Origin of the sequence: Amycolatopsis sp. La24, from assembly GCF_029087445.1 — a bacterium.
GTDB classification, from domain to species: domain Bacteria; phylum Actinomycetota; class Actinomycetes; order Mycobacteriales; family Pseudonocardiaceae; genus Amycolatopsis; species Amycolatopsis nivea.
This window is the reverse complement of the sequence record NZ_JARACH010000032.1, coordinates 57,672-98,898: the sequence shown is the minus strand read 5'-3', so window position 1 is coordinate 98,898 and position 41,227 is coordinate 57,672. Positions and strand designations below refer to the sequence as shown.

45 protein-coding genes and 1 pseudogene (1 of these 46 running past the window's edge) are annotated in these 41,227 nt (G+C 70.2%); 7 read left to right on the top strand and 39 right to left on the bottom strand.

Features of this window, described 5'->3' with window-relative positions; translation table 11 throughout:
• Nucleotides 1-405: 405 nt before the first annotated feature.
• From PUT80_RS27380 to PUT80_RS27255, 26 genes are all read right to left on the bottom strand, one after another.
• Complete coding sequence (locus tag PUT80_RS27380; RefSeq protein WP_275293960.1) at nt 406-2,184, bottom strand: glycoside hydrolase family 76 protein; 1,779 nt, start codon at nt 2,182-2,184, stop codon at nt 406-408.
• 111 nt (nt 2,185-2,295) lie between these two features.
• Nucleotides 2,296-2,487 carry a hypothetical protein gene (locus PUT80_RS27375; RefSeq protein WP_037814825.1) on the bottom strand — a complete coding sequence of 64 codons (192 nt, stop codon included), beginning with the start codon at nt 2,485-2,487 and terminating at the stop codon, nt 2,296-2,298.
• Between the two features lie 475 nt (nt 2,488-2,962).
• Nucleotides 2,963-3,544 (bottom strand): hypothetical protein, encoded by a 582-nt coding sequence (locus PUT80_RS27370; RefSeq protein WP_199817749.1) that lies wholly within the window; start codon nt 3,542-3,544, stop codon nt 2,963-2,965.
• The gene (locus PUT80_RS27365; RefSeq protein WP_037814821.1) at nt 3,544-3,843 is read right to left on the bottom strand and encodes a YbaB/EbfC family nucleoid-associated protein; all 300 of its coding nucleotides are present in this window, start codon (nt 3,841-3,843) and stop codon (nt 3,544-3,546) included. The genes PUT80_RS27370 and PUT80_RS27365 overlap by 1 nt, the downstream gene beginning before the upstream one ends.
• Nucleotides 3,840-4,946, bottom strand: a complete 1,107-nt coding sequence (locus tag PUT80_RS27360) for a CHAP domain-containing protein (RefSeq protein WP_275293959.1) — start codon at nt 4,944-4,946, stop codon at nt 3,840-3,842. The genes PUT80_RS27365 and PUT80_RS27360 overlap by 4 nt, the downstream gene beginning before the upstream one ends.
• A 10-nt stretch (nt 4,947-4,956) precedes the next feature.
• Nucleotides 4,957-5,739 (bottom strand): transglycosylase SLT domain-containing protein, encoded by a 783-nt coding sequence (locus PUT80_RS27355; protein WP_037814819.1) that lies wholly within the window; start codon nt 5,737-5,739, stop codon nt 4,957-4,959.
• Nucleotides 5,740-5,775: 36 nt separating this feature from the next.
• Nucleotides 5,776-6,597, bottom strand: a complete 822-nt coding sequence (locus PUT80_RS27350) for an ESX secretion-associated protein EspG (RefSeq protein ID WP_275293958.1) — start codon at nt 6,595-6,597, stop codon at nt 5,776-5,778.
• A gap of 7 nt (nt 6,598-6,604) precedes the next feature.
• Nucleotides 6,605-7,774 carry a PPE domain-containing protein gene (locus tag PUT80_RS27345; protein WP_037814815.1) on the bottom strand — a complete coding sequence of 390 codons (1,170 nt, stop codon included), beginning with the start codon at nt 7,772-7,774 and terminating at the stop codon, nt 6,605-6,607.
• Nucleotides 7,771-8,265 (bottom strand): hypothetical protein, encoded by a 495-nt coding sequence (locus PUT80_RS27340; RefSeq protein WP_275293957.1) that lies wholly within the window; start codon nt 8,263-8,265, stop codon nt 7,771-7,773. Before PUT80_RS27340 ends, PUT80_RS27345 begins: the two co-directional genes overlap by 4 nt.
• 128 nt (nt 8,266-8,393) lie before the next feature.
• Nucleotides 8,394-8,969 (bottom strand): TetR/AcrR family transcriptional regulator, encoded by a 576-nt coding sequence (locus PUT80_RS27335; protein ID WP_275293956.1) that lies wholly within the window; start codon nt 8,967-8,969, stop codon nt 8,394-8,396.
• A gap of 330 nt (nt 8,970-9,299) precedes the next feature.
• Complete coding sequence (locus PUT80_RS27330; protein ID WP_275293955.1) at nt 9,300-9,875, bottom strand: dihydrofolate reductase family protein; 576 nt, start codon at nt 9,873-9,875, stop codon at nt 9,300-9,302.
• Between the two features lie 99 nt (nt 9,876-9,974).
• Nucleotides 9,975-11,093, bottom strand: coding sequence for an FAD-dependent monooxygenase (locus tag PUT80_RS27325; RefSeq protein WP_275293954.1), 1,119 nt, complete (start codon nt 11,091-11,093; stop codon nt 9,975-9,977).
• A gap of 14 nt (nt 11,094-11,107) precedes the next feature.
• Nucleotides 11,108-12,007, bottom strand: a complete 900-nt coding sequence (locus PUT80_RS27320) for an MBL fold metallo-hydrolase (protein ID WP_275293953.1) — start codon at nt 12,005-12,007, stop codon at nt 11,108-11,110.
• Complete coding sequence (locus PUT80_RS27315; RefSeq protein ID WP_134734237.1) at nt 12,004-13,386, bottom strand: MFS transporter; 1,383 nt, start codon at nt 13,384-13,386, stop codon at nt 12,004-12,006. The genes PUT80_RS27320 and PUT80_RS27315 overlap by 4 nt, the downstream gene beginning before the upstream one ends.
• Nucleotides 13,387-13,430: 44 nt before the next feature.
• Nucleotides 13,431-14,018, bottom strand: a complete 588-nt coding sequence (locus tag PUT80_RS27310) for a dienelactone hydrolase family protein (RefSeq protein ID WP_037814805.1) — start codon at nt 14,016-14,018, stop codon at nt 13,431-13,433.
• Nucleotides 14,019-14,030: 12 nt separating this feature from the next.
• The gene (locus PUT80_RS27305; RefSeq protein WP_275293952.1) at nt 14,031-15,656 is read right to left on the bottom strand and encodes a thiamine pyrophosphate-binding protein; all 1,626 of its coding nucleotides are present in this window, start codon (nt 15,654-15,656) and stop codon (nt 14,031-14,033) included.
• A gap of 13 nt (nt 15,657-15,669) precedes the next feature.
• The gene (locus tag PUT80_RS27300) at nt 15,670-16,458 is read right to left on the bottom strand and encodes an SDR family oxidoreductase (RefSeq protein ID WP_275293951.1); all 789 of its coding nucleotides are present in this window, start codon (nt 16,456-16,458) and stop codon (nt 15,670-15,672) included.
• 11 nt (nt 16,459-16,469) lie between these two features.
• Nucleotides 16,470-17,210, bottom strand: a complete 741-nt coding sequence (locus PUT80_RS27295; protein ID WP_275293950.1) for a 3-oxoacyl-ACP reductase family protein — start codon at nt 17,208-17,210, stop codon at nt 16,470-16,472.
• Nucleotides 17,207-17,995 (bottom strand): alpha/beta fold hydrolase, encoded by a 789-nt coding sequence (locus PUT80_RS27290; RefSeq protein ID WP_275293949.1) that lies wholly within the window; start codon nt 17,993-17,995, stop codon nt 17,207-17,209. Before PUT80_RS27290 ends, PUT80_RS27295 begins: the two co-directional genes overlap by 4 nt.
• Nucleotides 17,992-18,771: an aspartate dehydrogenase domain-containing protein gene (locus PUT80_RS27285; RefSeq protein WP_240690664.1), complete on the bottom strand. Its 780-nt coding sequence runs from the start codon at nt 18,769-18,771 to the stop codon at nt 17,992-17,994. The genes PUT80_RS27290 and PUT80_RS27285 overlap by 4 nt, the downstream gene beginning before the upstream one ends.
• Nucleotides 18,768-19,694: a VOC family protein gene (locus PUT80_RS27280; protein ID WP_275293948.1), complete on the bottom strand. Its 927-nt coding sequence runs from the start codon at nt 19,692-19,694 to the stop codon at nt 18,768-18,770. The genes PUT80_RS27285 and PUT80_RS27280 overlap by 4 nt, the downstream gene beginning before the upstream one ends.
• A gap of 16 nt (nt 19,695-19,710) precedes the next feature.
• Nucleotides 19,711-20,769 carry a Rieske 2Fe-2S domain-containing protein gene (locus tag PUT80_RS27275; protein ID WP_275293947.1) on the bottom strand — a complete coding sequence of 353 codons (1,059 nt, stop codon included), beginning with the start codon at nt 20,767-20,769 and terminating at the stop codon, nt 19,711-19,713.
• Nucleotides 20,769-20,990 (bottom strand): recombinase-like helix-turn-helix domain-containing protein, encoded by a 222-nt coding sequence (locus PUT80_RS27270; protein WP_037814792.1) that lies wholly within the window; start codon nt 20,988-20,990, stop codon nt 20,769-20,771. Before PUT80_RS27270 ends, PUT80_RS27275 begins: the two co-directional genes overlap by 1 nt.
• 79 nt (nt 20,991-21,069) lie before the next feature.
• Complete coding sequence (locus tag PUT80_RS27265) at nt 21,070-21,315, bottom strand: hypothetical protein (RefSeq protein WP_037814791.1); 246 nt, start codon at nt 21,313-21,315, stop codon at nt 21,070-21,072.
• Between the two features lie 25 nt (nt 21,316-21,340).
• Nucleotides 21,341-22,279, bottom strand: coding sequence for a PDR/VanB family oxidoreductase (locus PUT80_RS27260; RefSeq protein ID WP_275293946.1), 939 nt, complete (start codon nt 22,277-22,279; stop codon nt 21,341-21,343).
• 12 nt (nt 22,280-22,291) lie between these two features.
• Entirely contained in the window at nt 22,292-22,810 is a 519-nt protein-coding gene (locus tag PUT80_RS27255; protein WP_037814787.1) for a cupin domain-containing protein, read from the bottom strand.
• A 235-nt stretch (nt 22,811-23,045) separates the two neighbouring features.
• Between PUT80_RS27255 and PUT80_RS27250 the strand changes: the two genes are divergently transcribed.
• Nucleotides 23,046-24,530 (top strand): aldehyde dehydrogenase family protein, encoded by a 1,485-nt coding sequence (locus tag PUT80_RS27250; RefSeq protein WP_275293945.1) that lies wholly within the window; start codon nt 23,046-23,048, stop codon nt 24,528-24,530.
• Between the two features lie 61 nt (nt 24,531-24,591).
• Here PUT80_RS27250 and PUT80_RS27245 read toward each other — a convergent pair whose 3' ends face one another.
• On the bottom strand, nt 24,592-25,110 hold the full coding sequence (locus tag PUT80_RS27245; protein WP_275293944.1) for a MarR family winged helix-turn-helix transcriptional regulator: 519 nt from the start codon (nt 25,108-25,110) through the stop codon (nt 24,592-24,594).
• 73 nt (nt 25,111-25,183) lie between these two features.
• Here PUT80_RS27245 and PUT80_RS27240 point away from each other — a divergent pair, with 73 nt between their 5' ends.
• Nucleotides 25,184-25,624, top strand: coding sequence for a VOC family protein (locus PUT80_RS27240; protein WP_275293943.1), 441 nt, complete (start codon nt 25,184-25,186; stop codon nt 25,622-25,624).
• Between the two features lie 73 nt (nt 25,625-25,697).
• Complete coding sequence (locus PUT80_RS27235; protein WP_275293942.1) at nt 25,698-27,143, top strand: sulfatase; 1,446 nt, start codon at nt 25,698-25,700, stop codon at nt 27,141-27,143.
• A gap of 38 nt (nt 27,144-27,181) precedes the next feature.
• On the opposite strand, the gene PUT80_RS27230 is transcribed toward PUT80_RS27235, so the two are convergent.
• Both PUT80_RS27230 and PUT80_RS27225 read right to left on the bottom strand, forming a co-directional pair.
• Complete coding sequence (locus PUT80_RS27230; protein ID WP_275293941.1) at nt 27,182-27,802, bottom strand: NAD(P)-binding domain-containing protein; 621 nt, start codon at nt 27,800-27,802, stop codon at nt 27,182-27,184.
• A complete protein-coding gene (locus PUT80_RS27225; protein WP_275293940.1) occupies nt 27,799-29,019 on the bottom strand; it encodes an FAD-dependent monooxygenase in 1,221 nt (406 codons plus the stop codon). The genes PUT80_RS27230 and PUT80_RS27225 overlap by 4 nt, the downstream gene beginning before the upstream one ends.
• 154 nt (nt 29,020-29,173) lie before the next feature.
• On the opposite strand from PUT80_RS27225, the gene PUT80_RS27220 reads away from it, so the two are divergent.
• The gene (locus PUT80_RS27220; RefSeq protein ID WP_275293939.1) at nt 29,174-30,118 is read left to right on the top strand and encodes a LysR family transcriptional regulator; all 945 of its coding nucleotides are present in this window, start codon (nt 29,174-29,176) and stop codon (nt 30,116-30,118) included.
• Between the two features lie 326 nt (nt 30,119-30,444).
• On the opposite strand, the gene PUT80_RS27215 is transcribed toward PUT80_RS27220, so the two are convergent.
• Together PUT80_RS27215 and PUT80_RS27210 are read right to left on the bottom strand one after the other, a co-directional pair.
• Entirely contained in the window at nt 30,445-31,080 is a 636-nt protein-coding gene (locus PUT80_RS27215) for a hypothetical protein (protein ID WP_275293938.1), read from the bottom strand.
• 47 nt (nt 31,081-31,127) lie between these two features.
• Nucleotides 31,128-32,828 (bottom strand): DUF6880 family protein, encoded by a 1,701-nt coding sequence (locus PUT80_RS27210; protein ID WP_275293937.1) that lies wholly within the window; start codon nt 32,826-32,828, stop codon nt 31,128-31,130.
• A gap of 296 nt (nt 32,829-33,124) precedes the next feature.
• Between PUT80_RS27210 and PUT80_RS27205 the strand changes: the two genes are divergently transcribed.
• Entirely contained in the window at nt 33,125-33,973 is an 849-nt protein-coding gene (locus tag PUT80_RS27205; protein ID WP_275293936.1) for a formate/nitrite transporter family protein, read from the top strand.
• A gap of 68 nt (nt 33,974-34,041) precedes the next feature.
• Here the strand turns inward: PUT80_RS27205 and PUT80_RS27200 are convergent, their stop codons facing one another.
• Nucleotides 34,042-35,163 carry a S1 family peptidase gene (locus PUT80_RS27200; RefSeq protein ID WP_275293935.1) on the bottom strand — a complete coding sequence of 374 codons (1,122 nt, stop codon included), beginning with the start codon at nt 35,161-35,163 and terminating at the stop codon, nt 34,042-34,044.
• 230 nt (nt 35,164-35,393) lie between these two features.
• Here PUT80_RS27200 and PUT80_RS27195 point away from each other — a divergent pair, with 230 nt between their 5' ends.
• A complete protein-coding gene (locus tag PUT80_RS27195) occupies nt 35,394-36,014 on the top strand; it encodes a LysE family translocator (protein ID WP_275293934.1) in 621 nt (206 codons plus the stop codon).
• Between the two features lie 30 nt (nt 36,015-36,044).
• Here the strand turns inward: PUT80_RS27195 and PUT80_RS27190 are convergent, their stop codons facing one another.
• From PUT80_RS27190 to PUT80_RS27165, 6 genes and pseudogenes are all read right to left on the bottom strand, one after another.
• Nucleotides 36,045-36,710, bottom strand: a complete 666-nt coding sequence (locus PUT80_RS27190) for an HAD family hydrolase (protein ID WP_275293933.1) — start codon at nt 36,708-36,710, stop codon at nt 36,045-36,047.
• A 9-nt stretch (nt 36,711-36,719) separates the two neighbouring features.
• Nucleotides 36,720-37,157, bottom strand: a complete 438-nt coding sequence (locus PUT80_RS27185) for an SRPBCC family protein (protein ID WP_275293932.1) — start codon at nt 37,155-37,157, stop codon at nt 36,720-36,722.
• A gap of 171 nt (nt 37,158-37,328) precedes the next feature.
• Nucleotides 37,329-37,961, bottom strand: a complete 633-nt coding sequence (locus PUT80_RS27180) for a hypothetical protein (protein WP_275293931.1) — start codon at nt 37,959-37,961, stop codon at nt 37,329-37,331.
• A 367-nt stretch (nt 37,962-38,328) separates the two neighbouring features.
• Nucleotides 38,329-38,715, bottom strand: a complete 387-nt coding sequence (locus tag PUT80_RS27175) for a type II toxin-antitoxin system VapC family toxin (RefSeq protein ID WP_275293930.1) — start codon at nt 38,713-38,715, stop codon at nt 38,329-38,331.
• Nucleotides 38,712-39,041: an AbrB/MazE/SpoVT family DNA-binding domain-containing protein gene (locus PUT80_RS27170; protein ID WP_275293929.1), complete on the bottom strand. Its 330-nt coding sequence runs from the start codon at nt 39,039-39,041 to the stop codon at nt 38,712-38,714. The genes PUT80_RS27175 and PUT80_RS27170 overlap by 4 nt, the downstream gene beginning before the upstream one ends.
• 529 nt (nt 39,042-39,570) lie before the next feature.
• A pseudogene (locus tag PUT80_RS27165) lies at nt 39,571-39,794 on the bottom strand (trypsin-like serine protease); the annotation flags it as partial.
• Nucleotides 39,795-40,144: 350 nt separating this feature from the next.
• On the opposite strand from PUT80_RS27165, the gene PUT80_RS27160 reads away from it, so the two are divergent.
• A complete protein-coding gene (locus PUT80_RS27160; protein ID WP_037814765.1) occupies nt 40,145-40,750 on the top strand; it encodes a TetR/AcrR family transcriptional regulator in 606 nt (201 codons plus the stop codon).
• Here PUT80_RS27160 and PUT80_RS27155 read toward each other — a convergent pair.
• Nucleotides 40,747-41,227 carry the 3' portion of an NADP-dependent oxidoreductase gene (locus PUT80_RS27155; RefSeq protein ID WP_275293928.1) on the bottom strand. 422 nt of this gene lie beyond the right edge of the window, so 481 of the gene's 903 nt are visible here — the last part of the coding sequence; its start codon lies off the right edge, out of view; it ends in the stop codon at nt 40,747-40,749. The genes PUT80_RS27160 and PUT80_RS27155 overlap by 4 nt on opposite strands.

Here is a 41,227-nt window from a genome sequence, read left to right as displayed (position 1 = left end):
GCGATGAGCAGCCTCGACCTTGTACTCAGCCGTGTACGACCGGCGCTTGCGAGGAGGCATGAGGACATCCTTTCAGCAGGACGACTGATCCTGCTAACTCGGTGTCCACTACCCGGGGTGAACCTCATCCCACGAGCGTCCGGCAACCTGACCGCCACGCAACATCCCTACGAGCGTCCGGTGTCCTCACTACCACGCAACGTCCAGACTTCACGCAGCATCGCCACGATGCGTCCGGCGTCCTGACCGCCACGCCACTTCCAGACGTCACGCAACATCACCACGAGCGTCCGGCGTCCTCACTACCACGCAAGGTCCAGACGTCACGCAAAAGCCCGACGATCGCGCAGCACCAGCCGCCCCGACGGATTCCCGCCACCGCGCGGCATCTCGGCCAGCGCGGTCCTACTGCGCGGCAGCGGCGATCAACGCCTCCAGCCCCGAAGCCTGTGTCCGCCAGTCCACCGCGTTCGGGGTGCCGCCAGTCCACCGCTCGCCGATTCGGTTCAGGGAGTCCCGGTCTCGCAGCCAGATCGAATCTGCTTGCTGCTGCACGAAATCTCGGTACTTCTGTTCGCCGGTAGCCGTCGCGAGGTCGCCGAAGTAGCGCAGGAAGATGCCCTTGAATTGCTTCTGATTGTCATCGCACGAGCCGCTCTCACACGATCCTACCAGCACCCCATCCGAAGTCAGACCGGTTATCGCCGAATCAGCCAATCGGTGGGCGGCGTCCAAATAGGACTGGTCGCCGGTTGCTCGCCAGAGTTCGGTGAAGCCGCCGATGGCTAAGCCCTGGTTGTAGGTCCAGACGGTTTGGCCGTTGTTCGTGCAGCTTGCGGTCAGGCCGTCGTTGACCAGGCCGGCTGAGTTGATCAGGCCGCTCCGCAGGTACCAATCGCCGGCGGTGCGGGCGCGGGCCAGCCATTCGGTGTCGTCGGGCAGGCGGCGGTGCAGGGCGGCGGCTAGGCGGAGGTAGAGGCCGCTGGTGACGGCGTTCTTGTACGTCCGTTCGCGGTCCCACCACACTCCCCCGCCGCATGTGCTGGGGTCCCAGAAACCGTGCACGTAATCGGCGATTTTCGTGGCTTCGGCGAGATATCGGGAGTCGTGCGTACGGTCGTATGCCGCGAGCCAGGCCAGGGCCCACCAGGCGGAGTCGTCGATGGCGCGGCTGATGAAGTCGCCGTCGATCGGGTCGGAGCTGCGGGCTCCGGCGGGGAAGGCGGCGCGGTTCACGTCGAAAACCCTTGCCAGCACGGGATCCAGGTTGGGCACTCCGGAATCCGCCAGTGCGGTCACCGCTACCGCAGAATTCCACCAGCTCGACGGCCACCAGGCGCGGTAAATGTCGTGGGACCACAGCAAAGCGTCGACGGCGGCCGAGACCCGGGATTGCGCGGGGCGTGCCCAGGCGGTGCAGGCGCCTTCGTTGTGAGAAGCTTCCCGGCCGCATGCTCGAACGGCGCCGCCATTCAGCCGTCCGCGTGGATCTTGGGTGGCGAACGTTGCGGTCTGTGTCGCGGTCGCGGCGGCGGGGACACTCGTGCGGCCGAGTGACGAGCCGTCGGGCCAGGTCGTGCCTTCGTCCCACGAACGGTCCAGCCAGGTTTCGTCGCCGGGGCCGCCGGAATCGATGCTGGACCAGGCCATACCGCGGTCGTCGAAGTGGAGCCGGACGGTGCGGCCGAAGATCGTCGCGGGCGGGACCGGCTGGGTGTCGCCGGGGCCGGGAGCGGAACCGTCGCAGGCGGCGGCGCAGACGGTCGGGTAAAGCCAGGCTGTGCAGGCGACCGCTTGTGCGTCCCCGCAGGCCCGGAGCAGGCCGCGGCGGTGGCCGACGGGGTCGGTGAGGTTGTACATGAGCGTGCGGGTGCCGGTCCACGTGTCCGGGATGCTCGCTTTGCCGAGCAGGCCGTCCCAGGTGCGGCCGCCGTCCCAGGAGCGGTCGAGCCACACCGCGTCGCCGACGCGGCCGTTGTCGATGCTGGCCCAGGCCATCCCGTCCTGGTCGGAGACGTGCAGGCGCAGCACCCGGCCGTTGATGTTCTTGTCCGGCAAGGGAAAACTCTCCTGCGCGGCCCTCGACGGGTCAAGAGTGTCGCACGAGAGCGCGCAGACGGCGGCGGCCGTGCGCGGGACGGTCAACGAGGCGAACACGAGCAGCACTACGAGCACGGTCCGCATGGACTCGTCCCCTCGCCTGGGTGAATTTCCACCCAGAATAGAAACCCGCGCGGGTGACGGTGAAGACCCGCGCGAGGTTCTGTCCCGTTCCGGACAGGCGGGTTAACCCGATCAGCCGCCGCTGCCCTGGCGCCGTCCGACCGAACGGCCGATGAAGTACCCGAGAATGAGCCCGACGATCAGGCCGATGGCGATGAAGAAAATGACGGTGGCAGCGGCGATTTTGCCGACCGTGCCGAGGAATCCCTTGGCCTCGAGGTCGGTCGCGATCGCCACGGACTGGGTCAGCGCGTAGTGGGTCATGCCTCCCAGGATGGCATCGGCGGCGGGCGGGCGCTCGGGGACGCACCGAGCGCGCTCGAGGGACGGATGTGATGTTCGGTTCTTGACCGGCTTGGGTGCGAGCGCTTCGACGGGACACGAGCAGGCGGGTGTCGCGCGCGGTGTTCGGGCCTTGACCGGATTGGGGCGAGCCCGTCGTCAACCGAGGCCGGTTCAGGACCGCGGACGGATTCTCGGAGACACACCCGGGCAGGTGAATGCCGTGCGCGGTATCCGTTCTTGACCGGCTTAGGCACGATCTCGTCGTCAGCTGAGGCGCAAGGCTGCTGGTTCAGGACTGCGGGCACATGCCTGGGCATGCGAGTGCTCCTGACTCGCCTGCGAAGAAACCTCGGGCGGGCAGCCTGGCATCCTTCGCCGTCTCGGTTATCGACCAGCGCCGCGAGACCGCGGCCAAGTGAGGACCGTGGGCAGGTGCCCCGAGAGGTGCGCCCGGCTATTCCTTGACCGGCTTGAGTACGAACCCTCCGTCGTCCGATTCCTCGGCCGGGGCCCGGCGTCGCGCGGGCGGTGCCGGTGGCGGTGCCGGGTCAGGTGCGCGGGTGGCGGCTGGATCGGGCGTTGGTTCCGGAACCTCGTCCAGCGCCAGCTCGTCTTCGACTGCCGCCGCGACTGCGGGGACGCATCCTGCGCGGATGGCGCTCAGGCCCTGGTGCAACGCCTGTGTGCCTGCTTCGGTGCTGAGTCGCGAGATTTCCGCGGCCAGGGCGTCCGGGCCCAGTTCGAGGGCGGGTTCTCCGATGTCCAGGTGGACGAGCATGCCGTGCATGTTCACCGTGACGCTCAGTCCCTCTCGGCTGGCCGTCGCGCGCAGGGCGGCTAGGCCTTCGGACAGGCCCAGCTGGTCCGGGATTTCTTCGGCGATCTCGATGAGTTCGTCGATCCCTCGTTCGTCCCCGGCGGGGTCGGCGGGGTCGGCGGGGTCGACGAACTCCCCCGGAGACTCGCCGGGTCCGAATTGCGCAGCCGGATTCGCGTCCGCGCGCGAATCCTCGTTCTCCTGGTACGCCTCCGCCATCACACCCTCCACGTGTCCGGTGTGGTGTCTTCGGCGCGGTCCGCCAGGTCCTGCTCCGAACCGAGGCCGAGGCTGCGCAGGTCGGTGCCGCCGAGGTCGCCCAGTTCGGCTTCCAGCGCGCGGCGGGCGCGTTCGTTCGCCTCAGCGGCCGCCTCGCGGACTGCGTGCAGGATCGTGTCCGCCAGGCGCGGGCCGCCGGCTCGGAGGGCGTCTGCGGTCAACTCCAGGGTGCGCAAAGCGCCGCCGGGGGCGACTTCGACGGTCACCCCGGCGTGCCGTGCCGTGCCGGTGATGCTCACTTCGGGTGCACTCCGCCGTAGAACTTGTGCAGGTCGCGCGGCAGCGTGTACGTGAGGCGCTCGACCTGGTCGTTCGCGTTGCCCTCGATCGTGGTGATCTTGTTGCCCTCGACCTTTTCGATGATCCCGATGTGGTGACTCTGCCCCCACGACGGACCGTCGCCGAAGAGGATCGTGTCGCCCGGACGCGCGTTGTGCGCGAGCGCGCCGCGGTCGTAGGCGAGGTGGTGGCGCTGGCCCCACTTGTAGACGTCGCCGGTGAAGCCGTACTTCGGGATGTCCACCCCGGCCGAACGCCACATCGACGTCGCGAAGTACGCGCACCACGGCTGTCCGGTCGGGCCCCACTTGTTCCGGTTGTTCGGGCCCTCGTGGTAGCCGAGGTTGTGCCGCGCGTGGTCGAGGATCTTGTCGACCTTCTTGCTGTGGCTCGCGTGCGTCTTGCCGTGGTGCTGCTCGTGCTTTTTGTGCGCTTCGTGCTTTTTGTGCTGCTCGTGCTTGCGGTGGTCGCCCGGCTTGGCGCGGTGCGGTCCGCCCGGGTCGGCGACGCCGTCGTGGTTCAGGTCCTTCTGCAGCGCACGCAGTTTGCGCGCCGCCTCCTCCATCTCCGCGCGGGCGTTCTTCAGGTGCCCGCCGGATTCCTTGAGGTACTTGCCCGCCAGATCGGCCACGTCGCCGATCGCCATCAGCAGGGCGGCCGGGCTTCCGTTGCGCGCCAGGATGTATCCGGCGTCGATGATCTTGCGCGCCTTCGCGACGAACTCGTCGATCAGCTTGCCGGTGGCCTGGTGCCGCCCGGCGAGCGCGTCGGTGACCTCGCTGACCACTTTGGCCCCGTGCGTGCTCGCCTGCGCGGTGACCTTGAGATCGCGGCCGAACTTGCCGGTGTCGTGCTCGAAGGCCGGATTCGCCTTGCTGTGCCAGGTGTTCAGCAGCGCGTGCGCGGCTTTGCGCTGCGCTTCGTACTGTTCGGTGATCTCGCGCGCGGCCTGCTGCAGCGCGTGCTGCGCGGCCTGCGAGTCCGCGGCTTTGCCGCGAAGCTTGCCGTGGTGCGTTTTCATCTCGTCCGCGAACAGCGTCGCGACCCCTGCGGTGTCCAGCACGGATTCCCCCTCAGCCCAGGATGCCCTTGATGTCGTGTGCGCTGATCGCCGCGCTCGCGTCGGAATCCGCGCCCGCGTATGCCTGCCGGGCCCGGAAAACGGAGGCGCTCAGCGTGCGCGCGTGCGCTCCGGTGGCCCGCACCTGCGATTCCAGCGAACGGCTGAAATCCCCCAGCGCGTCGGAGAATCCGGTTTCCTCGCCGACCTTCCCGAAGCTGTCCTTGGCGATCCCGGTGACCCGGTGCACCGTCTTCCGGCCGACCGACACCAGTTCGTTCGCGACGTGCTCGGTGGTGCGCTCGTAGGCGAGGAACTGCTCGAGATCGGCCTTGAACCCGCCGTCCTTGCCGCCCTTGCCGTGGTGCGGTTTGTGCGGGTGGTGCTGGGTTTTGTGCGGATGGTGCGCGCCCTTGCCGTGGTGGTGCGTGACGTCCTCCGCGGCCTTGCGCGCGGCGGCGAGATGGCTCTTGTACGCGCCGTTGGTGTAGGTGGACCACGGCTGGAAGCTCTTGCCGTGCCCCGAAATCGCCCAGGCCGCCTTGGCGTTCTCGTCCGCGTTGAACAGTTCGTCGTTGGAGTGCAGATGGAACTCGTGGCGGCGGGCGGGCCCGAGCGAGCCGAGCATGTTGACCTGCCACAGCCCGTATGAATTGTCCGGCGGGGTCCCGTTGTGCGCACGGGTGTTCCCGCCCGATTCCGCCAGCGCCACCGCGACCGCGGTGGTGAGCGCGTGCCCGCGGAACCCGGCCCGGTACGCGTGCTGGGCGATCTCCTCGGCCGACAACTTGCTCATTTCCTGCCCCCTTCAGCAGGGCGCTTCGCCGCTGCCCTAAGTGAGACGGAAGCCTTCGTCCTCAGGTTCCCTAGTCCCCCGAACGGACGAAACCCCGCGTCCCAGTTCCTGCATCCGGTCGGCGAGCCAGGCATGGTCCGCGGGCGCGAGTGTGACCCACTTCGTGCCCGCGGACTCGTGCACGACCGCGCCGTACCGCCCGGCTTCCGTGTCGTACCAAGCGACCACCGGCGAACGACCTCCCGGGCCGTTCACCGCGAACTGTCCGTACGCGACGCGCGGCGTGGTGACGAGCGTCGAAATCGCCCGCAGGTCCCGGCCGGCCAGACCTGCCCGGCCGAGCACCCGCTCGAACGCTGCGTGCCCGCTGTCCGCAAACGCTTGCATCGCCTCGGAAAACACCGCGCGCGGCAATCGCACCACGTTGCCCGGACCGGGTTCGGCAAGGCCGACGACGCTCGCGGCGAGCTGCGGGACGTCGTCGGGCAGGCACGGCCGCAGCGCGAGTTCGCCCGCGTCGAGCACGGCCAGCACGCCCAGTTTGCGCCCGGCCGCGGCCAGCGCGCGCAGCGGCGGATCGCGGAACACCAGCAGGTCGACCGAAAACACCGGCTCGGCCAGCACCGCGAACACCTGGCCCAGCCGAGGGTGCGGTTCGTCGTCCTCGTCGAGCAGCCCGGCCGCCGCGAGGCTTTCCGCGACCTGGACGCCGAACTGGTCGCGTTCGTCCATCGTGGAACCGTGCGAGGGCACGTCGAACGGGTACGGCATGGGGCCGAGATCGAAATCCGACCACAGCAGGTCGAATTCCAGGTGCGAAAGCGCTACCCCGTCGACCTCCGGGAGATGTCTGGCCATTCCCGCCTCACTCGCCCAGCACGGGCGGGTACGCGTCCGGCAGGTCCTCGAGGAAGTCGAAGGAACTGCCCTTGGTGTAGCGGTTCTGATGGTCGTCGGAGCCGTCGCCGCGCTGGCCCGCCATCGGCGGGAAGAACCCGCCGGACATCGGACTGCCGCCGCGCGCGCCCGCCGCGGCGCCGGCCGCACCGGCTGCCCCGGCCGCCGCGCCGCCCGCTCCGACCGAGCCGCCCAGCAATCCGCCCGGCAACGCGCCCCCGCTTCCGGCGCCCGCGCCCGCGCCGAGCGCACCGCCCGGCCCGGCGCCCAGCGAACCCGGCATTCCGGCCGTTCCGCCCGGACCGCTCATCCCCGGCAGCAGCCCGGCGCCTCCCGCCGGAGCGGACGAAGCCGTGGTGACGGCCGCGTCCGAGTAACCGGACGAATCCCGGGAGCCGCGCGAATCGCTGCGCGACCGGCCGTCCGGATCGACGTTCGTGACCGCGGGCGCCTCGGTGAAATGCGGCAGCTTGTCGTGCACGCCCTTGCTGGACGTCTCGTAGCCTTCCATCACGCGGACCGCCTCGGCCTTGGCGTGCGACGCCGCGCGTTTGGCGGGCAGGTGGTCGTCGAGGAGCTGATCGACCATCACCGCGCCGCTGGGACCGCTGGCCGCGTTGAGGTCGTAGCCGTCGCGGAACTGGTTCTCCGCCGTGTAGAACACCGGTTCCGGCATCTTGTGCTTCGCCGTTTCGACCGCGCTCGTGTAGTGGTCGAGCTTGTCGCCGACCGTGCGCATCGTCTCGCTCGCGCCCGCGCCCCAGGACGTCAGCTTCGACGCCGACTGCGCCGCGTTCCCGGCCGCGCCGCCGCGCCAGGACAGCAGCAGCTTCTGCACCGTCTTGTGCACCGCGGAGGTCGCCGAGTCGACGTCGTACGCCAGCTTCCCCCATTGGTGCGCGGACGCGCCCATGGCGACCGGGTCCGCGGTCATGATCATGTCGTAGAGCGTGGTGTGCGCCCAGGCGTTCCAGTTGATCTTGCCGAAGGACGTGTCCTTCATGTTGGCCCGCTGGGCGAGCTTCGTGCGCCGCAGAACCCGGCGCTGCGCGGCGGTGGGCGGGTGGTCCTCGCTCCACAGCCGGTGCTTGCGGTGCTTCTCGTACGGCAGCCGTTCGTAGCCCGGTGTCCGGCTCATGCCGGCGTCCCTCCCCCGTCGTCCGCCCGGCGGCCCAGCGCGTCGAGCGAGTCCTTCGCGTCGCTTTCCTGCTGGACGTGCCCCGCGCTCGCCCGGCGGATGGCCTCGCGCAAGGACGACAGCTCGTCGAGGTACTGCTGCAGGATCGCCTGTGCGCCGCCGTCGGCGGACCCGCGCAGGCCGAACGCCTTCCGCAGGTGCGCGGCCACCGGGCTGGTGCCGTCCTTGAGCGGATGCACGAGCGACTTCGCCTGTTCGAGGCACGCGGTCAGCTCCTGCTGGCGCTTCTCCAGCTCCGCGTCGGCCGCGGCGATCTCGGCCGGGTCGAGCTCGATGATCCCGGTGTCGGCGACGATCTCGGCGTTGCCCGCCCCCGACGGGTCCCGCACGGAATCCGACGTCTCCGGCCGCCCGGACCGGTGCGTCTCCTTGGCCTGTTTCTTGTGCAGGGCACGGACGTCTGCCCAGTCGGAAACCCGGTGCGAACTCACCCCAGTCCACCTCCCAGCGGGCGTCCTCCTCGGACGCGCGCACCAGTATGTCAGCCAGCCGGACCGCAGGCATCCGGTCCGGGAAAGTCGGCGATGAGACGAGCCCGCCGCGGCCGCGGTTCCGCGGGTCACCCGGACGGCGGGTGCGCACCCCGGACGAGCAGTCCGGCGACCGAGCGCGCGGCCGCCGCAGCGTCGTCGCCGAGGTCCGCGGGCAGCGCCCGCTGCAGCCACAGCGTCGCGAACCCGTGCACGAGCGACCAGGCCGCCGCGCCCGCGACCACCGGGTCGACGCTGCCGTCCCGGAACCCGGCGACGGCCCAGTCCAGCGCCTGGCTGCTGCGCTCCTGCGCGGCCCGCAGGTCCGGGTCGTCGCCGCGGAGCAGGTCCGCGCGGAACATCACCTCGAAATGCGCCCGGTGCCCGACCGCGAACGAAACGTAGGCGACCCCGGCCTCGAGCAGGTCCGGCGCGGGCGGCATCTCCTCGAACGTGTCGGCGAGCAGGTCGAACCCCTGCGCGGCGACGGCGGTGAGCAGGCCGGTGCGGTCGCCGAAGTGGTGCGCCGGGGCCGCGTGCGAGACCCCGACCCGGCGGGCGAGGTCGCGCAGGTTGACCGCGGCCGGGCCGGATTCGCCGAGCACCTCGACGGCCGCGGTCAGCACCGCCTGCCGCAGATCGCCGTGGTGGTAGCGACGGGCCATGGCGTCGAGTATGCACCGGCTTGTCAGTGCCTAGATGAGGCTGGCGGGGTTGCTCGGCTGCCGTCGAGGTGCGTGAGGGCCGCCTGGCGGGGCCGGAAGCGCGGTGTGCGGTCCGTGAGGGTCCCCTTGAGGGAATCAGATTCCCTCAAGGGGACCCTCACAGGCCCACAGACCCGGCCAGACGGGTATCAATCGGGCATTTCGGCGGAGGTGGCGTCCTGTGTGGACAGTCCGCAGGCCGAGGCCGCCCGGCTTAAGCCCCTGGCGTGGGACCCAGATTCCGTCAGGGTGGCCCGCACGGCAGTTCTCGGAGCACGCCCGCGGATCCGCTCAGCGGACGAACTCGAAGATCTGCTTCTGGATCCCGTTCGAGTAACTCTCGCTCTCGATCAGCTTCAGCGGCTGCTTGTCCTTGTCGGTCTCGCTGAACAGCCGCTTCCCCGCGCCCAGCAGGACCGGGAAGACCAGCAGGTTCAGCCGGTCGACCAGGCCCGCGTCGGTGAGGGCGCGGACCAGGGTCGCGCTGCCGTTGACGATGATCGGGCCGCCCTCGGTTTCCTTCAGCGCGGCGACGTCGTCGAGGGAGCGGAGAATGGTCGTTTCGCCCCAATTCGTCACCAGGTCCTCGTCGCGCAGGGTCGTGGACACGACGTATTTCGGCATCACCTTGTAGTGCGGGAACTCCTCGGTCATGTCCGGCCACACCGGCGAGAACGCCTCGTAGCTGACGCGGCCGAGCAGCAGCGCGGTCGCTTCCTCCTGCTCGGCGCCCTTGAGCGCGTAGGCGGCGGGGTCGAATTCGATGTCCTTGAACGTCCAGCCGGCGTTCCGGTAGCCGGCCTCGCCGCCGGGGGCTTCGACGACGCCGTCGAGGGAAACGAACGCGGTGGCGATGATGGTGCGCATGGGATCAGCTCCTGGTTCGGGACGGTGCCTGCTCACCTACGCGTCGAACGGCACCGTCCCGGTCAGACACGCCACCCGCGACCCGAGCTATGACCTGAGTCACACCGAAGTATGCCAAGCGTCGTACCCGTAGATCGCGTCCGCCGCGGCCGAGCTGTTTCCGCTCGCCTTGAGCCAGCTGTTGCCCCGCGAGGCCAGTTGCACTTCGCGGGTCCGGTCCAGCCGTGCTGCCTGGTAGGCCTTCAGCGCGACCTCGGTGTTCGGGTACGCCGCCAGCGCTCGCGACAGCACCACGCTGTCCTCGATGGCCATTCCCGCGCCCTGGGCCATGAACGGCATCATCGGGTGGCACGCGTCGCCCAGCAACGTCACTGGGCCGGATGACCAGTTCGGCAGCGGATCGCGCACGTACAGCGCCGATTGCAGCACCGAATCGCACGCCGCCAGCAACGCGCGGGCCTCGGGGTGGAAGCCGCGGTACGCCTCGCGCAGTTCGTCGACATCCCCTGGGGTCGTCCAGGATTCGTGCCGCCACTGGCTTTGCCTCGTGGTGGCGAAGACGAACACGTCCTCGCCGCGGTTGAGCGGGAAAGTCACCAGCTGCGTGTCCGGATCCGGGCCCCACCATTTGGTGAAGCAGTCCAGGTTCGGCACGTCCACCGAACCCGCGGGCAGCACCGCGCGGTAGGCGACCACGCCGGTGAACTCCGGGTGTTCCGCGCCGAACAACGCGGTGCGGACAGCCGAGTGGATGCCGTCGGCGCCGATCACGACATCCGCGGAAACCGCCGAAGAACCGAAGTCCAGCGACACCGAGTCCGTTGTGGACAGTCCGGTCAGCTTGTGTCCCAAGTGGACTACGCCGTCGGGCAGCGCGCGTTCCAAGGCGGCCAGCAGGTCCGCGCGGTGCATCGTGAGCTGCGGCGAGCCGTAGCGGCGTTCGGCCTCGTCGCCCATCGGCAGTCGCGACGTTTCCTCGCCGGTGTCCCAGGTGCGGCTGATCCGGTACTTCGGCCGCGCGGCGGTTTCGCGCAGTTCGTCGCCGATGCCGAGGCCGTCGAGGGCGCGGACGGCGTTGGGGGTCAGGTTGATGTCCGCGCCGACGCGGCCGAACCCGGCCGCCTGTTCGTGCACGACCGGGGAGAATCCGGCCTTCCGCAGGGCGACGGCGGCGGCGAGGCCGCCGATCCCGCCGCCGACGATCGCGATTTCCGGCACAGCGAAAGCTCCTTTTAGACAGTGAGGTCGAGCAGGTCGTGGCCCACGACGACCGGGCCGGAGTAGTGCGGGCGGACCCGGCCCAGCCAGCCCTCGTCGTCGAGGCGGGCGGGATCGGACGGGCCGAGGTGCGACAGCGCGACCCGCCGGGCCCCGGCCGCCGCGGCGACCCGGCCGACGTCCGCGGGCGAGGTGTGCGAGGCGGCGAGGAAGTCCAGCAGCTTCGGCGGATAGCCGATGCTGCGGTAGAAATCGGGCTCCATCGCTTCGTGCACCAGCAAGTCGGCACCCGCGGCCAGCTCGCCGACAGCGTCGCTTCGGGCGGTGTCGCCGGAGAAGGCGACGACGCCGTGTTCCGTCTCGAACCGGTAGCCCAGCGCCAGGTGCAGCGGCGGATGCGGGACGGCCCGAGCCGTCACGCGCACCCGGTCGTCTTCGTGCACCACGATTTCCGCGCCCGCCGCCGCCGAGAGATCAGTGGCGTGAATGAGCCCGGCCAGCCGCGGCCGGTCGCTGGTCCGCTGGCGCACCGCGACGTCCTGTCCGAACGCGGCGAGATTGCCCGCCACCAGGCCCTCCGTGCCCGCGGCGGGCGGGCCGGGGTCGGTCGGGTCCGGGCCGGGGCCGTAGACCCGCACCGGATCGACGACGCCCTGGTTCGCCGGGCCCCAGCCGAGCAGGAAGAGTGTGAACAGCTCGGCGACGTGGTCGGAATGCAGGTGCGTCACGAACACCCCGCCCAGATCGCGCAGGGACAGCCCGGCGGAGACGTACTTGCCAAGCGTCCCGTAGCCCGCGTCGACCAGGTAGACACGCCCGCCGACCACCACCGCGTTCGCGCAGCCCTGCCTGCCCGGCGCCGGGTACGGCCCGGCCGCCGTGCCGAGCAGGACCACGCGCAGCGCGTCCGTCACGGCGAAACCTCTTCCAGCGTGCGGCCCTTGGTCTCCTCGGCGAAGAACCCGGCGACCAGCGCGCCGACGAAACAGATCCCGCCGAGCACCAGGAACACCGACGCGAGACCGCTGCCGCCCGCGTACAGCGCGCCGACCAGGATCGGGCCGAGGATCAGGCCGAACCGGTTCATCACGCCGCCGAGGCTGACGCCCAGCGCGCGGCTGCGGGTCGGGTACAGCTCCGGCGTGTACAGGTACAGGCAGACGTTCACCGCGAAGTTGAACATCGCCGCGAGCGACGACCACACCAGCAGCTGCAACGGAGTCCCGGCGCCGAGTGCGCCCAGGACGACCAGCATCGCCGTCGTCCCGCCCAGGCCCGCGGCCAGCACGACCCGGCGGCCGAGCTTGTCCACGACCAGCGCGGCGATCAGGCAGCCGACGAGACCGGCGACCGACGTGGCGGTGCTGTACCAGAGCGCCTGGCCGATGGAGAGGTGGAACGAACCCTTGTACAGCGTCGGCAGCCACGAGGTGATGCCGTAGTTGGCGAGGTAGCCGACGAACCAGATCGTCCACACCATCAGCGTGCGCCGCCGGTAGCGACCGGCGAACAGGTCGCGGAACGAACTGCGCTTCGAAGGAACCGCTGCCGGCGCCGCGACGGCTTCGGCGGGCGGAGGAAGCGGACGGCCGAGGGACTCCTCGACCCGGCGCTCGATCAGCGCCATCGTCGCCTCGGCCTTCTCGATGTGCCCGTGCGAGGCGAGCCAGCGCGGCGATTCCGGGATCCGCAGCTGCAGCAGCACCGCGGCGAGACCCGGAACGGCGGCCAGCGCGAACAGCGGACGCCAGCCCCAGTGCGGGATGACCCAGGCCGCGACCAGCGCGCCGACCGCGAGCCCGGCCGGGAAGACGATCTCGTACATCAGCACGAAGCGGCCGCGGCGGCGGGCCCGGCTGATCTCCGCGATGTACGCGGCCGCGGTCGGCACTTCACCGCCGATCGCGAGACCTTGGACGAACCGGAGAATCAGGAACGGCAGCAACGCGGTGCACAGCGTCATCGCCAAGCTGCACAACGCCGTGACGGCGACGCACAGGGTGATCACCTTGACGCGGCCGATCCGGTCGGCGGCCCAGCCGGACGCGAGCGCGCCGAGCAGCATGCCGATCGAGCCGATGGTCAGCGTCGCGGTGCTGGACGCGGTCGTCATGTGCCATTCGCGGCCGATGACCGGCAGCGTGTAGGCGATCAGCAGCTGGTCGAACGCCTCGAAGAACGTGACGATGCCGATGATCAGGCGAATCGACACCTGCCAGCGCGACATCGGGAGCCGTTCCAGCCGGGCGGCGATGTCCCGCTGGGTCACCTCGGGGGTGGCGGCGATACTCATGGGCCCTCCTCGGAGCCGGAGCGTGCAATCGATCGTAGGGGGTTTCAGCGGGCCGGAGGAGAGTCCGGCAGCTCGGCGTCCAGGAACCGGACCAGGTCGTCCGCGGCGGACGGTCCGGCGGGCAGCACGAGCCGATCGGGCGCATGCGGGTCTAATCCGGGCGTACCGGGCCACGGTGGCGGCGCGGGTCCGAGTGCGGCGGCGAGGTCCACGCCCGCCAGTTCGGCGAGGTGGGCGGCGGAGCCGAAACCGGCGGCGGCCACGCGGTGGCGCGGCATTCCCAGCCGGGTCCCGAGGTAATCGAGAGCGCCGGCCAGATCGGCTTCGAGGTCGGAAAGCGCGAGCGCGGCGAAGGCGGCGTCCGCTTTGTCCGGACCGAAAGTGTGGCCGCCGGTCTCGTAGTAGAACAGCGGCGCGACAGTGACGTATCCGCAGCTCGCGAGCGTGCGGCAGCAGTTCTCGACGGGTTCGTCGAGGCCGGCGGCGCCGTGCAGCACCAGCACCGCGCCGCGCACGCGGCCGGGCGGATGCCGCACCAGCAGCGGCGCGGACGTCCGCACCACCCGGCGGCGGCGGTTCGCGGGTCCGTGCCCGTGATGGTGGACTTCGGCAGCTTCGATGGTGCCTCCCACGTCTGGTCTCCCTCAGCTCTCCGGAACCGGCACCGGCGGCACGAACGGCCGCGGTGTGGCGGGCAAAGCGGTCACGTCGACCTCGATCACCGACGGACCGTGCTGGGCCACCGCTTTCGCCAGCGCGTCGGCGAACTGGCCCGGCTTCGACACCAGCGTGTGCGGCAGGTCCAGCGACTGCGCCAGGCGCGCGAAATCGGGGGTGAACAGGTCGACTCCGGCACGCTGTCCGCGGTGGTGGTCCTGCATGTTGCGCAGCACGCCGTATCCGCCGTCGTTGAACACGACGAGCGCGAGCCACGGCCGTTCCTGCGCCAGCGTGCACAGTTCGCCGAGGTGCACCGCGAGACCGCCGTCGCCGACCATCACCACGGTCGGCGCGTCCGGCGTCGCGAGCGCGGCCCCGATGCCGGTGGCGAGGCCCTGACCGATGCCGCCGCCGACCGGGAACACGTTGGTGCGCGGGTCGTGGATGTCCAGCAGCCGGTTGCCCCACTGGCTGGACGGGATGGTGACGTCGCGGGCGATCACGGACTCGGCGGGGAGGCCGTCGCGCAGGGCAGCGCAGATCTCCGCGTACGGGCCGATCGCCTCGTTCAGCTTGTCCCGCACCGCTTTCCGGGTCTCGACGACGCGGTCGCGCCAGCCCGGTTCGGTGTTGGCTTCCACAGTGGACAGACCGGCGAGCACCGTCGCGGCATCGCCTTGCACTCCGACAGTGGCCGGGTAGACGCGGCCCAGCGCGTCGGCGTCGACGTCGATCTGCAGGTGCCGTTCGGGCAATGCGAGGTAGTAGTGCTTGGTTTCGTTCGAGCGGAAGTGCGTACCGATCGAGACCAGCAGGTCGGCGTCGGCGAGGAGTTGCGCCGCCGACTCGTGCGCGGCGAAGTTCCCGACGACCAGTTCGTGGTTCTCCGGCACCGTGCCGCGGCCGGAGTTGCTGGTGAACACGGCCGCGCCGAGCCGTTCCGCGAGCGCGCGCACCTCGTCGCGCGCGCCGGTCGCTCCCCCGCCGAGCCAGAACACCGGACGGCGGGCGGCAGCGAGCAGTTCGGCGGCTTCCGCGAGCGCAGCGGCGTCGGGCGGCGGGATCGGGGTCGGTTCGAGCGAGCCAGTACGGAACTCGTGCCGCGAATACTGCAGGTCGATCGGCCATTCGACGCTCGCCGGACCGCTCGGCACCGACAGCGCGTGCCGGATCGCCGCGCGCAGCGTCTTCTCGGCGGTCTCGACCGACGTGACCGTGGCCGCGTGCTTGGAAATCGCGGTCAGCATGCCGATCTGGTCGCGCGTCTCGTGGATGACGCCGCGTCCGCTGCCCAGGAATTCGGAGTCGATCTGACCGGTCACGTGCAGCACACGGCTGCCCGCCGTGAGGGCTTCGACCAGCGCGCCTGCCGCGTTGCCCGCGCCGGTGCCGGTGCTGGTGATCGCGACGCCGAGGCCGCCGCTGGACCGGGAGTATCCGTCGGCGGCGTTCACCGCGGCGGCTTCGTGCCGCACGGGCACGAACCGCAGCTGCTGCGCGACCGCTTCCACCAGCGGCAGGTTGTGCACACTCACCACGCCGAAGGCGGTGTCCACTCCGGCTTCGGACAGCAGGCGAACGAGAAGCTCGCCTCCGTGACCGTGATTCATGGGTCCGTCCCTTCTAGACGTAACGGGCAATGCCGCCGCCGACGTCGATCGTCGCGCCGGTCACGTAGGAGGCACGCGGCGAAAGCAGCGTGACGATGGGGAAAGCGACCTCTTCCGCGGTGCCGAGGCGGCCGAGCGGAATGCCGCGGTCGGCCGCCAGCTCCGCCGACCAGTCCACAAAGGACAGCTCGCTGCCGGAGGCCTCGTACCGGCGGCGCCACTGTCCGGTGTCGACCAGGCCGAGGCAGACCGAGTTGACTCGCACGCCGTCTTCGGCCAATTCGGTCGCCAACGTCGTGGAGAGATTGAGCAGCGCTGCCCTCGCCGCTGAAGTGGCTGCCAACCGAGGTTCGGGCTGGCGCGCGAGGATCGCGTTCACGTTCACCACAGCCGGATTCGCCGCCGCCCGCAGCCACGGCAACGCGGCCCGGACGACGTGCAGGACCGAGAAGATCTTGAGGTGCAGCTCGTCCCGCCACTGGTCGTCGGTGGTCTCGGCGAGCCGCGCCATCAGCGACCGGCCCGCGTTGTTCACGACCCCGGCCAGGCCGCCCAGCTCGCGGGCGGCATCGGCGACGAAGGTTTCCACCTGCGCCTGGTCGAGCACGTCGCAGGACGCGGTGTACAGCCGGGTACCCTCGGCGCGGGGCAGATCGGCGAGGGCCTTCTCCAGCCGGACGCCGTCGCGGGCGCAGGCGGCGACGTGCGCGCCCTCGGCCAGCAGCGCGGCCGCGGTCGCGAGCCCGACGCCGGAGCTGGCCCCGGTCACGAGCACCGCCGCGCCCTTCAATCCCAAATCCACGGGTTTTCCCTTCAGCTGCAGACGAATCCGCCGTCGACCACGAGGGTCTGGCCGGTGATGTAGGAGGCCGCGTCGGACAGCAGGAACGCCACCGAACCGACGACGTCCTCCGGCTGTTGCGGCCGGGTCAGCGCGCGGTTCATCGCGTACAGGTCGTGCCGTTCCCGCGGAATGCCCGCGGTGGCTTCGACCTCGGTCAGCCCGGGCGCGACCGCGTTGACGGTCACGCCGTCCGGGCCGCCGTCCCGCGCCATCGCACGGGTCATCGCGATCACCGCGCCCTTCGAGGCCACGTACTGGACCAGCCGCGGCGAGCCGTACAGCGCGGCGTCGGACGCGAGGTTCACGATGCGTCCGCCGGTCTGCGCAAGCTGCGGATACAGCGCGCGAGAGACGAGCCACGGACCGCGAGCGTTGACGGTCATCAACATGTCCCACGCTTCGACGTCCAGCTCCGCGAAGTGCTTGCCGCCCACGCCATCGGCCATCGCCGCGTTGTTCACCAAGCCGTGCAACGGGCCGAGCTTCGCGACCGCGTCCGCCAAGGCCGCGACCGACTCTGGATCCGCGACATCTGTGTCGATCCGGTGCGCCTCAACGCCTTCCGCCCGCAACCGGGCGACCCCGTCCGCGGCCCGATCCGGAGAACGTTCGGCAATCACGACGCGACCGCCTTGACGCCCGATCTCGCGGGCGATCGCCCAGCCGAGCCCGCGGCCCGCGCCGGTGACCACATACAGCCGGTCCTTCATCGCGCCACCACCGAGTCCACTTGGGACAGAAAGTCCAGCACCTCGGCGGAAAACCGGCGCGGCGATTCCTGATTCGCCGCGTGCCCGCCGGGCAGCACTTCCAGCCGAGCACCCGGGATCGACGCGGCGAGCCGTCGCGACTCGGACACCCCGGTCACCTGGTCGTGCTCGCCGACGAGCACCAGCGTCGGCACCGAGATCCGGGACAGCCGCGGACCGTGATCCGTCTCGGCCATCGATTCCGCGGCGGACGTGTACCCGGGCAGCCGGATGCCCGCCATGATGTCCTCGACCCGTTGCGCCACCGCTGGATCCGCGCCGGGCGCGAGCAGCCGGGGCGCGCGCCGACGGGCGAATTCCGCCGCACCTACCCGGTTCAGTTCGCTCGGCCGGGCCCGCATCACCGCAGCGCGCTCGGAGTCGACGCCGGAGCCCCGGGTCGAATCGGCCAGCACCAGCGACCGCACGACCTCCGGGTAGTCCAGCGCGACGCGGGTCGCGATCACGCCGCCCCACGAGACGCCCACGAGATGTGCCGGCGCCGCGTCCAGCGAGGTCAGCAGACGGCCGACGAGCGCCGCGTATCCGGCCATGCCCAGCGGCTTCTCCGGATCGGCCGAACCGCCGTAGCCCGGCGCGTCCCAAGCCAGCACCCGGTGTTTCGGCGCCAGACCAGCCACCTGCGCGTCGAACGACGCGCTCAATCCGCCGATGCCGTGCAGCAACAGCACTGGACTGCCGTCCCCGGCGATCCGCACCCGCACCCCGTCCACTGTGGAAGTCACCGGAACACCGCCCTCGGCGTCGCCAGCGCTTCCAGCGCGGACAGCACCGCGTACGGCACGACCTGGCTCGACGTCGGCGTCTGCGGCGAGGGCCGGTTGCGGATCTCGAACCGGTACTCCCCCGCCGGACCGGCCGCGGTGATGACGTGCGAGGTCAACGGCGCGGCCGGATCGGCGATCACCGCCGCCTCCACGACGTCCCAATCCCGCACCGCCAGCGCCACCGACGCGGCCACGTTCGCCGACTTCGGGAACGCCGCGGTGATCTCCCGCGCGGGCCCGCGCCGCAATTCGACCGGCGCGGTCGCCTGCCGCAACTCCTCCGCCTCCGCCTCGGACATCCACGGCTGGACCAGCGAAGACGCCTTCTTCGTCGTCTCGATGACCACCCGCTCGAACTGCCCGAGCAGCGCCGCCGAACGCAGCAGGTCGAGCCCGCCGATCGCGCCGGTCGACAAATGGACCGCGCCCGGACCGGCCGCGAGCAGCTTCTCCAGCAGCCCGTCCGCCGCCAGCGCGCCGACCGAAACCACCAGCAGGTCGCACCCCGCCGACAGCACCTGCGGCCCCGCGTCCGCCAGCGCCCGCTGTCCGGCCGCCTCGACCACCAAGTCCGAAGTGGACAGCAGCTCCGGCAGCGCGCACATCGGCAGTCCCGCCGGGGACAGCGCCGGATCGACGACCCCGGCCAGCTCCGCGCCCGGCACCAGCCCGTCGCGCAACGCCTCCGCGACGACCGAGCCGATCGATCCCGCGCCCAGCACTCCTACCTTCACGACTGCCACCACGCCGAATAGCCGGGGTCCGGCACGCCGCGCATGTGCGCGCGGACGTCCTTCGACGGCGGACCCGCGGTGCCCCACAGGTCGGACAGCTCCGGCGTGCGCCGCCACACCCGGCACAGCCACGCGTCTTCCTCGACCTGCGCGACCTCGGAGGTGTACTCGCAGACGAGCCCGGCCGGGTCGGCGAAGTAGCCGAAGGTGTTGCTGCCCGGACCGTGCCGGCCGGGGCCCCACAGCGGCGTGACGCCGTTGTGCTTGAGCCGCCCGATGCCGCGCATGAAGTGGTCGATCGAGTTCATCTCGTACGCGATGTGGTTCACCGACGCGAATTCCGCCTGGTTGAACGCGATCACGTGGTGGTCGGCGTTGCAGCGCAGGAACGCCATCTGGTGCTCGGACCAGTCCGAGATCCGCATGCCCAGCACCCGCGTGTAGAACTCGCAGGCCGCGTCGATGTCGACCGTGTTGAGCACGACGTGCGCCAGTTTCCGCGGCACCGCGGCGCGACCGTAAGGGTCGCCCGGGACGACCGCGTCGACCTCGGCGGACAGCTCCACCAGCCGGCCTTCCGGATCGGCGAAGCGCAGGCCGTACCCGCCGCCGACCTGGTCGAGCTTGCCGGGTTCGGTGACCAGCGGGACGCCGTGCGCGGCCAGTCGCGCGGCGGCCGCGTCGACCTCGCGCGGAGTGGCGACCGCGAACGCGATCTTGCCCAGCGCGTTCTGGTCGGCCTGTTCGAGCTGGAGCACGTGGTGCTCGTCGCCGGAACCGCGCAGCCACACGGTGCCGCGGTCGGCTTCGACCTGCTGCAGCCCCCAGACTTCGCGGTAGAACTCGCCGGAATCGGCGCACTGCGTCGAACGCAGCGTCACCGCGCGCAGGGCGCGGAGCCGCGCGATGGGTTCGGCGGACATGGGGCCTCCTGAAACGTCAGCGGGTCGGGGCGGGCACGGGCGCGGCTGGGGCCGGTGCGGCGGCGGGAGCGGCGAGCGCGGCGGCCTGGCGGCGGGCTTCCGACCGCAGCAGCCGGCGCATCCGGACGAGCGCGATGTCGTGCTGGTACAGGTTTTCCCGGTCCCACGCGTCGAGCGGCATCGCCTCGGCCATCTCGCGGTCCTGCTCCAGCACCGCCCAGTGCCGGGCTTCGAGCCGGTTGCGGTAAAGCACGCGCCAGCTGTCGCGTTCCCAGCCGGAAACCTTGCGGCAGCGCCAGAAGAAGGCCGCGTGCTGGGTCTCGTTGATCGCGCACAGAGCGGCGACGATGGTGAACGCGCCGCCCGGACCGGCGGTGTCCGGGTACGGGATGTCGAGCGTGACCCACTGCGCGCCCGCGTCGGTGAGCTGCACCCAGTCGAAGTTCACGCCGCGCTGGTCGGTTTTCTCGAAGACGAACCCGTCGTCGATCGCGCGGATCTGGAAGACGGCCTCGCGCTTGCCGCCGAACATGGTGTGGCTGTTGCGGTGCAGGAACGCGCCGTGCATCGGGTCGAGCAGATTGTCCAGGGAGTAACCGTACGGCGCGTCCCATTCGACGTAGCAGAGGAAGTTGTCCCACTCGCCGCCCGCGATCGGGTCCGGCAGCTGCAACGGCGTCGGCTCGGCCGTTTCGTCCAGGCCGAACCAGGCGAAAACGGCACCGGCGTGTTCCTCCGCGGGAAACGTCCGCAGCGCGCGCCGGCCCTCCAGCGCACACCCCGGGCTGCCGGGGACCGACACGACGACACCGCCGCCGTCCACCTGCACGCCGTGGTAGTTGCAGGCGACCCGGTCGCCCATGTGCACACCGAGCGAAAGCCGCGCGCCGCGGTGCGGACAGCGGTCTTCCTGAACGTGCACGACCCCGGCGGAGTCGCGCCAGAGCAGCAGTTGCTCCCCGGCCCGTTCGATGCGGGTCAGCTCGCCGCGTTTGACGGTGCCGGACGGGCACAGCGGGTACCAGCGGTCGCGCAGGCCCAGTGCCAGCAGCTCTTCGGCGGTTTTGGTCGCCATCACGCCTCCCCTGCCAGCCGCGCGAGTTCGGCGGTGAACGTCTCTTCGGTCCAGTCGGAGCCGTCCGCCGGGCGCAGGCCGCCCGCGTTGAGCGCGGAGACCACGCCGGGCAGGTCGTGCACGCCCCGGCCGTAGACGGCTTCCAGCTCGTCGGCCAGCGCGTTCTCGTAGCTCGTTGGCGGGGCGGTGCGGCTCTGCACCGGCCGCAGCTGCAGCGGCATCGGGCGTTCCCTTCGGTTCGTGGTGGGTCAGGCTTCGTGCGTGGCGATGCCGGTTCTCACCGGCGGTGCGCACGAGCCGTCAGGCGGCGGACGGGGCGAGCACGGCCTGCCCGGCGGCGGTGAGCACCGCGGGCACCCGGAGCCCCGGTCCGCGCGGCGCGGCCGGTTCGGGGGCGAGCAGGCCGGCCAGCTGGTGCCCGAGGGTCGGGTCGCAGCAGGCGAGGCCGTCGACGTAGAGGTGCGGTTCGCGGCTGCACGTCATCTCCACGTGCCCCGCGGCGGCGGCGCGCAGCACGGCGAGCTGCCGGTGGGTGTGTCCGGCCATGGCCGGCTCCTCAGGATCGGTTCTTCTACAGATCGAGCACGAGTTCGGCGGACCGGCACCGCGACACGCACAGCATCATGGTCCCGGAGGTCGCCTTCTCGTCGTCGTCGAGCACGAAATCGCGGTGGTCCGGTTCGCCGGAGAGCACCTTCGTTTCACAAGTCCCGCACACGCCCTCGCGGCACGAAGTCGGCACGGAAATCCCGGTGCGGCCGAGGGCGTCCACAATGGACTCGTCGGCGGCGACCGCGACCCGGGTCCCGGAACCGGCGCACACGACGTCGAATCCCGTTCCCGGCGCGGCGGCCGGAGCCTCGGGGGCCCGGAAGCGTTCGACCCGCAAGGTCGCTGTTTCCGGCAGGGCCGCCTCGACTGCTTGGAGCAGCGGTTCGGGGCCGCAGCAGTGCACGACCGTGCCCGGGGCGAGCCCGGCCAGCCTCGCGGCCAGATCGGGCGGACCGCCGTGCTCGTCGTCGGCGTGCACTTCCAGCCGGTCCCCGGCGAGCCCGGAAAGCTCGTCCAGGAAAGCCATTCCGCCGCGCGACCGTCCACAGTAGAGCATGGACCACGGCGCGGAGCCCGCCGCGAGCTGCCGGGCCATCGCGAGGATCGGGGTGACGCCGATGCCGCCGGCGATGAGCAGGTGCTCCGGGGCGTCGTGCAGTTCGAAGGTGTTGCGCGGGCCCTCGACGGGGATGACGCTCCCCGCGGTGAGCCGCTCGTGCACCCACGCGCTGCCGCCGCGCGAGGATTCCTCCCGCAGCACCGCGACCGTCCAGCTGTGCCGATCGACCGGGTCGCCGCAGAGGGAGTACTCGCGCACCAGCCCGTTCGGCAGGTGCAGGGAAAGGTGCGCTCCCGGCTCCCAGCCGGGCAGCGGCTTTCCTTCCGGATCGCGCAGTTCCACCTGCGTGACCCGGTCGGCCAGCCACGTCGTCCGGTGCACCCGCAGCATCGTCGGCATCGCGGTCTCTTCTCAGCGAGTGACGCCGTGCATCGGCGAGGTGGGCGGGTAAGTCGGCAGCTGCGGCTTCTGCGCGCCGATGATGACGCAGAACAGCGCGTCGGTGTCGCCGGCGTTGCGCAGGCTGCGCGGCACCCCGGCGGGCACGCGGATCAGGTCGCGGTAGCCGAGCACGCGGGTCGCGGTCTTGGTGCCGTCCTCGACGTCGTGCACGGTCACCTCCAGCGTCCCCTCGAGGACGAAGAACGCCTCTTCCACGTCGTGGTGGGTGTGCTCCGGGCCGATCGCGCCGACCGGCAGCCGCATGTTGGAGAAGGTGAAGTGCTCCGAGGGCAGCTGGCGCGCGTCGCCCTCGTGGTTGCCGGTCGCGCCGGAGCCGATGTAGCGGATCTGCGCGCGGCGGAACTCGTCGCCCTTCGCGGCGGCCTGGAAGCCGAGAGTGTCCCAGTCCTCGTACCGCGTCTCGCGAGCGGCGATGCACGAGTCGATGAGCTCCTCGAGTTCCTGGTGCTTGTTTTCGGTGGTGGTCATCGCGGGGCAACTCCTCCGGTGGTCCTCGGCGGGCTCGCCGCCGAATGCCTTAGGTCTAAGAGACTTACTGATAAGGGTTGTACCCCGAGGGCTGTGACCCGCACAACCCCTTAGGCCTAAAATTCTTTCCGGCGGTCTCCCGGCGGCTCGCGCGCGGCGTCAGGCCTTGACGAAATCTTAGGTCTAAGGTTTCCTCGGTCGCACTCCTCGTCATCCGCGCCGAAAGGACGTCGCCATGCAGCCCTTCCCCGTCCCGCCCGACGAAATCCCGGTCGGCGGCGACTGGCAGCGCGGCGGCGGTCCCGCGTCCGCGTGCGTGGACCCCGCCGACGGGTCGGCGGTCGCCTCGATCCACGCCGCCGACTCCGCCCAGGTCGACGCCGCCGCCCGGGCCGGCACCGCGGCCGCCGCGGACCCGGCGTGGCGAGACCTGCTGCCGCACCAGCGCGCCCGGCTGCTGACCCGCGTCGCCGACGCGATCGAGGACCACGCCGAGCAACTCGCCCTGCTGCAAACCCGCAATACCGGCAAAGCACTCGGCGAAACGCGTGCGCTGGTCGCGAGCGCGGCTGGCACCTTCCGCTACTACGCGGCCGCGCTCGAAACCCTCGAAGGCGAACTCCCGCCCAGCCGCGGCGCACACCTGACGATGAGCGTGCACGAACCGATCGGCGTCGTCGGCGCGATCACGCCCTGGAACTCGCCGATCGCCAGCGACGCCCAGAAAATCGCCCCGGCGCTGGCCGCCGGGAACGCCGTCCTGCTCAAACCGGCGGAAGCCACTCCCCTGGTTTCGCTGGCACTGGCCCGCCTCGTCCACGACGCCGGCGTGCCGCCCGCGCTGCTGTCCGTCCTGCCCGGCCCCGGCTCGGTCGTCGGCGACGCGATCTCCCGCCACCCGCTGGTCGGCAAGCTCGCCTTCACCGGCGGCACCACCACCGGACGCGTGCTCGGCAGGATCGCCGCGGACCGGATCATCCCGGTCACCATGGAACTCGGCGGCAAGTCCCCGACGATCGTCTGCGAGGACGCCGACGTCGAGGAGACTGTCGCCGGAATCCTGTATGGAATCTTCTCGTCGACCGGGCAGAGCTGCATCGCCGGATCGCGGATCTTCCTGCCGCGCAAGCAGTACGGCGAATGGGCTTCCCGCCTGATCGAGGCGGCCACCGCCCTGCGACTGGGCCCCGGCACCGACCCGGCCACCCAGGTCGGTCCGCTGGCGACGTTCGCCCACCGCGACAAGGTGGCCGCGATGGTAGACCGCGCCCGCGAAGAAGGCGCGGCGGTCCGCTGCGGCGGGCAAATCCCTTCCGACGAACGCCTGTCACGCGGCGCGTACTACCTGCCGACCCTGCTGGACGGCCTCGCGCCCGACGCGAAGACGTGCCAGGAGGAAATCTTCGGCCCGGTCGGCGTCCTGCTGCCCTACGACGACGAGGAAGACCTGGTCGCCCAGGCGAATTCGACCGTCTACGGCCTGGCGTGCGGCATCTGGACCGCCGACTACCGCCGCGCGCTCCGCCTGGCCCGCCGCGTCGAGGCCGGGACGGTGTGGATCAACACGTACAAGCAGTTCAGCATCTCGACCCCGTTCAGCGGCACGAAGGAAAGCGGCCTCGGGACGGACAAGGGGCGCACCGCGATCCGGAGTTATCAGCGGCAGAAGAGCTTGTATCTGAGCTTGGCGGACGAACCGATTCCGTGGGCTCGGGGCTGACTGCCTCGTGAGTGTTGGCGCCGGTTAGAACCGGCGCCAACACTCACGAGCCAGGCACCGTTCACCCGCCGAACTCAGCCTGGTCCAGCGACTGCTCCAGCTTCCCCAGCAACTTCGCCAGCTGCGCCCGTTCCGCCGCGGTCAACCCGGCCAGCATGCGATTCTCGTTGGGGAAATGCTCGTGCACCACTTTGTCCGTAGCCGCGAGCCCCTCCTCGGTGAGGCCGATGAACACGACCCGGCGGTCGTCCTCGTCGCGTTCGCGACGGACGAGTCCGGCCTGCACCAGCTTGTCGACCCGCTGGGTGATGCCGCCGGTGGTGAGCAGGTTCGTGTCGGCGAGGTCCCCGGCTGTGCGGCGGTAAGGCGCGCCGCCCCGCCGGAGTGCGGCGAGGATCCCGAAGTCCGCCACCGTGATCCCGTGCCGGGCGAACACGCGCGTCAGCTGCCGCTGGTACCGGTCGAACGAACGGTGCAACCGCCCGAACACCGCGAGCGGCGACGTGTCTACCTCCGGCACCTCGTCCCGCCACTGCGCGAGCATCTCGTCGACCTCGTCCGGCTCGGTCCGCTTCGGCATCCGGCACCCCCTGAATAGCTTTGGGCTAAGAATAGCACCACTAAGGCTTTTCGGAGCAGGCTACGGTGACCGCATGACGGTCAAGCGGATGGACAACGTCCTCATCGTCGTCGAGGACCTCGACGCGGTCATCGCGTTCTTCGTCGAACTGGGGCTGGAACTGGAAAACAAGGGCCCGCTGGACTGGCGCGGCGCGGAACGGGTGGTCGGCCTGAAGGACATCCGGCAGGACGTCGCCATGCTGCGCGTCCCCGACGGACCCGGGCGGGTCGAACTGGCGAAATTCCACCAGCCGAAGGCGATCGCTCCGGAGCCGTGGCAGGCCCCGGCGAACACGCTCGGCATCCGCCGGATGATGTTCGCGGTCGACGACCTCGAGGACACCCTCGCCCGCCTGCGCGCCCACGGAGCCGAACTGGTCGACGAGGTGGTGCAGTACGAGGACATCTTCCTGCTGTGTTACGTGCGGGGTCCGGAGAACATCGTCGTCGGGCTGGCTCAGGAACTCGGCTGAGCGCGCGGCGGATTTACCGAACCCGAACACGCTCCGAACCGAGTTCGCGGATCGCGGTTCTAGCGTGCGGGGCATGCCGCAACGCGCTCGTTCGCTCCTGATCTCACTGCTGGCCTTGACAGTGGCTTCGACGGCCGTCGCCTGCGTGCCGGGCCAGCCCGCCGCGGCCGGCGGCAAACCGAACATCGTCCTCGTGCTCACCGACGATCTGTCGATGAACCTGCTGCCGTATCTGCCGCACGTCCAGGAAATGGCCCGCAACGGCACCTCGTTCGCCAACTACACCGTCACCGACTCCCTCTGCTGCCCGTCGCGCTCGTCGCTGTTCACCGGGATGGTCCCGCACGACACCGGCGTGTTCACCAACGGCGGCGCGGACGGCGGCTACCGCGTCTTCCATGGCCGCGGCGACGACAAGTCGACCTACGCGACGTCGTTGCAGCAGGCCGGGTACCGGACCGCGATGATGGGCAAGTATCTCAACGGCTACCAGCCGAAATCCGACGGGATCCCGCCCGGCTGGAACGAATGGGACGTCGCGGGGAACGGCTACCGCGAATTCGACTACGACCTCAACGAGAACGGCACCGTCAAGCATTACGGCAAGAAGCCCGAGGACTACCTCGTCGACGTCATGGCGGACAAGGCCGCGCGATTCGTGGCCAGTTCGGCGGCCGACCACACCCCGTTCGCGATGGAACTCGCCACGTTCGCCCCGCACGGCCCCTACACCCCCGCGCCCCGCGACGCCGGCGCGTTCCCCGGGCTCACCGCACCGCGCGGCCCCGCGTACGACACGCTCCCTTCCTCGCCGCCGTCGTGGCTCGCCTCCCGCACCCCGTTGACCGACCGGGAAAAACAGACCATCGACAAGGACTTCCGCAAGCGAGCGCAGGCCGTGCAGTCGGTCGACAAGATGATCGGCACGGTGCAAGCGGCACTGGACAAAGCCGGAGTACGCGGGAACACCGACCTCGTCTTCACCTCGGACAACGGCTACCACATGGGCGAGTACCGGCTCACGCCCGGAAAGCAGACGGCGTTCGACACGGACGTGCACGTGCCGTTGATAGTCACCGGCCCCGGCGTCAAGGCGGGCGCGACGGTGGACCAGCCCGCCGAGAACATCGACCTGCGGCCGACTTTCGAAGCGCTGGCAGGGGCCCCGACCCCCGCACCGGTCGACGGCGAAAGCCTGGTGCCGTTGCTGAACGGCACCGCACCGCCGGCGTGGCGCACCGTCGGGCTGGTGGAGCACCACGGCCCCGATTTCGACAAGAACGACCCGGACAAGCCCGCGAAGAACAGTGGCAATCCGACCACCTACGAGGCGATTCGGAGCACCGCCTACACCTACGTCGAATACGCCGACGGCGCCAAGGAGTACTACGACCGGACCACAGATCCGCAGGAACTGCACAACACCGCCGCTCAACTGCCGCCGGACAAGGCCCGGCAACTGCACGACACGCTGCGGGCGATGGCCTCCTGCCACGGGGCGGCCGCCTGCCGGCACTGACCCCGTTCACCGGAGCACGCGGAGGCACTCGACGCCGCTCACTCCAACAGCGCGAATCCCGACTCGTACCGCGTCTTGCCGAGTGCTGCCACCACGATCTGGAGGAACCCCATCGCCTCGAGTTCCCTTGCGCGGGTCAGCGGGCCGACGTCGACCGCGCGCATTCCCGCCGCCTCGATGAACTCCGCGACGGCCATCTTCGCCTCGGCGTAGTCACCGGCGAACAGGACGGTCGTGCGCGTCGTGCCGTTCGTGCCGCTGACGAGCGTGTCTCCGAGATTGACGTTGAACGCCTTGACGACGGCAGTGCCTGCGGGCAGCAGCTTCACGAGTTCGGCCGCGGTGGACGAATCAGCGGGTGACTTCAGCCGGTCGTAGGTGGAGAAATCGATGGGGTTGCTGATGTCGATGACGACCTTTTCGCGGAACTGGTCCCGATAGTGCTCGACGATGCCCGGGTACGCCCCGTAGGGAACGGCGAGCACGACCAGGTCTCCGGTGAGCTTGTCGCCCATGACGCCGTAGCCGGGACCAGGACGCGCCGCGGACCTGCTTTCCGCACTGCGCTTGATGATCTGGACGCTTGTGCCTGCCCGGGCCGCGACCTCCGCGATCGCCCCGCTCATCTTGCCGCTGCCGATGATGCTGATCGAGGTCATGCGACCGGTACCCCCTGAAATCGGTTGAGCGCCTGTTCGGCCACCTTCTGTGCGTCGTAGTCGAATACCGCGCTCCGCCGGAAATCGCGCCCGACCCGGAGATCGGCGTCGCGCTTCTCGAGGTCCGCGAATTCGTACTGCGCGTCGAACATGGCGCCGGCCCGGCGAGAGCCGTTCTGCAGGATCGCCGTGCGTTGCATGCGGACCGAGGTGTAGCGCCTGAACGCCTCGGGAATGTCGGCGACGCTGTCGGCCGCCGCGAGGAACGTCGCGAGCGCCATGCTGTCCTCGATCGCCTGGTTCACCCCCTGTCCCTGGTGCGGCAGCATCGTGTGCGCCGCGTCGCCGAGCAAGGTGATCGGCCCTCGGGACCAGTTGGCGAGAGGTTCGTGATCGAAGAGGCCCCACCAGAAGGTGTGCTCGATGCGCCCGATGAACTCCTGGAGTCTCGGGTCCCAGTCCGCGCCCGCGAACTCGGCGGCGAGTTCGCCGACCTCCGCCGGGCCGGACCAGGCCCCGTCGAGCGGCCGGTCGCTCGGGATGCCGGCGACGAAGTTGAACAGCTTCCGCTGCTGCAGCGGATAGCACATGAAGTGCCTCCGGTTGCCCATCCACACCTGGCTGATCATGGGCCAGTCGCCGGGCAGGCGGGACGCGTCGACCACTCCGCGATAAACGATGTACCCGGAGTAGACCGACTCTGGGAACTGGCCGACGGCTCCCCGCACCACCGAATGGATGCCGTCCGCTCCGATCACGGCGTCGAACACGCCGTCCGCGCCGTTCTCGAACTCGACGCGGACGCCGGAGCCCAGTGGCTCCACGGAAACCAGCCGGTGGCCGAGACGGATGGTCGCCGGATCGACCTCCTGTGCCAAGGCGTCGATCAGGTCCGGGCGGTACATGCCGATGTTCTGGTGCTGCTTGGCCGAGTCCTCCCAGGCCGCGTCGGTCACCAGACCGCCCATGGCGTTCAGGTAGACGCCGTGCCCGTCCGGGACCGCTCCGACCCGCCTGATCCGATCGAGCACGCCGAGCCTCTCGAGAACGCGCGCGGCGTTCGGCGCGACCGTGACCCCCGCGCCCACTTCGCCCAGCTTGCCCGCCTGCTCGAACACGGTGGCCCGTACTCCGGCGATCTTCCGCAGCGCGATCGCGGCCGTCAGCCCGCCCATCCCTCCGCCGATGATCGCGATGCGAGTGTCCTGACTTGCCACTGCTTCTCCCCCAAAGTCCTTGCCAGCCCTCCGTTCGGAGGGATCGGGAAGCTGTTCCTCCCATCATGCGAGGCCTTCCTCTGCGTGTAAATCGTGGTAATGTGAGGATGTAATTCGGTTGAACTGAAGAAGGGGAAGGGCAGCCATCTCCGAGGTGAGCCTGCGGCAACTCGAACTGTTCGCGGCACTGCCGAACTTCCCCACGCTCAGCGCGGCCGCGGCGCACCTGCACATCTCGGAATCCGCGCTGTCGCAGGCGGTGTCGAGCCTCGAAAGCGCCGTCGGCGAGCAGCTGTGCGTGCGGCGCAAGGCCAGAGGGCTCACGCTCACTCCGACCGGTCAGGATTTCGCCAGACGGGCTCGTCAGATCGTGGCCGACACGCACGAACTCGTCCTGAACGCCGGGCGCGAACAGGAGCTGCGGGGTCCGGTGCGGCTCGGCTGCTACTCGAGCTTCGCCGCGAACGTGGTGCCGGAGCTTCTCGAGGGCTTCCCCAAGCGCCATCCTGGCGTGAGCATCGGGATCACGGTGGGCACCAACGAAGAACTGCTCTCCGATCTCGAGGCAGGGCGGCTCGACGTGGCCCTCGTGTACGACGTGTCGCTGCCGACCGGATGCCGCCGCCGCAGGATCTACGCGACCGAACTCGAGGCGCACCTGCCTCCCGGGCATCCGCTCGCGGCGGCCGAAACAGTGGACCTAGCGGATCTCGCCGATGAGCCCTACATCCAGTACGACGCGACACCGGGCGTCCGCAACGTGGCGGACGCGTTCACCGCGCGCGGCCTGGAGCCCAAGATCGAAGCCAGGGTCTCCCAGATCGGCCTCGTCGAGGCACTGGTGGGCCGCGGACTCGGCTACGGGCTGCTCATGTCCCGGCCCCACGCGCTCCCCGTGAGCATCGAGGGACGACCGGTCGTCATCCGGCCCCTCGACCCCCCGGTCACGGTGACCCACGTAGTGGGGATCTGGCCCGCGGACATGAAGCTCACTCCGCGCGCCTCCGCCCTTCTCGACTTCGCTGCCGAACGGCTCGGCGACGCGGTTTCGGCTCGCACCGCACCCGAGGACACCGCCGCGTCCGTACTGGAACGTTAGGAATTCCTTGGCGTCCCGCGTTCCCTTCGTCGCCCCGGACACGCAGAAGCGATCAGGAGCCCAAGGCTTTCCAGCCACGTCAACGATCAACGCCTGACCCTTCGCGCTTGGATGGAAGCAGTCCACAGCGGACACATCGCTCGGATCGAACCAGGCGACGGCGGCAAAGCGAGAACCGCGGAATCGGCGAGTGCGCTGTTGTTCCGCGGAGTGCTGTGCGACTTCCTGGTCTGCCTCGCAGTGCGGACGGCCGCGCGCGAAGCCGGACGGCGTGCCCGCTTGCCGCTAGGCGACCCTGCATTCAGGTGTCCAGCGAGCCGCCCCGGCTATCGCCGGTCGCGCTCCTCCGGCTCGGCCGCCGCCGCGTCCCGGCTGTGCACGGCATTCAGAAGATCGAGATAGCCGTCCACGGCTTCCCACAGGCTGTTCTCCGGATAGCGGCCAAGCCCCCGATGCTCGCGGCGCCAATCCCGATCCCAGTACTTCTGATGTGCGACGCGGAGTCGTGCGAGCGCGCGGTCGAGTTCCGTTTCGGTGCGCCGCCGCAGTTCCGCGACGCTCGCCGGGTTTCCCGGCAGATCCCCGAACCGGCGCTCGCGCAGGGCGTCCAGCACGGCCTCGTCAGGTCCATCGACCGACCAGAACCGGACCGGCGCACGGATCACGTGGTTCCACACCGGCTCGTGCCGCGACCGCCAGCAGTACGCGAACCCGCCCTTGTCCACCCGCAGGCGATCCGCCAGCCACGCCGTCCCGGGCGGTTGCGAGCACCATGGCACCTCCTCGGCCGGCAGGTCGAGGGCGAACGCGACCTGGACGGACTCAACGGGATCGGCTCCGGCGAGGACATCTCCGAAGACGTACGCCGCACGCAGGAACGGCTCGTCGGCCGGCAGGCGTTTCGCCTGCTCGCACGCGTCAGCCAGCTCGCGCAGCTTTTCGACAGCTCGTCGGTAGCGCATGGCGAAAAGGTCACCTCCACAGGTCGGTCAGCCTCGCGCCGGACCGCTCACGGCAGTCCGGCTCGGTCGAGTTCCTCGCGCAGAGCCCGTTTGGTTCGGTGTGTCGTACGCAGCGCGACGAGGTGGGACTGGAAGGCAGCCGCCCGGCCACCGCGCGACAGCTGGCGCGCTTCCGTCAGCAACCGCGCCGCCGTGCGGTAAGCGTCGCGGTTCTTGTGCTGGATCGCCTGGTCCGCGGCGGCGAGCAGAATCGGGATCGCGTCGTCCGGGTGGGTCGCGCCGCGCTCCCGGGCAAGCCGGAGCCACACCTCGTCCCGGCAACCGCCGTCCGAGGCTGCCCGCCAGGCCGCGTCGGTGTCGCCTTCCCACAGCAACACCTCCACCAGCAGGGAGTGCCCGGCCGGACCGAGGCGGGGCCGTGCGGCGAACCTGGCCGACGCCGCGGGGTGCGACCGCAGCAGCTCGACCGCACGTTCCCGCCAGGCCGGAAACCCGGTGCCCGCCGCGTCGCGCAGTGCGAGGTAGCTGTCCAGACTCGGCCGGTCCGCGAAATTCGCCCATCGCAGCTCGGCGGCCTCCGACCGGCGCCCGGCACGGAGGTGGCAGTCCGCGGCCAGCGACCGCAGCCGCGGATCCGGCGGGAAATCCGCCAGACCGCGGTCCAGCCAATCCAGCGCTTCGTCGTCCCGGCCGTCCGCGCACAGCCGCTCGGCGATGCGCAGCACGCCGTATGCGCTGGTCACGTCGCGGGACAGGACCTCGATCAGCGCGTCGGCGCCGCCGGTGGATTCGGCCAGCCGCTCCATCAGGACGGTCACGACGAACCCGCGACTGCTGTAGTCGTGCGGTTTCCGCGGCGGCAGCTCCCGCCAGGCCTGCTCGACCAGCTCCCGATAGCGCGCCAGCCCCGCCGGCCCCAGCACCTGCTCGTAATCCGGCAGTGCGGAGAGAAACACCTCGCAGTCGCTGGAAAGCGCTCGCCGGACCAGCGACTCGGCCAGCGCGACCGGATCGGGCTCGCCGGCCGCGCAGGCGGTCAGATGGATCTCCTCCGCCCGGTCCAGCGCCTCTCGCAGGCCGCCGCCGGAGTCGTCCACCTGTCCGGCCGCGTCGTCCAGCAGTTCCAGCGAGTACTCGGCCAACTCGGCCGCCGCGTCGGGAAAGCCCGCGTCCACCACTGCGGCCACTTCGCCCAACGCCGCGTTGACCCCGCGGAAATACGAATAAGCCGTGTCGTAGTCCACGAAGCCGCGGATCTCGATGGCGTCTTCCAGACGTTCCCGCAGCGCCCGGGCGTCAAAAACAGTCCGCGCGTCCGCACCCCTCGCGACCTCCAGCCGAGCCCGCACCGTCGCATCGGCGCCCGAGACGGCCAGCAGTTGATCCGCCAGCCACGCCGGGTCTTGAGCAAGCAGGAATTCACGCAGCCGATCGTCCGTGACGGGCCGCACTCGAGATTCGCCCGCCTCGCCGCCGGCGTCCAGCCAAGCAAGGGCCGTCGCTACGCAGTGCTTACAGAACACCCCTTCCTGCCCGTACGGGCAGGAACAGCGGCCGGCCAGCCCGTTCGCCGAGATGCCCAGACGCACCCGGTAGACGCTCGTCCCGGCTACCGTCGCAGTCGCCGCCGTCCCGTCGATCGTGAACCGGTGCACCTGACCTGCCGCGAAATACGCTCGCCCACGCTCGAACGAACGCGCGTCCGACAGGTCCCGCACGGACCGCTCAGTCAGTTTCGCCACAGCCATGGGCGGGGATGATGCCACCCGCGGGCGGCCGCCCGGGCGGCGCCGCGACTTCCGGCGATCCGAGGCTGCCCTTCAGGAGGCTGCGAAGGAATCGTCGCGGGCCTGCTCTCGCGGGGTCCCGCACCGGACTGAACCCTGTCTGAAACGACCCGCTAACCGCTGTTCTGGGCGAATTCACCGCTGCCGCGGGCCGGCTGTGCGCGTCCGGTCACCGGATCCTGATCACCGCGCTACCGGAACGCAGAGTCCGCGAGATCCCATGCCATGTGCCAAACCTCGTCCGGAAGGCTTCTCCCATGCCGATTCCCGTATCCGAAGCTCTCGACCTGCAGGCGGACGTCGCCGACGGAAAGATCGAGGACCTGCGCCGTCCCGGCCGCTACCTGGTGAGCTCGATGCTCGCCGGGGCGTTCATCGGCGTGGCGGTCGTGCTGCTGCTGTCCGCGACCGGACCTCTCACCGCGGCGAGTTCGCCGTGGACGAAAACGGTGCAGGGCCTGGTGTTCGGGATCGCGCTGACCGCCGTGGTGTTCGCCGGCGCGGAACTGTCCACGGGGAACATGATGACGATGGTGCAGGGCGCGCTCGTCCGGCGGCGCGGCGCCGGTGCGGCAGTGGCGGTGATCGTGGTGTCGTTCGTCGGCAACCTGCTCGGTTCGCTCGTCTTCGCCTGGCTCGTGCACGAGGGCGGAGTGCTGTCCGTAGGCGGCTCCGCCGGGCACCCCGGTCCGGGCGCGGCTCTGCTCGCGAGCCTGGTCAAGGCGAAAACCGCGGAATCGGCGAGTGCGCTGTTCTTCCGCGGCGTGCTGTGCAACTTCCTGGTCTGCCTCGCCGTGTGGATGGCCGCGCGCACGAAGTCGGACGGCGCGAAGCTGGCGCTGATCTTCTGGTGCCTGCTCGCGTTCGTCAGCTCCGGATTCGAGCACGTGGTCGCCAACATGACGACCTACACCCTCGGCCTCCTGGACGGCGTGCCCGGCGCGACGATCGGCGCGTTCGGCCGCAACCTGCTGTTCGTCGGGCTGGGAAACCTGGTCGGCGGCGGGCTTCTCGTCGGAGTCGCGTACGTCTTGCTGGGCAACCAGTCCCGCGTGACCGCTCCCCCGGCCCCGGCTGCGGAAGAACTCACGACCACCGGCAGCTGACCCGGGCGCGGTCGGCGCCGGGCTGCGGCATCGGCCTCTTCGGAGACCGATGCCGCAGCCCGGACGGGTCACCCGGTGACGAGCGACAGGCCGTAGGTCTGCAGGATCTCGTTCACCGGCTGGAACCAGGTCTCGCCGCCGGTGCTGCAGTTGCCGAAGCCGCCCGAGGTGACGCCCTGGGCTTGGTCGCCGGTGATGAACGAGCCGCCGGAGTCGCCGGGTTCCGCGCACGCGTTGGTGTGCGTCGCCTGGTAAACCGCGCCCTGGGCGTAGTTGATGGTCTCGTTCAATCCCAGCACGGTGCCGCAGTGCCAATGCGAGGTCGAGCCGGAGCGGCAGATCGACGAACCGGCAGGCGCGACGGCCGACCCGCGGACGATCACGTCGCTGACCGTGCCCCAGCCGAGCACGACGGGGGCGGTCCACCAGCCGTTGCCGATGGTGATGTAGGAGTAGTCGTTGCCGGGGAAGGAAGATCCGGCGAACGTGCCCATCGCCGAGTTGTCCCAGCCGACGACGGAGCTGCCCTTGCTGCCGCAGTGCCCGGCGCTGACAAACCCGCCGCGCACCGAGAAACCGATGGAGCAGCGGGTGTTTCCGTTGATGTAGTAGGGATCCCCGCCGACGGTGCCTGCCGAGAAGGTCTGCGGCCGGGCTCCGGACGCCACGGTCACCGGGCCTGCTGCACGGGCTCGCGCGAGGAAGGCGTCGACGTCCGGACCATGCGCGCCGGGCTGGAGGGTGACGACCACACTGCCGCTGCGGGGATCCGCGTGCCAGCCGCTGACCGAGGCCGGGGCTCGTTTCGCTTTCGCGGCGGTGTCGATGGCGGTCTTCGCCGCGTCCAGCGCCGCGGCGGTGACCTTTGCCGGAACAGTTTCCGCGCCAGTCCGGTGAACGGCGTCGGCCACGGCCGGGTCCGTCACGCCGACGACCAGCTTGCCGCGCGCGGGGTCGAACCAGGCCCCACCGAAGGCCGTTCCAGCCGCCTGCTGGGCCGCGGGCATCTGCTTCGACGCGGTCAGCTCCTGCCGGAGCCGGGTCTGCGCTTGTGCGGCGCTGAGGCCGAGATCCCGTTGCATGGCCGAGATCAGTCCGGGCGACGCCTGGGCGGCGGGCGCGACCACGGCGGTGAGACTGGCCGCGAGAACGGCCGCACCGGTGAGGCTGAGGGTGATTCTTCGACGCATCGGAACTCCTCGAAGGCCGGGGGAAAGAAACCCACTGTCGGCCGAGTGTGCGGAGGCTGCGCGAAGCCGGTCCAGCGGCGGCCCACGTTTTGTCCGAAACCTGTCGCCGCGACTGCTCCGTTCGTCCACTCCGGCACGGACTTCCGGGCAACTGGCGCGCCGGCGCCGCTCAGATGGGCGGGGCGGGTGAACCGGATCTGAATCGACAGGGCTAGGGCAACAATGTCCCCATGTCTTCGATTGCGGCTTTCTCGACCCTGTCCGTCCTCCTGGTCCTCATTCCCGGACCCGCGGTCATGCTGATCCTCAAGAGCGCGATCGCTCGCGGCCGGGGCCCGGCCCTGCTGACCGCGCTGGGAGTGCTGACGGCCGACCTGGCCTGGGCAGGCGCGTCCGTCGCCGGACTGACCGCGCTGCTGGTGTCCTCGCAGGTGGCGTTCGACGTGGTCCGGTACCTGGGCGCCGCCTACCTGATCTTCCTGGGCGGCAAACTCCTGCTGACCCGCTCCGGTCCAGATTTGGCGGCGCTGACCACCGGCAGGCCGCGCAGCGGATGGCGCGCGTTCCGGGAAGGACTGCTCAGCGACTTGTCCAACCCCAAGACCGTCATCGTCTTCACCAGCGTCATCCCCCAATTCCTCCACCACGGCGCGCGACCCGTCGACACGCTGGTCCTCGGGGCAGCGTTCGCGGTGATCGGCTTCCTCTCCCTCACCAGCTACGCCCTCGTTTTCAGCGCCGCTGCCAGGATGCTGCGCAACGCACGAGTGGTCCGCGCAATTCTCCGGACGGGCGGCGCGATCCTCGCGGCGTTCGGCATCGGCCTAGCCGTCGAACGCCCCGCTGCGTAGATGGTCTGCTGACCGCTTCCGGCGCTCCACTCAAGCGAGCGGAGTGTCGTCCAGAGCCTTCGCGAGATCCCCCGGCGTGTCATAGAGGGCGACGGCACCGGCCTCCCGGAGTTCGTCGTCGCCGAAGCCACCGGAGCGGACGACGATCGCGGGCATCCCGGCTCGTTTCGCCGCTTCGACATCCCACACCGAGTCGCCGACCATGACCGCGGACGCGTCGGACGGGGCGCCCAGCTTCTTCAACGCCGCCTGCAGCAGATCCGGGGCCGGTTTGGACGCCTCGACGTCGGCACTGGTGGTCCAGTCGTCGACGAGGTCGCGCGCGTCGAGTTTGTCGAGGAAGACATCCGCGTGACGCTGCTGAGCCGAACTGGCGAGCACCACCCGGTGGCCGCGCTCCTTGAGGGCCACGAGCAGATCGCGCGCGCCCGGCAACGGCGCCATCTCCTCGAGCAGCGCGTCGACCTCCTTGCCCTGCTGCTCCCGGGCCCGATCGCCCGCCCGGCGCTCCAGCCCCTCCCCGCCGACCGCGGCGACGAGCTGGTCCCCGCCCATCCCGATCAGCCGGTGCAGCCGCCACACCGGATACACCTCGCCCACCGACCGCAACGCCCGGTACCAGGCGAGAGCGTGGTGGTAGTTGGAATCAATGAGCGTCCCGTCGATGTCGAGGACGGCAATGGGGGAAGCAGTCACGATCACTGATTACCCACCGCCGCGGGAGTCAATCACCGGCGGCATCTCTCCGGACGACTCAAGCGCCGCCTTGGCTTGCCGCATCTCGTCCTCGACGTCCGGCCGCAAAGTCCGGCGCAAAACCGGCTCCGCGAACCACTTCAACGGCCCCTTGAACCCGCATCGCACAGTCCGGGTAACCGCAGTGCGCTCGCCCGAGGCCGCGCACACCCAGCTGGCGCTGAACTCGGAAACGAGATTGGCCAGCCGATTCGCCGGGATCGGCGGCAATCGCACGTCCACCCGCTCGCCCGGGGTGCGGGTCATCCGCGAAACCACCTTGGCAGCAGGGCCGGGAATGCCCGGAAGCCTGCTGCCGAAACGAAATTCGGTGACGTCCCCGGCGCGCCGCACCCATTCGATCGCACCGATCTTGCGGTCGACCGCCGCATAGGCACGGGGATCCATCGCGAGGAAGCCTTCCCAGCCGCGTGGCCGCTGCAAGCCCGGCTTTCGCTCGGGCTCAAGGACCGGTGAACAACGGACGGCTCTCCGCTGAATGGCCCGGCTCGGCCTTGGCGTTCCGGACGTTCTCTTGGACGCCAGTGGCACCGTTCTTCAGGAGGACCGCCACGGCTATCACCAGTCGCGATCCCCCGGCTGGTCGGTCGCCGCGTCTGGCCAGCGGAGAGCGGTCAGAAGATCGAGATAGCCGTCCACGGCGTCCCACAAGCGGTTCTCTGGGTATCGGCCATTCCCCCGGTGCTCGCGGCGCCAATCCCGATCCCAGTACTTCTGATGCACGACACGGAGTTGACGCAGGGCCCGGTCGAGTTCCGCTTCGGTGCTCCGCCGCAATTCCGTGCTGCTCGGCGCGTTGCCCGGCAAATCCCCGAACCGGCGGTCGCGCAGGGCGTCCAGCACGGCCTCGTCCGGTCCGGCGGGCGACCAGAACCGGACCGGCGCACGGATCACGTGGTTCCACACCGGCTCGTGCCGCGACCGCCACCAGTACGCGAAGCCGCCCTTGTCCAACCGCAGGCTGTCCGCAAGCCACGCTGTCCCGGGCGGTTGCGAGCACCATGGCACCTGCTCGGCGGGCAGGTCGAGGGTGAGCGCGACCTGGACGGACTCGACGGAATCCGCTCCGGCAAGCACGTCCCCGAAGACGTATGCCGCGCACAGGAACGGCTCGTCGACGGGCAGGCGTCTCGTGTGCTCGCACGCGTCGGCCAGCTCGCGCAGCTTTTCGACGGCTCGGCGGTAGCGCATGGCGAGAGTGTCACCTCCAAAGGTCGTTCGGCCCTCGTGCCCGCGCACGACGGCTCACGGCAGTCCGGCTCGGTCGAGTTCCTCGCGCAGCGCCCGTTTGGCTCGATGCGTCGTACGCAGCGCGCCGAGATGGACCGGAAATCGGCCGCCCGGGCACCGCGCGACAACTGGCCCGCTTCCGTCAGCAACCGCGCGGCAGTGCGGTAAGCGTCGCGGTTCTTGTGCTCGATCGCCTGATCCGCGGCCGCGAGCAGAATCGGGATCGCGTTGTCCGGGCGGGTCTCGCCGCGTTCCCGGGCAAGCCGGAGCCACAGCTCGTCCCGGCAGCCGCCGTCCGAGGCTGCCCGCCACGCCGCCGAGCGCGCGGTCAGCGGATGAGGTCGACCGGCACGCCGACATCGACCCGTGTCCAGGCCTTGTCCGCGGTGACCGCACGGCCTTCCGGGACGCTACGGGCGACCGCGAGGCACGCGCGGTCGCCCAGCGACAGCCCTCCGCTGCGGGTGCTGCTCCACAGCACCGCGGTGTCTACCGCTTCGGCAGCGGTGAACGCGGCCACCGTCGCGCCGAGGGAAAGCACGACGCCTGCCGCTTCCGCCGGCGCTGGATGGCCGTTCTGAGCGAGCTTCTGCACGACCTCGGAGAAGTTCACGGCGCTGATCACCGCCCCTCGGATCTGCGCGGCAACCTGGTCGTGGCCGTCCTCGCGGTAGATCAGCGCGAGGACCGCGCTCGCGTCCAGCACCGCCGTCACGCCGAACCCCCCACCTGCTCGCCTGACGCGGCCGCATTGCCGCTGGAGCCCTCCCGCGCCGCCTCAGCTCGCCGGTCGGCAATCAGGGAATCCGTCACGCTTCCGGCCGCGCCGGCTGCACGGGCCGCCGCGATCGCTTCGTCCTGCACCCTCTGCAGCAGATGATCGCGGTCCTCGAGAACCACCCTGCCTCGTTCGACGTAGGCGACAAGGTTCGATCCCGGAGAGATCCCCGCCGCCTGCCGAAGCTGTGCCGGAATCGTCACCCGGCCGTCGGGGGCGACGGATACGTCGGCCCTCGCCGTCATGAGATCTGCGCGCGTCATGCTCCTCAGCATACCGCCGGGCTCAGCGAACCTCCACCGTAAAGTGTCGAAGTCCGGCGAGGATCTCGATTCCTCGGCGGCGATCGAGCAAACCCGGCGGAAGCGCGTGAACCTCGGCACAGCGGGCGGGCCTCATCCGGTGCCAAAGATCGTGCGCGCGTACCCGCCGGGCATACCGAAAATTCAGCTCTTTCGAACCTCAGCCGCCGCTTCCGACTTCCTGAGCCGGATGCTCTCGTCCGGCTCACGACCCCGCCGGTACCAGGCGGGAACGTCGGAACGTGCTCGCTCTGGGGTTCGGCACGTCAGTCCGGTCTTCGCGAGGCCGATTCACAGTCCTGCAAATACGCCGGACGATCTCGATGCTTGCCACAACGAGAAGACCGCTCGGGCTGCGTCCACAGCGGACGTCGCCCCGACACCAGCCGGGCGGCTGAGTTTTCCGGTTCGGGAAAGACGCGCTGGGCGACGCGACTCGGGTGCCGACCCGGGAAGCGGCCGGCACCCGAGTCCGGGCGAGCCGGCGGGGTCAGCCGGCGACGAGGGACAGTCCGTAGGTCTGCAGGATTTCGTTCACCGGCTGGAACCATGTCTCGCCGCCGGTGCTGCAGTTGCCGAAGCCGCCCGAGGTGACGCCCTGGGCTTGGCCGCCGGTGACGAACGAACCGCCGGAGTCGCCGCGTTCCGCGCACGCGTTGGTGTGCGTCGCTTCGTAGACCGCGCCCGGGCGTAGTTGATGGTTTCGTTCAGGCCCAGCGACGGCCCGCATTTTGTCCGAAACCCGTCGCCGCGGCTGCTCCGACCGTCCACTCCGGAACAGACTTCCGGGCAACTGGCGCGCCGACACCGCCGGAAGCTCGCCCTCGGCACAGCTCGCGTGCCGGTGTTCCGGAGGCTGGCTCCAGCGGCTGCATGGCGCGAGCACACGACCACCAAAAGGTGCTAGTTCTCTCCGTCTCAACCGCGCGGCTCGGATAGGCTCGTCGGTATGTCGCCCCCGAACACGGGATGTATCACCGGAATCCTCCACAAAGCGAGCGCTTACACTCGACAGACGACGGGCGGACTCACCGGCCGGCGCGGGACTAGAGGAGGATCGCCGGATGACCACGCTCTCGGCCGACCTGTGGCCCGACGTGCAGCCTGAGACCGCGCGACGGCTGATGCTCGCCGGGGTGGAGTCGTTCGCCGAGCGCGGCTACCACGCCACCACCACGCGGGACATCGCCGGTGCGGCGGGGATGAGCCCGGCCGCGCTGTATGTGCACTTCCCGTCCAAAGCCGCGCTGCTTTTCGCGATCAGCCGCAACGGGCACGAGCAGACGCTGGCCCTCGTCGAGGATGTGATCGGGCGGGTCACCGGCCCAGTGGAGCGGATGCGGCTGCTCGTCGAAGATTTCGTCGCCTGGCACGCGCGGCGGCACACGGTCGCGCGGGTCGTGCAGTACGAGCTGAATGCGTTGCCGGAGAAGGAATACCAGGTCGTCGCGCAGCTTCGGCGGAAGATCGAGCAGCGCGTGCGCGAGGTGATCGCCGACGGGGTCGAGTCCGGTGCGTTCACCGTCGGCGACGTCGGGATCGCGGCGCGCGCGGTGCTGTCGCTGGGCGTCGACGTCGCGCGCTGGTACAGCGAACGGACCCGGCAGACCCCCACTGAACTCGGCAAGGAGTACGGCGAACTCGTCCTCCGCATGCTCGGCGCGGGCTAGAGCGCCAGCACCAGCTTGCCCCGCGCCTGCCGCGACTGGCTCAGTTCGAGCGCGGCCCGCCAGTCGTCCAGCGGGAAAATCCGGGAAACCGGGATCGAAAACCGGCCCTCCGCCGCTAGCGACGCGAACTCGCCGAGGACGTCGTAGCGCGGCTGAGCGCCCGAGCTGACAATGGTCTGGACCCCGGGCTGGTCCGAGCTGAGGTCGAGCGTCAGCACGTGTCCGGGTTCCTTGACCGTGCGCACAAGTTCGGCCACCTTGCCGCTGAACGGCGCCGCGTCCAGCACCCGATCGACCGGCCCCCCGGCCAGCGCCGTCACGCGTTCGGCGATTCCGTCCTGGTAGCCGGTGACTTCCGCGCCGGCCGAACGGAGGGCGGCGGCGTGCGTTTCGCCCGCGGTGACGATCACGCGTGCCCTGCGCAGGAGCGCGATCTGCGCTGCGGCGAACCCGGTGGTGGTGCCCGCGCCGTGTACG

What these genes read in the sequence shown, in the direction of transcription:
- PUT80_RS27370 (WP_199817749.1), bottom strand. Translation starts at nt 3,544, where the DNA reads ATGGCGGAGGCGTACCAGGAGAACGAGGATTCGCGCGCGGACGCGAAT.
- PUT80_RS27235 (WP_275293942.1), top strand. Translation starts at nt 25,698, where the DNA reads ATGCCGCAACGCGCTCGTTCGCTCCTGATCTCACTGCTGGCCTTGACA.
- PUT80_RS27245 (WP_275293944.1), bottom strand. Translation starts at nt 25,110, where the DNA reads ATGCCGAAGCGGACCGAGCCGGACGAGGTCGACGAGATGCTCGCGCAG.
- PUT80_RS27305 (WP_275293952.1), bottom strand. Translation starts at nt 15,656, where the DNA reads ATGAATCACGGTCACGGAGGCGAGCTTCTCGTTCGCCTGCTGTCCGAA.
- PUT80_RS27260 (WP_275293946.1), bottom strand. Translation starts at nt 22,279, where the DNA reads ATGCCGACGATGCTGCGGGTGCACCGGACGACGTGGCTGGCCGACCGG.
- PUT80_RS27295 (WP_275293950.1), bottom strand. Translation starts at nt 17,210, where the DNA reads ATGAAGGACCGGCTGTATGTGGTCACCGGCGCGGGCCGCGGGCTCGGC.
- PUT80_RS27215 (WP_275293938.1), bottom strand. Translation starts at nt 31,080, where the DNA reads ATGCGCTACCGACGAGCTGTCGAAAAGCTGCGCGAGCTGGCTGACGCG.
- PUT80_RS27375 (WP_037814825.1), bottom strand. Translation starts at nt 2,487, where the DNA reads ATGACCCACTACGCGCTGACCCAGTCCGTGGCGATCGCGACCGACCTC.
- PUT80_RS27380 (WP_275293960.1), bottom strand. Translation starts at nt 2,184, where the DNA reads ATGCGGACCGTGCTCGTAGTGCTGCTCGTGTTCGCCTCGTTGACCGTC.
- PUT80_RS27205 (WP_275293936.1), top strand. Translation starts at nt 33,125, where the DNA reads ATGCCGATTCCCGTATCCGAAGCTCTCGACCTGCAGGCGGACGTCGCC.
- PUT80_RS27355 (WP_037814819.1), bottom strand. Translation starts at nt 5,739, where the DNA reads ATGAGCAAGTTGTCGGCCGAGGAGATCGCCCAGCACGCGTACCGGGCC.
- PUT80_RS27180 (WP_275293931.1), bottom strand. Translation starts at nt 37,961, where the DNA reads ATGCGCTACCGCCGAGCCGTCGAAAAGCTGCGCGAGCTGGCCGACGCG.
- PUT80_RS27335 (WP_275293956.1), bottom strand. Translation starts at nt 8,969, where the DNA reads ATGGCCCGTCGCTACCACCACGGCGATCTGCGGCAGGCGGTGCTGACC.
- PUT80_RS27315 (WP_134734237.1), bottom strand. Translation starts at nt 13,386, where the DNA reads ATGAGTATCGCCGCCACCCCCGAGGTGACCCAGCGGGACATCGCCGCC.
- PUT80_RS27345 (WP_037814815.1), bottom strand. Translation starts at nt 7,774, where the DNA reads ATGAGCCGGACACCGGGCTACGAACGGCTGCCGTACGAGAAGCACCGC.
- PUT80_RS27250 (WP_275293945.1), top strand. Translation starts at nt 23,046, where the DNA reads ATGCAGCCCTTCCCCGTCCCGCCCGACGAAATCCCGGTCGGCGGCGAC.
- PUT80_RS27350 (WP_275293958.1), bottom strand. Translation starts at nt 6,597, where the DNA reads ATGGCCAGACATCTCCCGGAGGTCGACGGGGTAGCGCTTTCGCACCTG.
- PUT80_RS27230 (WP_275293941.1), bottom strand. Translation starts at nt 27,802, where the DNA reads ATGACCTCGATCAGCATCATCGGCAGCGGCAAGATGAGCGGGGCGATC.
- PUT80_RS27200 (WP_275293935.1), bottom strand. Translation starts at nt 35,163, where the DNA reads ATGCGTCGAAGAATCACCCTCAGCCTCACCGGTGCGGCCGTTCTCGCG.
- PUT80_RS27240 (WP_275293943.1), top strand. Translation starts at nt 25,184, where the DNA reads ATGACGGTCAAGCGGATGGACAACGTCCTCATCGTCGTCGAGGACCTC.
- PUT80_RS27280 (WP_275293948.1), bottom strand. Translation starts at nt 19,694, where the DNA reads ATGTCCGCCGAACCCATCGCGCGGCTCCGCGCCCTGCGCGCGGTGACG.
- PUT80_RS27160 (WP_037814765.1), top strand. Translation starts at nt 40,145, where the DNA reads ATGACCACGCTCTCGGCCGACCTGTGGCCCGACGTGCAGCCTGAGACC.
- PUT80_RS27210 (WP_275293937.1), bottom strand. Translation starts at nt 32,828, where the DNA reads ATGGCTGTGGCGAAACTGACTGAGCGGTCCGTGCGGGACCTGTCGGAC.
- PUT80_RS27265 (WP_037814791.1), bottom strand. Translation starts at nt 21,315, where the DNA reads ATGGCCGGACACACCCACCGGCAGCTCGCCGTGCTGCGCGCCGCCGCC.
- PUT80_RS27255 (WP_037814787.1), bottom strand. Translation starts at nt 22,810, where the DNA reads ATGACCACCACCGAAAACAAGCACCAGGAACTCGAGGAGCTCATCGAC.
- PUT80_RS27275 (WP_275293947.1), bottom strand. Translation starts at nt 20,769, where the DNA reads ATGGCGACCAAAACCGCCGAAGAGCTGCTGGCACTGGGCCTGCGCGAC.
- PUT80_RS27185 (WP_275293932.1), bottom strand. Translation starts at nt 37,157, where the DNA reads ATGGATCCCCGTGCCTATGCGGCGGTCGACCGCAAGATCGGTGCGATC.
- PUT80_RS27170 (WP_275293929.1), bottom strand. Translation starts at nt 39,041, where the DNA reads ATGACGCGCGCAGATCTCATGACGGCGAGGGCCGACGTATCCGTCGCC.
- PUT80_RS27330 (WP_275293955.1), bottom strand. Translation starts at nt 9,875, where the DNA reads ATGCGCACCATCATCGCCACCGCGTTCGTTTCCCTCGACGGCGTCGTC.
- PUT80_RS27195 (WP_275293934.1), top strand. Translation starts at nt 35,394, where the DNA reads ATGTCTTCGATTGCGGCTTTCTCGACCCTGTCCGTCCTCCTGGTCCTC.
- PUT80_RS27270 (WP_037814792.1), bottom strand. Translation starts at nt 20,990, where the DNA reads ATGCCGCTGCAGCTGCGGCCGGTGCAGAGCCGCACCGCCCCGCCAACG.